This window comes from Martelella sp. FLE1502 (assembly GCF_053484255.1).
On sequence record NZ_JBAKFQ010000008.1, the window covers coordinates 1 to 57,671 of the forward strand.

At 63.0% G+C, this 57,671-nt stretch carries 43 protein-coding genes; 24 read left to right on the forward strand and 19 right to left on the reverse strand.

Annotation, left to right across the window (positions count from 1 at the left end):
• From V6767_RS08900 to V6767_RS08910, 3 genes are all read right to left on the reverse strand, one after another.
• On the reverse strand, positions 1-11,279 hold an 11,279-nt coding region (locus V6767_RS08900; protein WP_448473141.1), incomplete at its 3' end, for a beta strand repeat-containing protein.
• A 363-nt stretch (positions 11,280-11,642) separates the two neighbouring features.
• On the reverse strand, positions 11,643-11,903 hold the full coding sequence (locus V6767_RS08905; RefSeq protein ID WP_448473142.1) for a hypothetical protein: 261 nt from the start codon (positions 11,901-11,903) through the stop codon (positions 11,643-11,645).
• A gap of 173 nt (positions 11,904-12,076) precedes the next feature.
• Entirely contained in the window at positions 12,077-13,024 is a 948-nt protein-coding gene (locus tag V6767_RS08910; protein WP_448473143.1) for a DMT family transporter, read from the reverse strand.
• A 133-nt stretch (positions 13,025-13,157) separates the two neighbouring features.
• Between V6767_RS08910 and V6767_RS08915 the strand changes: the two genes are divergently transcribed.
• Positions 13,158-13,301 carry a hypothetical protein gene (locus tag V6767_RS08915; RefSeq protein WP_448462648.1) on the forward strand — a complete coding sequence of 48 codons (144 nt, stop codon included), beginning with the start codon at positions 13,158-13,160 and terminating at the stop codon, positions 13,299-13,301.
• Positions 13,302-13,340: 39 nt separating this feature from the next.
• Here the strand turns inward: V6767_RS08915 and V6767_RS08920 are convergent, their stop codons facing one another.
• Positions 13,341-14,126 (reverse strand): SDR family oxidoreductase, encoded by a 786-nt coding sequence (locus tag V6767_RS08920; protein WP_448473144.1) that lies wholly within the window; start codon positions 14,124-14,126, stop codon positions 13,341-13,343.
• Positions 14,127-14,147: 21 nt separating this feature from the next.
• On the opposite strand from V6767_RS08920, the gene V6767_RS08925 reads away from it, so the two are divergent.
• On the forward strand, positions 14,148-15,041 hold the full coding sequence (locus V6767_RS08925) for an alpha/beta hydrolase family protein (RefSeq protein WP_448473145.1): 894 nt from the start codon (positions 14,148-14,150) through the stop codon (positions 15,039-15,041).
• Between the two features lie 75 nt (positions 15,042-15,116).
• Here V6767_RS08925 and V6767_RS08930 read toward each other — a convergent pair whose 3' ends face one another.
• From V6767_RS08930 to bglB, 7 genes are all read right to left on the reverse strand, one after another.
• A complete protein-coding gene (locus V6767_RS08930) occupies positions 15,117-16,193 on the reverse strand; it encodes an ABC transporter ATP-binding protein (protein ID WP_448473146.1) in 1,077 nt (358 codons plus the stop codon).
• 9 nt (positions 16,194-16,202) lie between these two features.
• A complete protein-coding gene (locus V6767_RS08935) occupies positions 16,203-17,255 on the reverse strand; it encodes a carbohydrate ABC transporter permease (RefSeq protein ID WP_448473147.1) in 1,053 nt (350 codons plus the stop codon).
• A complete protein-coding gene (locus tag V6767_RS08940) occupies positions 17,252-18,217 on the reverse strand; it encodes a carbohydrate ABC transporter permease (RefSeq protein ID WP_419197446.1) in 966 nt (321 codons plus the stop codon). Before V6767_RS08940 ends, V6767_RS08935 begins: the two co-directional genes overlap by 4 nt.
• Before the next feature lie 71 nt (positions 18,218-18,288).
• A complete protein-coding gene (locus V6767_RS08945) occupies positions 18,289-19,551 on the reverse strand; it encodes an ABC transporter substrate-binding protein (protein ID WP_448473148.1) in 1,263 nt (420 codons plus the stop codon).
• A 109-nt stretch (positions 19,552-19,660) separates the two neighbouring features.
• Entirely contained in the window at positions 19,661-22,159 is a 2,499-nt protein-coding gene (locus tag V6767_RS08950) for a hypothetical protein (RefSeq protein WP_448473149.1), read from the reverse strand.
• A complete protein-coding gene (gene kduI, locus V6767_RS08955) occupies positions 22,156-22,989 on the reverse strand; it encodes a 5-dehydro-4-deoxy-D-glucuronate isomerase (protein ID WP_448473150.1) in 834 nt (277 codons plus the stop codon). Before kduI ends, V6767_RS08950 begins: the two co-directional genes overlap by 4 nt.
• Complete coding sequence (bglB, locus tag V6767_RS08960; RefSeq protein ID WP_448473151.1) at positions 22,983-24,086, reverse strand: beta-galactosidase BglB; 1,104 nt, start codon at positions 24,084-24,086, stop codon at positions 22,983-22,985. Before bglB ends, kduI begins: the two co-directional genes overlap by 7 nt.
• A gap of 96 nt (positions 24,087-24,182) precedes the next feature.
• Here bglB and V6767_RS08965 point away from each other — a divergent pair, with 96 nt between their 5' ends.
• The 16 genes from V6767_RS08965 to pdxY all read left to right on the forward strand — a co-directional run bounded on the left by V6767_RS08965 (position 24,183) and on the right by pdxY (position 41,893).
• On the forward strand, positions 24,183-25,241 hold the full coding sequence (locus tag V6767_RS08965) for a LacI family DNA-binding transcriptional regulator (protein WP_448473152.1): 1,059 nt from the start codon (positions 24,183-24,185) through the stop codon (positions 25,239-25,241).
• A 182-nt stretch (positions 25,242-25,423) separates the two neighbouring features.
• Positions 25,424-26,461, forward strand: coding sequence for an NAD(P)-dependent alcohol dehydrogenase (locus V6767_RS08970; RefSeq protein ID WP_448473153.1), 1,038 nt, complete (start codon positions 25,424-25,426; stop codon positions 26,459-26,461).
• Positions 26,462-26,900: 439 nt separating this feature from the next.
• A complete protein-coding gene (locus V6767_RS08975) occupies positions 26,901-27,785 on the forward strand; it encodes a helix-turn-helix domain-containing protein (RefSeq protein WP_448473154.1) in 885 nt (294 codons plus the stop codon).
• 96 nt (positions 27,786-27,881) lie between these two features.
• Positions 27,882-28,796: an ABC transporter substrate-binding protein gene (locus V6767_RS08980; RefSeq protein ID WP_448473155.1), complete on the forward strand. Its 915-nt coding sequence runs from the start codon at positions 27,882-27,884 to the stop codon at positions 28,794-28,796.
• A gap of 74 nt (positions 28,797-28,870) precedes the next feature.
• Positions 28,871-30,373, forward strand: coding sequence for a sugar ABC transporter ATP-binding protein (locus V6767_RS08985; RefSeq protein WP_448473156.1), 1,503 nt, complete (start codon positions 28,871-28,873; stop codon positions 30,371-30,373).
• Positions 30,363-31,349 (forward strand): ABC transporter permease, encoded by a 987-nt coding sequence (locus V6767_RS08990; protein ID WP_448473157.1) that lies wholly within the window; start codon positions 30,363-30,365, stop codon positions 31,347-31,349. The genes V6767_RS08985 and V6767_RS08990 overlap by 11 nt, the downstream gene beginning before the upstream one ends.
• A gap of 46 nt (positions 31,350-31,395) precedes the next feature.
• The gene (locus V6767_RS08995; protein WP_448473158.1) at positions 31,396-32,127 is read left to right on the forward strand and encodes an SDR family oxidoreductase; all 732 of its coding nucleotides are present in this window, start codon (positions 31,396-31,398) and stop codon (positions 32,125-32,127) included.
• Between the two features lie 18 nt (positions 32,128-32,145).
• Positions 32,146-33,768, forward strand: coding sequence for an FGGY-family carbohydrate kinase (locus V6767_RS09000; RefSeq protein WP_448473159.1), 1,623 nt, complete (start codon positions 32,146-32,148; stop codon positions 33,766-33,768).
• Between the two features lie 90 nt (positions 33,769-33,858).
• Positions 33,859-34,584, forward strand: a complete 726-nt coding sequence (locus V6767_RS09005) for an SDR family oxidoreductase (protein ID WP_448473160.1) — start codon at positions 33,859-33,861, stop codon at positions 34,582-34,584.
• A gap of 94 nt (positions 34,585-34,678) precedes the next feature.
• Complete coding sequence (locus V6767_RS09010) at positions 34,679-35,428, forward strand: GntR family transcriptional regulator (RefSeq protein ID WP_448473161.1); 750 nt, start codon at positions 34,679-34,681, stop codon at positions 35,426-35,428.
• 70 nt (positions 35,429-35,498) lie between these two features.
• Entirely contained in the window at positions 35,499-37,034 is a 1,536-nt protein-coding gene (locus V6767_RS09015; protein ID WP_448473162.1) for a putative N-acetylmannosamine-6-phosphate 2-epimerase, read from the forward strand.
• A 36-nt stretch (positions 37,035-37,070) separates the two neighbouring features.
• Positions 37,071-38,393 (forward strand): extracellular solute-binding protein, encoded by a 1,323-nt coding sequence (locus tag V6767_RS09020; RefSeq protein WP_448473163.1) that lies wholly within the window; start codon positions 37,071-37,073, stop codon positions 38,391-38,393.
• Between the two features lie 77 nt (positions 38,394-38,470).
• Entirely contained in the window at positions 38,471-39,343 is an 873-nt protein-coding gene (locus V6767_RS09025) for a carbohydrate ABC transporter permease (protein ID WP_448473164.1), read from the forward strand.
• A complete protein-coding gene (locus tag V6767_RS09030; protein WP_448473165.1) occupies positions 39,340-40,161 on the forward strand; it encodes a carbohydrate ABC transporter permease in 822 nt (273 codons plus the stop codon). Before V6767_RS09025 ends, V6767_RS09030 begins: the two co-directional genes overlap by 4 nt.
• A 206-nt stretch (positions 40,162-40,367) precedes the next feature.
• Positions 40,368-41,048: an MOSC domain-containing protein gene (locus V6767_RS09035; RefSeq protein WP_448473166.1), complete on the forward strand. Its 681-nt coding sequence runs from the start codon at positions 40,368-40,370 to the stop codon at positions 41,046-41,048.
• Positions 41,045-41,893 carry a pyridoxal kinase gene (gene pdxY / locus V6767_RS09040; RefSeq protein WP_448473167.1) on the forward strand — a complete coding sequence of 283 codons (849 nt, stop codon included), beginning with the start codon at positions 41,045-41,047 and terminating at the stop codon, positions 41,891-41,893. The genes V6767_RS09035 and pdxY overlap by 4 nt, the downstream gene beginning before the upstream one ends.
• A 76-nt stretch (positions 41,894-41,969) precedes the next feature.
• On the opposite strand, the gene V6767_RS09045 is transcribed toward pdxY, so the two are convergent.
• A complete protein-coding gene (locus V6767_RS09045) occupies positions 41,970-42,602 on the reverse strand; it encodes a TetR/AcrR family transcriptional regulator (protein WP_448473168.1) in 633 nt (210 codons plus the stop codon).
• 114 nt (positions 42,603-42,716) lie between these two features.
• Here V6767_RS09045 and V6767_RS09050 point away from each other — a divergent pair, with 114 nt between their 5' ends.
• Entirely contained in the window at positions 42,717-44,753 is a 2,037-nt protein-coding gene (locus tag V6767_RS09050) for an oxidoreductase (RefSeq protein ID WP_448473169.1), read from the forward strand.
• Between the two features lie 24 nt (positions 44,754-44,777).
• Here V6767_RS09050 and V6767_RS09055 read toward each other — a convergent pair whose 3' ends face one another.
• The 6 genes from V6767_RS09055 to V6767_RS09080 all read right to left on the reverse strand — a co-directional run bounded on the left by V6767_RS09055 (position 44,778) and on the right by V6767_RS09080 (position 51,333).
• Complete coding sequence (locus tag V6767_RS09055; protein ID WP_448473170.1) at positions 44,778-45,713, reverse strand: dimethyl sulfoxide reductase anchor subunit family protein; 936 nt, start codon at positions 45,711-45,713, stop codon at positions 44,778-44,780.
• Between the two features lie 6 nt (positions 45,714-45,719).
• Positions 45,720-46,454: a 4Fe-4S dicluster domain-containing protein gene (locus V6767_RS09060; protein WP_448473171.1), complete on the reverse strand. Its 735-nt coding sequence runs from the start codon at positions 46,452-46,454 to the stop codon at positions 45,720-45,722.
• Entirely contained in the window at positions 46,451-49,390 is a 2,940-nt protein-coding gene (locus V6767_RS09065; RefSeq protein WP_448473172.1) for a molybdopterin oxidoreductase family protein, read from the reverse strand. The genes V6767_RS09060 and V6767_RS09065 overlap by 4 nt, the downstream gene beginning before the upstream one ends.
• Positions 49,391-49,444: 54 nt before the next feature.
• Positions 49,445-49,771: a DUF202 domain-containing protein gene (locus tag V6767_RS09070; RefSeq protein WP_448473173.1), complete on the reverse strand. Its 327-nt coding sequence runs from the start codon at positions 49,769-49,771 to the stop codon at positions 49,445-49,447.
• 18 nt (positions 49,772-49,789) lie between these two features.
• Positions 49,790-50,254: a YidH family protein gene (locus V6767_RS09075; RefSeq protein ID WP_448473174.1), complete on the reverse strand. Its 465-nt coding sequence runs from the start codon at positions 50,252-50,254 to the stop codon at positions 49,790-49,792.
• A 161-nt stretch (positions 50,255-50,415) separates the two neighbouring features.
• Positions 50,416-51,333, reverse strand: coding sequence for a LysR family transcriptional regulator (locus V6767_RS09080; protein ID WP_448473175.1), 918 nt, complete (start codon positions 51,331-51,333; stop codon positions 50,416-50,418).
• 217 nt (positions 51,334-51,550) lie between these two features.
• Between V6767_RS09080 and V6767_RS09085 the strand changes: the two genes are divergently transcribed.
• Complete coding sequence (locus V6767_RS09085) at positions 51,551-51,985, forward strand: RbsD/FucU family protein (protein WP_448473176.1); 435 nt, start codon at positions 51,551-51,553, stop codon at positions 51,983-51,985.
• Positions 51,986-52,131: 146 nt separating this feature from the next.
• Here the strand turns inward: V6767_RS09085 and V6767_RS09090 are convergent, their stop codons facing one another.
• The gene (locus V6767_RS09090) at positions 52,132-53,091 is read right to left on the reverse strand and encodes a LysR family transcriptional regulator (RefSeq protein ID WP_448473177.1); all 960 of its coding nucleotides are present in this window, start codon (positions 53,089-53,091) and stop codon (positions 52,132-52,134) included.
• 118 nt (positions 53,092-53,209) lie between these two features.
• On the opposite strand from V6767_RS09090, the gene V6767_RS09095 reads away from it, so the two are divergent.
• Genes V6767_RS09095 through V6767_RS09110 form a run of 4 tightly spaced genes read left to right on the forward strand, consistent with a single transcriptional unit; the run spans position 53,210 to position 57,476 of the window.
• Positions 53,210-53,659 (forward strand): tripartite tricarboxylate transporter TctB family protein, encoded by a 450-nt coding sequence (locus V6767_RS09095; RefSeq protein WP_448473178.1) that lies wholly within the window; start codon positions 53,210-53,212, stop codon positions 53,657-53,659.
• Positions 53,656-55,221, forward strand: coding sequence for a tripartite tricarboxylate transporter permease (locus tag V6767_RS09100; protein WP_448473179.1), 1,566 nt, complete (start codon positions 53,656-53,658; stop codon positions 55,219-55,221). The genes V6767_RS09095 and V6767_RS09100 overlap by 4 nt, the downstream gene beginning before the upstream one ends.
• The gene (locus V6767_RS09105; protein WP_448473180.1) at positions 55,218-56,168 is read left to right on the forward strand and encodes a tripartite tricarboxylate transporter substrate binding protein; all 951 of its coding nucleotides are present in this window, start codon (positions 55,218-55,220) and stop codon (positions 56,166-56,168) included. Before V6767_RS09100 ends, V6767_RS09105 begins: the two co-directional genes overlap by 4 nt.
• Positions 56,169-56,222: 54 nt before the next feature.
• Positions 56,223-57,476: a CaiB/BaiF CoA transferase family protein gene (locus V6767_RS09110; RefSeq protein ID WP_448473181.1), complete on the forward strand. Its 1,254-nt coding sequence runs from the start codon at positions 56,223-56,225 to the stop codon at positions 57,474-57,476.
• The last annotated feature ends 195 nt before the right edge of the window (positions 57,477-57,671 follow it).

Genomic DNA, 57,671 nt, shown 5'->3' on the forward strand with positions numbered 1-57,671 from the left:
GCGCCGTCCATCGACGACCAGGCGCCGTAACCCGCGGCCCAAACGCCAATGCCGCTATTGTCCTCCTCGAACGGCCCGAACGGGGTCGCAACCGGCGCGGCGGCGGCATAATTGCTCACCGACGAGACACCGGAACCGGTCGCAACGCGTCCCATCGAACCGCGAACCTGCGAGCCCGTCGCGTCCCGCAGATAACGACTGCCGGAAATCATGGCCGCATCGCTCGAGGCATAGGCATCGCCCGAAAGCTGACCAAGCAGCGATTCGCCCTCATCCTTCGGAACGCTCATCACATTGCCATAAAGCTCATCACCCTCGCCAAGACCATCAACCGCCTCAAGAACACCGCAAGATCCGCGCGTAAGCGTGCCGCAAACATCAAGCAGTTGGCTTTTCTGTACTACAAAGTTCACAACCAGCCCCCCACTGTCCTTAACAAAGCCCGTCGTATAGCCGAGATAAGGCTTTCGGTAGGAGATGGACCCGTAATTCAACGTCCCCTCGCTGACGATTACAGGGTACTGCGCATTATGAGGACTGCCGCTCAAATCCACGCGGGCGTTCACGCCGTTGCCGATCGTCACATCACCGCTCACTGTAATCTTGCTTGCCGTGTTGGTATCGAGATCGACCGCGATATCGATGGTGGAGCCGGCTGCGAGGGTCAGGCCCTCGGCCTGAACGGAGGCAACGGGGAACTTGCCTAGCCCCCCATCAACACCCACCTGCAGCTTGCCGCCGCTGACGACGTTGATCTTTCCGAAGGTCCCGTACCCCTGGAGCACCGCTCCGTTTGCGACGTTGATCACGCCGCCGAGCCCGGCAGACGATTCGGCGTTCGCGGGGCCGGTGATATTCAAGGTGCCGATATTGAGATTGGTGGTTCCGGTAAAGCCATTGCTTTTTCCGGACAGGTTGAGAGAACCCGACGCGTTGATGTTAAACGTGCCCTCGCCGGAAATCGCGCCGTCGAAAACGGAACGTCCGCCCGCATTGAAGTTCCATGTTGCCGCGGACTGGATCTCGATGTCGCCGGGGACGCCGCCGGCGGTCCCCGTGGTCAGCGTGCCGGCCTCGACCTGCGTAAAGCCCGCATAGGTACTGTCGGTCTTCAGAACGAGTTCGCCATCGCCTGTTTTGACAAGCCCGGCCGACCCCGTCAGCGGCAGGTTGATCTCGACCTTTACGGAACTGTCGGTGTCGCCGACATCAATGACCGTAAAGACCGATGCCCCGCCGAGAGTGAGCACATCATTGTTGCCGTTGTCGGTGATCACATATCCGTCGGTAAGGAACTTCATGCCGCCAACCACGACCGATTCCGCCTGGGAATCCACCCTCACCGTGCCGGCGCGGCCCTGGAATACCGCCGTAGTGCCGTAAGTCCACGCACCGTTGTTCACGCCGTTTTCATCGGACCAGTTCTGTCCGGTATCGGCAGTCCAGGTTCCGTCGCCACCGAAATCCGCGGCGACCGAGATATCGGGATGCCAGTAGGCCAGATCTGGTGTGTTGGTGATCAGGTAGACACCCTTGTTGAAGACTTCGATGAAATAATCCGGATTGAACGGAGAGACCGTCATGATCGAAGGATCGCTGCCCGGCGCCTGTGTCGTGAACGAAATCAACAGGTAGTCGCCGACAAGGCTGTCGGTGCTGCCCGCCGTCACCGAGATATCGACCTCGCCGCCCTTGACGTTCAGCGTATCGGTGACGAAGAGCGGCGTCGCGGTATTCGGCGTTCCTGGATTGAGCTCGACGGCCAGGTGCGAACCGGCTTCAAAAACGAGCGCGGAACCCGCAGTCAGCGGCGGAGAATTTGTAACCGACCCCTGCAGCGTACCGCCGCTTTCCACCGTCACCGTGCCGCCGATCTTCCCGATGCCGGTGAGCGTGCCGCCTGATTGCACATTGGTGTTTCCGAAGAAACCCCGGCTGTCGCTATTGAGCACGGCAGTACCGCTTTCGATATTGAACGCCGCCGGCGTTCCGGCCGTGTTGACGCTTGAAGAAATAACGTTTCCGGAAGAAAAGGTAACCGTTCCGGTGGCGTTCACCGCGAGGATGGCCCCCTCCGAGACCGCGATCTCGCCATCCACGGAGCCGCCGTCTCCAAAGGCAAGTTTGCCTGCCGAGACCGTCGTGCCATTGCCATAGTGGTTTTCAGCCGTCAGTTTCAACGTACCCGCGCCGTTCTTGATCAGACCGGAAGAGGTGCCGGTCAGCGGGACGTCAAGCGTCACGGTATCCGTGGCCGAGGTGACCTTCGCAAAGACGAGCGGCCCGGTGAGGGTCAATACGTCCGTCGACGGATCCTTGGCGCTCAGAACATAGGGCCCCTTATTGAACTCCAGGCCGCCGACGGTAATCGCGCCGTTCGTGGTGTCGACGGTCACGCTGCCGCTCTGGCCTTCGAATATCGCCGTGACGCCGGCATCCCAGGGGCCGTGGGTGGTTCCCGCGGCGTCGGACCAGTTGTTGCCGCCGCTCGCTGTCCAGGTTCCCTTGCCGCCGAAGGTGGACGGACTGGCCGATTGATTGGGGTTCCAGTAGTCGCCATCGCTCGCCACGCCCCCGGTGACATGCAGAAAGATCGTGCCGGGCCTGATGGTGGTATCGATCGCGTAGTTTGGATTGGATTGCACGATCTTGAAGGTGCTCAGATCACCGCCCGGCGACAGCGTGGTGTAATGTATAAGGTCGTAGTAGCCGGGGCCGAGCGTACTGCCTCCGAGCGTTCGCACATCGACATGGATGGTTCCAGCGGACGTTGTCGGCACGCTTAGGGCAGCGGCGACGAACAGGGGAAACTGATTGTTCACCGTCTCTGGCGAAAGATAGACAAGAACGGTGGAGCCGTCATCCAGTTCAAGCGTGCCCTTGACGTCCAGAACGCTGTTATAGCTGGTGTTGGGCGGAATGGTTACGCTGCCGAAATTCGCTATGACGCCGCCAGACTGGACAGCGATGGTGCTGTACCCGCTTCCCACGGTTCCCGTTCCCGAAAGCGTGCCGCCGGAGGCAACGACGAAGTCGCCGCCAAGATGCGGCACTCCTGTCGGGTCATACAGCAGGTTCAGTACGCCGCCCGAGATCGTCGTCTTGCCCTTGAAGTTCGAATTGCTTGAGCCGGCCAGGAAATTCGTGGTTCCGGCAATGTGCCTGACCTCTGCCGTGGACGTGGAAGCCTGGAAACCCGACCCGAAATTATACGGCGCGGCCAGCGGGGATGTATGGTTGAAGACAAGCGTTGCCGTCCCCGGCCCGAAGGAGATGCTGCCGACGTCGAGATTGCCCGCCGCCTGTGCCGCATCACTCTCGGCCGCGCCGATATTCAACGCCGCTGTCTCGCCGCTGCTGAGCGTAAGGTCGATTGTGGACCTCGTCGTCAGCAGACCGTTGTTGGTAAGCGTCAGCGATCCAACTGAGGGCAAGCCGCCGTTCTCGTCTTCGCCGATGGTAAAGTGGTCGCCGGCCAGCGCGCCGCTGAGGCTCAGCGTGCCACCGCCATAAACGAAGATGTCGCCGTCAAATGTGCTCGAATCGCCTGAAAAGTCGAGCACGCCCGGCCCGCTGACAGTGAAATTGCCCGTCCCCGTCATGTCATTGACGAAAGGCGACGTGGACGTCACCTCGACGGCCAGCGTACCGAGAGCCGTGACCTCGATGTCGCCCTGAACGGTGCCGTTGAGCGCGGATGCCGCATTGCCGAGCTGTAGCTTGCCCGTCGTGATCTTCGTGCCGCCGGTATAGGTGTTGTCCGCCGTCAGGATCAGCGTGCCGGTTCCCGTCGTTTCCAGACCGGCGGTTCCCCTCAACTGCACGCCGATCGAAGCGGTGTCGGTGATCGCGCCTTCAACGTTGATCGCGGTGAAGTTGCTCGAAGGATTGGCAGGCAGAACGAGGGTGATGGCATCGGCCGAAGGCGATGTCGTCGGAACCAGCTCATAGCCGGAAACCTTGAAATCCATGCCCGTCACCTGGATCTGAGGACTGCCCGAGCCGTCCACCGTCACCGTGCCGGAATTTGTCATGAAGATCGCGTTGTTCGGCGAGACCCAGTCATAAACGGTCTGGCCGTCGCTGCTCACCCAGTTGGTCTGATCCACATCGACCTTCCAGATGCCCGTCCCGCCAAGGACGCCCGATGTCGGCGACAGATGGGGACCGTTCCAGTAGAGATCGGTATAGGTCGGCGTCTCGTAGACGGAAAGGACAACCGATGCACTGCCGGGATAGGTGATATCGAACTTTTTCGTCAGACTGCCATGATAGTATATCTTGCTGTTCGCCTCGTCGAACGGCGTTGAAAGGTCCATGAAGTTGCCGGCGGTTATCAGCGTGTAGTCGCCGTAATCGCCGGTGATATAGACGGTAAGCGTGCCGCCGGTTGTGAGCTGGCCGTCAACCGCCACGCGATCGTTGTTTCCGCCGGCCCCGGCGGGATCATCGGTCGACATCTCGAACACGACATTGGCAGTGGCATTCAGAACAAGATTGCCGAGAATTGTCAGCGTGCCGTAATTGGGCAGGTTGGTGGAAGGTACGTTTACCGACAGGTCGCCCGGCGAAAGATTGGCGGTGGGGCTGCCCGCAACATCGCCGACGGTCACGACCGAACCATCAGTTGAGATCGTACCGGTACCCGAAAGCGTGCCCTCGGTAACCCTGAAATTGCCGCCGAGCGTGCCCGTGACGTTGAAAACAGTTGGAGAAAATGAACTCTTGGTTGTGTCAGCGGTCGACCACGAGATATCCACAACACCGTCAAACGCCGACCCGTCCCCCGAATAAGTGGTGAAGCCCTGCAGTGCGCTGATGGTATTGTCGCCCCCGCCGGGAGCGGTGATGTCGACATCGAAATCATACGCGTCGGTCGGAAGCTCCCGCGCGTCGAACACCAGTTTGCTGTTGCCGCCGCCAAAGGCAAGTTCCTGGGCGACGACCGTACCGTAACTATAGTTGATGCCGGAGGACATAGAGTACCCCCCGATGTAAAGTGTACCAGCCCCCGAACCGGTGGGGTTGTCGGAACCGAGGGTGATCTTCCCGGTCGCAGCGGAGAGCGTACCTTTCGACTGTACATAGACCCCTACCGTACCGTTGTCGCCATTGCCGATTGAAATGTCTCCGGTGCCCGTCGACAAGCCTCCCCCCCCGCCCCCAACAGCCACCGTGACATTGGTATTGTTGGCATCGCCGATTCTGATATCGCCGTCTTCGGCGGACATCACCCCAGTGGAACCGGTAACCGAAAGAGTAGCAACCGAGCCAATCTCATTGCCCACGACAATAGGTCCAGCGCCAAGAACCTTCAAACTGCCTTGCACGTACAGGGCCCCTCCTTGAGAACCATCGGCTGAATCGTTCCGGTCGCCAACGATGATTTCGTCGGTGACGGTGACCTGCGTTTGATCGATTGCCAAGCTAGCCTGATAGAGAGCATTGGGATTTTCCGGATCCTTTACGCCGACGATAAGCGTTTCCATGTTAATTCCCGGAGAAGCGGCGCCGAAGTAGAGAAGGCCGCCATAAAAGGCAGTATTGGTCGAATTGTAGACGATAATCGTGCCATCGAATCCCGTGCCGTCTCCTGCATACGTCGTGGACATCTCGGTGCCAGCCAAACCGGTCGCAAAAGTTCCCGTTCCCGTCAGGGTGCTGGTGAGCGTTGACGACGCCTGCGTCAGCCGGAGCGTTCCCTCCTCGCCGATATTGATCGGCATGCTGACCGAATAGCCCTGCGCCGCCGTTCCGATCTGCAGCTCCCCGTCCCGGATATCGAGCGCGGCACCATAGCTGTTCGGAACGTTCAGGATCAGCTTGCCTTTGCCAACCTTGGTGATCGCGCCGGTGCCGTAGAGATAGGCATCCAGCGTTCCGGTGACGTTTTCGTCGACGCTGATATTGATCGGTTTGTTGATCTGCAATTGCTGGTTGCTGTCGCCCTGGATGAGATAACCGTCGGTCTGGAACTCCATGCCGGTGATCTTGATCGGCTCATAAACGCCCGTGCTGACTTCCGTATCGATCGTGACGGTGCCGGGGGTCTCCCCGGCAAAGATCGGGGTCTTGTTGTCGGTCCAGGGATAGGCGTCCGACCCGTCATCCTTGTCGGACCAGGTCTTGTGCTCGGTAAAGGACTGAGGTTTCCAGATGCCGCTGCCGCCCACGAGCACGCCGTTGCCAGGACTCGAGTCGCCGCCGTTCCAGTAAAGCGCGTCTCCGGGCGGTGCGTTGAAGATATTCAGGTAAACCTTGCCGGCTTCCGGGCTGCAGTCCGGATCCTGGGGGCAGATCTGATACTGGCCCGCCTGAAGCAGGCCGCCGTCGAAGGTGATGGACGGCGTTCCGCCGAACTGGTTGGACCGGGTCCCGGTGTAGGAAAACAGCGTGTAAGTGCCGTATTGATTGCCGTGGACCACGACCGTCAGATTGCTGCCGCCCAGATCCAGAGCGCCGTTGACCACCACGAGGTCGTTGCTGGCGCTGGCCCCGGACTGGTTGGCAAGGCTGAAATCGAACACGCTGGTGGCGTTCGCGCCGAGGATCAGATTGCCGGCAACCGTCAGAATGCCGTAGGCATTGCCCGATGCCCGCGCATCGCCGGGCGAAAGCCGCGAAGCCGAGGAGGCGCCGATCCTCAGATCGGTTCCCGCGCCGCCCAGCGTGGCGTTGTCGCCGGCCAGCGTGCCGCCATTGACGCTGATCGTGCCGCCAAGATCGCGCAGCACGTTGAAGGTGCCGTTCGAGACCGTCGTCTGGCCCGAATAGCCCGAATCATCCTTGAGGAAATTCACCGTGCCCGGGCCATTGATGCCGAAGGGCCCGTTCAGCCCGGAAATATCATTGCTGAAATCGACCGATTGCCCGGAGGGCGCGAACACATTGAGCGCGCCGGAGCCGGAAATCGCGCCGAAGACCGAGCCCGCACCGCTGGTGGAGCCGAGCTGCAGCGTGCCGCCGGAAATCGTGGTGCCGCCAGTGTAGCTGTTGGCGCTTCCGAGGATCAGCGTGCCCGACCCCGCCTTGACCAGGCTGATGCTGCCGCCACCGCTATTTTCGGTAAGCTGTGCATTGATCGTGGCGGTGCCGGTCGTCACGTTGATCGTCAGTGAATTCGACCCGCTGGCATTGCTCAACAGAATCTGGTCGCCCTGCAGAACATAACCGCTGGTCTGGAACACCATGCCCGCGATTTCGATCTGACCGTAAAGGTCGCTGACATTCACCGTGCCCGATTGCGAACCGGCGAAATAGGCAATGGATGTGCCGTTGTTGAGCCAGGCCGTGCGCGAGGCCACCGAGCCGCTGGAATCGGTCCAGTTGGTGTTCGCATTGTTCCACACGCCGCTGCCGCCGACGAGGCCATCGACGCTCTGCGAACCGCCGCCGTTCCAGTATTGCCCGATCGTGCCGTTGGAACTGAGCACGACCAGCCGCACCTGTTTGGAGGCATCGTGGTAGTCGATCGTCGAATTGCTGGGGATGTTGCCGGCGTTGAAGGTGCCGGTGCGCGAACCGCCATACGTGAACAAGGTATAGATGCCGGCGTTTGAGCCCGAAGCATTGATGGTGCCGCCGGCATAAAGGTCTTGATTCACATAGACATAAGCGCCGCTGCCAAGCGAGAAATTGCTGCTGGAACTGCCGGAAATCGACAGGGAGCCGCCTATCGTGAGCATGCCGCTCGGCGAGAGCGCTGCGTTGCTGATCGAGACGGTCGACCCGAAAGAGCCGACGGTGCCGTAACCGGCAAGTGTTCCGCTGTTGATATTGACGGTGCCGCCAAGCGCGCCGTTGATCGTGAAGGTGCCCGACGACTGGAAGTTGGTCGTGGCCGTGCGATTGCTGTTGACCGAGTTCGAAATCGAGACATTGCCGGCGATGATGTTGAAATTGCCCGCCAGGCCCGTGATGTTGTTCTGAAAGTCGACATTGCCGCTGGCATAGAGTTCCAGCACGCCCCCGCCGCTGATCGAACCGCCGACGCTGCCATTGTTCATGCCCGCTGCGCCAAGCTGCAGCGTGCCATCGTTGATTTGCGTGTTGCCGGATATCGTATTGTTCTGCGTCAGGATAAGCCGGCCATTGCCGGATTTGGTGAGCGCGCCCGCCGAAAGCACGAGATCGATGGTCGCAACGCTGCCGCCGACATCGATCTGCGGCGTGCTGCCGTCATTGGTTGCAAGCGAGAGACCGTTTCCGTTCAGCGTGTAACCGCTGGCGTCGAAATAGAGACCGTAGGCCGAAATGCCCGTCGAGCCGACATTGACGGTGCCGCTTCCGTTATAGAAGATCGCGGTCTTTCCGTTCACCCACGCGTTGGGTCGGTCGCCATTCGCGTTGGTCCAGTTCTTGTTGCCGCCATTCCAGGTGCCGCTGCCCCCCTGGCCGCGCGGCGTACCGGGATTGCTGCCGGTGCCGCCGTTCCAGTAATAATCCTGCTCCGGCAGCGTACCGTAGACGATCAGCACCACTTCCAGACTGTTGTTATAGTTTACGTCGAGCACAAAATCTTCGTCGGCCAGTGCCGAGCCGTTCTCCATGACGGTAATGCCATTGGCAAAGCTGAGCTGCTTGCTGGGCGGCGTTGAACCATAGGTGATCAGCGTATAGGGCGTATCCGTCTCACCCGAGAAATTGATCAATATGCTGCCCACGCCGTAAAATTCATTGTCAACAATCAGCTTGTCCTGGCCGGAGGCTGTGACATCCATGACGATATGACCGTAGTCGAGCTGGAAGACTTCGGCGTTGAACGTGCCGAGCGCGCCCGTCCCCTGACGGTAATCCCCCGGCGAGAAGACGGCAGTACCCGTGTCGAACTTGACCGTGGTCACCGAGCCGGTCCCCGCCAGGGTGCCGCCCTCACCGACGGTGAGCTCTCCCGGAAGACTGCCGAGCATGTTCAGGACTGCATGGTTGTAAACATTGGCGTCGGTCGTGGCTGCTCGAAGGTCGTTGTTTCCGGTGAAATTGATGACGCCTTGGCCGGACGACGGCCCATAAAAGCCGATACCGCCGCCAAAATCATTGATATCATTGCCGAAATCGACCGATGAACTGGTGAAGATACTCAGGCCGCCACTGCCGGTGATCTTGCCGCGCACCCCGCCGTTGCCGTGGGTCGCGTCGCCAAGCTGCAGCACGCCGGAGCGGATTTCCGTTTCGCCGGTGTAATCATTGTTCTCCGAGGTCAGAACCAGCGTGCCGCCGCCTTCCACGATCAGCCGCGTGTCGCTGTAGGTTTGCTTGAGGGCGACATCGATGGTGGCCGTCATGTTCGCGCCCGTTTCGATGACGACCGGACCATCGGTGCTGTCGAGAGAGATTGTCGAGCTGTTGTTGGAGGCAATCACATAGCCGTCGCGCGCAAACTCGATGCCGCCAACCCGGACATTGCTGGCAAGCGTAACGGCGCCGCCGCCGTTGCCCCCGAAAATCGGGGACTCGCCCTGCGTCCAGGGCGACAGGCCGGAGCCGGCGGCATTCGTCCAGTTGTTGTAGCTGGTATTCCAGACGCCGCCGCCGCCCTGGCCGCCGGCCACCGCCTGATTGCCCCCGGTGCCGCCGTTCCAGTAGGTAAGTGGCCCCGTAACCGCCCCGTAGACGATCAGCGTGACATCGGTATTGTTGTTGTAGGAAAGCTCGTATTCATTGGGCAGAAGCGTGCGCCCTCCGTCAGTCAGATCGGTGATCGTGACGGTGCCGAAACTGCCGGTTGAAGTTCCTTGCACATCGATAAGGGTATAGCGTTCGTTGTACGTGCCGTTGAACTGAACAGTCAGCGTTCCGGCGAGGGCGATGGAGCCGCTGCCGCCGGAATAGCTTGAGACGATAAACAAGTCGTTGTTGCCACTGGTAGACGATCCGCCAATTTCCGTGTGAAACGTACCGCCTGAGCCGAACGTCACTGGAAGCCAGCTTGTGAGCGTACCATAGTTAGCTCCGCCTGGATTAGCGGAAAGGTCACCCGGAGATAAGGTGCCGCCGGTAATCTCCAGCGTTGCACCATCGTAGTTCAAATTCCCGATTATCATGTCGTCGCCGGAAAGCGTACCGCCCTGAACCAGTATTTGCCCGGAATAATTATTGTGGTTGAAACTATCGTAAGGAAGCAGATTGAGCGTTCCTCCGCGAACCTGAATCTGTGGAGCCGTTTGCTGAGCGAGAGGCTTCAGTGTCGTGAAGCCATTCATCTGGACCACCGCATTGTTTGGATCAAAAGCTGACGAAGTCTGCTTCAGGTTGAGGCTTGTCACAAACGGGTTGGAAGCGGTGCTTACATGGTTGAACACGAGTTTGGCCGTGTGACCGGGCTGCGCAATTAGCCAGACTTGGCCGATTGAGACCGAAAAGTTCTGTCCCGCTGGATTTCCAGGATCCGCGCTGCCAATCCAGATCGCTCCGCTCTGATTCTCGTCGCCCACGGTCAAGGAATCGCTCGCCACGAACTCGCTATTACCACCAATGACGAGATTGCCATTGATCCTCGACGTCGATGAGCCAAGGTGCAACCTGGCGCCATCCTTTACAATCACGCTGGCCAACTGCGTCGAGAAAGGACCATAGCTACCCGTATCCCCCAGAAAGAGCGTCTCGACCGTAACATTTGTTCCAGAAGACGAAATCACTGCGGTTTGAGAATTACTGACGACAAACTGGTCGATGTCTACTTCCGCGCTGTCATCGAAGAGAATACTGCCGTTCGATCCGCCCGTGCCCGAAAGCAATAGTAGGTCACCAAAAATCGCGCGCGCCTTGTTGGTGACATGGAGATAGCCTGATCCAACAGGATAGCCGCTTGAATTCGTATATCCCACAAAAGTATCCGCGCCGCCACCAACGGTCAGCGATGTGCTCTGGTTGGTTACGGTGAGGCTCATATTGCCGCCACCCGGTGCGCCTCCGGCTGCGCCCGGCGAACCGATGTAGAGATTGCCGCCATTGGTGGTCACCTGGGCGCCGTCATCGATCGTAACGGTGTAATTCTGGCCGTTATAGGTGACGAAAGGCAGCGTCAATTCGCAGGGGCCGGGATCATCGAATGTGTATGTCGTGCTGCCGACGACGTCCGGCTGGCAGGCCACCGCCCATGCCTCGCTGCTGCCGGAAAGATAGACGCCCGATGCGCCGAGCAGGACAACGCCGGAAAACGCCGTGCCCGCGAGGAAGCGCGAAAGGCGCTTGCCGGCCGCCGAGCGCTCGGCGCCGCTCTGGTGCACCCGATCAACGGAATGATGAAATCCCTTCGAAACGCCCATAATGTCCCCCATGAAACGTCCACCCCGGACCGTCCTCCGGGCTGCTCGACTTGTTGAAATCGCAAGACGCGGCACCGCATCCGCAAAACTTTCGGGATATCGCCGAATACTGGCGAACCCCCATGAATCACATATCTGGCGCACCGAATTACTTGTATATATGCAAGTAATATATTTTCCATGACGATATTTATGTTTTCAATGAGGCGCAATATGCAAGTAATAAAATTCCTAAACTATTTTTAACATTTATATATGCTTGTAATCTAAAATATTACTTGGTTGAATTCGTTTCCCCCGGAATCCAAGACACGTCAGCAGAGAGGCTCCGCAGCGGCTTGCTGCGGAGCCTGCAAGGCATCAACGGGCATAAGGTCAGTTGTTGTTGATATAGCCGAGATCGATCAGCTTCGCCGTCCCGTCCGGCTGCACCTTGTAGGTCTTGGAGGCCGTCCAGCCGGCCCCGCCGCTGACCTGTGTGGTGAAGATGGTTCCGGGCGCGGAGATGCGGGCGATCTCCTGATCGGCGGTGGTCTGCTTCGCGCCGTACATGGTCGGGTTGAAGGGCTGGGCGGCCAGCGCCGCGCCGGAACCGATCATCAGGGTTGCGAGCGAAAGTGCAATGATCTTCTTCATGACAGTATTCCTCGGTTGTTGAGGCAGGCGGAGACAAATGTCTCGCCGCGGAGCGACTGACTACGCCCGATTGCAGCTTTCGGAAAATGAATATTCTGTTATTTTAGCATATTTTTCAATATGTTACGATAATTTAATCCGCCCAAAAAACCAGTCATGAACACAGGCGGACGTCATTTCGCCGCAATCCGGGTAGGCGACGGAGCGTCGGCCCGCGCCCGAGGCGCGCGCGCCGCCGTGACTGCGGCCGCCAGAATAAGCGCCATTCCGGCCATTTCGACCGGCGACGGAATTTGCCCAAAAAACGCAACGCCCCAGGCCGCTGCGAAAACCAGATAGGCATTGTCGAAAAGGCCGATCACCGGCGCGGGCGCCATGCGATAGGCCCCGGCCACCGACACCGTGATGATCATCAGAAACGCCGCCAGCAGGCCGAGCACCGCCCAGTCGACAGCGCCGAGCGCGGGCCAGACGCCGAAAATGAAACTGCCGTCGACGCCCGCTCCGGTCACCGAAAGTGCTGCGACAAGCCCGCCGCCGGCGACGACCAGCGCGACGTTGAGGTTGAACGCCATCGCCACCGGCTGCTCCGCCCGGCACCGGCTCCAGGTGATGATGGCGCTCATGGCGTAGCACAGCGCCGCGAGCAGCGGCAGAACGACATAGGGCGATGGCGAGGCAGCCGTCGGGTTGACGGCCAGAAACACGCCCACCGCCCCGGCAACCACCGCCGCCGCCCTGCGCAATCCAAGCGGCTCGCCCAACACCACCCGCGAGAGCAGCGCCATCCAGAGCGGCGCGGTGTAGTAGCAGGCGGCGGCCAGCGCCAGCGGAATTTCAGGCAGCGCCGCATAGTAAAAGAACCACATCGCCACTAGGCACAGGCTTCTGAGCGTAACCCATAGCGGACGGGTAGCGCGAAGCCCCCTGCCCCGCGCCCACGCCCACAGGCAAAGGAGAAAGCCAGCACCGAGCGAGCGCATGAGGATCAGCTGACCGAGGCTGTAATGCGCCCCGGTCAACTTCACCAGGGCGTCGGACAGTGACAGCAGCAGCACCGCAAAGGTGATCAGGGCAATACCGGTGAGCTGGCCGGATGCGTTCGTTTGTTGGGAAGACATTGCGGCACCAAAGCAGTTTTCACTTGTGGGCGGAAGTGAATTCCGGTGATGTATGCTTCAATACGACTGATGGAACCGCAAATGCCGCCGACCCGGCACAGGCGGTAACGGCAAGTGGGGAGGGAAAAACACGGTGATCAGGTTCTGTCTCGCAGCCTTGCTGGCGCTTTCAACCACGACCGCCGCCTTTGCCCATGGCGGCGGCTGCCGCAAGAGCTCGCCGCCCGGCCAATGCTGCCACATGGAGAAAAAAGTCGGCAAGGTGCACTGCCATTGAGGCGCTCGACCGGCAGGCAAACGCCCCAAGGGTAACCGCTCAGCGCGCCAGCCAGCCGCCGTCTACCGCCAGGATATGGCCGTTGAGATAGGCCGCTGCGGGCGAAGCCAGGAACAGGGCCGCGCCGGCGATATCCTCCGACTTTCCCCAGCGCCCGGCCGGAATGCGCTCGAGAATCTGCCGGGAACGCTCCGGGTCTTCGCGCAGCGCCTTGGTGTTGGCCGTGGCGATATAGCCCGGCGCGATCGCGTTGACCGTGACCCCGTGGGGCGCGAGTTCGTTGGCGAGCGCCTTGGTCAGGCCGGCGACGCCGTGCTTGGAAGCGGTATAGCCCGGCACGCGGATGCCGCCCTGAAACGACAGCAGCGACGCGGTCATGATGATCCGCCCCGAACCCTCCGCCTGCATTCGCCTTGCGGCGGCCTGAGACAGGAACCAGACGGCGTCGAGATTGGCCGAAAGCACTGCCCGCCAGTCGCTCTCCGCATGGTCGACAGCGTCGCCGCGCCGGATCGTGCCGGCATTGTTGACGAGGATCGAGATATCGCCCTCCAGGTTGTCCGCGGCTGCCTCCAAAAGATTCTCCGCCCCGACGGCGTCGATCGCGCCAAGATCGGCTGGGAGACGGGCAAAGGTGCGACCCGTCTCGCCGACAAGCCGCGCCGTCTCATCGCCCGGGTTCGAATGCACGGTGATCGCCACATCCGCCCCGGCTTCGGCCAAGGCAACGGCGATCGCCTGGCCGATGCCGCTTGCCCCGCCGGTGACCAGCGCGCGCTGGCCTTCAAGGCTGAACTGGTGTTTAAGATAGGTATCGATACTCATGGTCGGCTCTCCGGGTAAGTGATGGCACTAAGACAGGCCCTGCGTGAAAAGTTCGAGATCGGCGCGCATCCGCTGACGCTCACCGAATGCGTCGGCGTCAATCACGACGGGATGCGGTTGGAACGGCTTACCTTCGCCACCGCAAACGGTGAGAATGCGCGCGGCTTTCTGCTGCGCCCGCCCGGCGATGCACCGGTTCCGGCGATCCTCTATATCCATGCCCACGGCAACGCCTATGAGATCGGCGCGGACGAGCTTCTTTCCGGGCGCGGGGCGCTGCTCTCGCCGCTCGGCCCGGAATTCGCGCGCCGGGGCTATGCGGTGCTGATGGTCGAGCTGCCGGCCTTTGGCGCCCGCTCCTGCCCCGGTGAAAGCGCCCGCGCCAAGGCGGCACTCTGGAACGGCAAGAGCCTTGCCGGGCAGATGCTCGGCGAGCAGGCCGCCGCCTTCGAGTGGCTGGCCTCCCGCCCCGACATCATCGCCGACAGGATCGCCGTTTTCGGCATTTCCATGGGCGCGACCTTCAGCTACTGGCTGGCGGCCGCAGAACCCCGCCTCGCCGCGAGCGCGCATCTCTGCGCCTATGCCGATTACGCCGCGCTGATCGACGCCGGCAATATCGACCTCCACGGCATCTATCTCACCGTCCCCGGCCTTCTCGGCCTCGCCGGCAATGGCGAGATCGCCGGGCTGATCGCGCCGCGACCGCAGCTCATCGGCATCGGCGATCTCGATCCGCTGACGCCGCCGGCCGCCTTCGAAACTGCCTTTGACCAGACGCGACGCGCCTATGAAGAAGCGAGAGCGGCTGACCGGCTCGTTCTCGTGCGCGAGCCGGAGGCCGGCCATGTGGAAACGCCGGCGATGCGCGCAGCGGTGTTTGCCTTTCTCGACCGTCATATCGGCCTCGCCTGACTGCGGAATGCTCTATCTGTTTGTTTTTGCGCGCGTCCGGACGGAAAACCGGTATCCACTTTTCCTGGACGCGCTCTAGTTCACCCGCTGCTCGTCGCTGTTGAAGAGATGCACCCGCTCGGGATCGAAGCGCAGCGAAACATGCGTCGCCTCGGGATCGACAGCCCCGCCGCCAAAAACGGCCACCAGCTTCTGCCCGCCATCGGTGTTCGCATGAACGACGGTCTCCGGGCCGAGCGCCTCGATCAGCGTAACCTCCGCCTCGATTGCGTCCTCGCCGCCCTCCGAGAAATCATGCGGGCGGACCCCGAGCGTCGCGGCATCGCCGGACCTCAGCCCGCTGTCTTCGCAGGCAATCCGGGCGACGAGTCCGCCCGGTCCCTCGACATGGACAGCATCGGCTTCGACCGAAGTCACGGTGACCGGAACGAGATTCATGCGCGGCGCGCCGATGAAGCCGGCGACGAACAGGTTCGCCGGCCGGTGGAACAGGTCCAGCGGCTTGCCGATCTGCTCGATCCTGCCGGCGCGCATCACCACGATCCGGTCGGCCAGCGTCATCGCCTCGACCTGATCATGGGTGACATAGACCATGGTGGTCGTCAGCCGCTCGTGCAGGCCCGAAAGCTCGGCCCGCATGGTGATGCGCAGTTCGGCATCGAGATTGGAAAGCGGCTCGTCAAGCAGGAAGGCCGTCGGGTTGCGCACCACCGCCCGGCCGATCGCCACGCGCTGCTTCTGCCCGCCCGAAAGCTGGCCCGGCCGGCGGTCGAGATAGGGCCCGATTTCCAGCATGCGCGCGGCCTCCTGGATCCGGCTCTCGATCTCCGGCTTGGGCATATGGATGTTTTCCAGCCCGAAGGCGAGGTTCTGGCGCACCGTCATATGCGGATAGAGCGCATAGGACTGGAACACCATGGCAAGCCCGCGATCGGCGGCCGACGCCTTTGTCACGTCCTTGCCGTCGATGATGATCTCGCCGGAGGTGGGCTTGTCGAGACCGGCGATCAGGCGCAGCAGCGTCGATTTTCCGCAGCCCGACGGGCCCACCAGAACCGTGAACTCGCCATCCGGAATATCGAGATTGATGTCGTGCAGGACCTTGAGTTTGCCATAAGCCCGATCAACCTTGTTCAGCGTTATCTGTCCCATGATGGCACCCTATTTCAGTCCGGAACCGGCGATGCCGGAAGTGATGAAGCGTTGCAGGAAGACGAAGACCAGCACGACCGGAATCATGGTCACCACCGTCATCGCCAGAATGTAGTGCCACTGGACGTTCAGCTCGCCGGCATAGGTATTGAGCCCGACCTGGAGCGTGTAGACCTCCTTCGAGGACAGCACGACCAACGGCCAGAGGAAGTCGTTCCAGCGCCAGACCACCGAGAAGATCGCGAGCACCGCCAGAGCGGGCGCCGCCAGCGGCAACACGATGCGCCAGTAGATCTGCCATTCCGACGCATTGTCCATGCGCGCGGCGTCCAGCAATTCGTCGGGAATCGTCAGCATGTACTGGCGCAGCAGGAACACGCCCGTGGGCGTCGCCACCGTCGGCAGGATCACGCCCCAGAGCGAGTTGTAGAGGCCGACGGCGCTGACGACCGAATAGAGCGGCACCAGCAGCACCGACAGCGGCACCATCAGCGTGCCGACGATCAGCATCAGCACCGCATCGCGTCCGCGGAACTTGTATTTCGAGAGCGCAAAGGCCGCCATCGAATTGGTGATCAGCGTGATCAGCGTCGCCATCAGGGTCACGAACACGGAATTGCGCAGATAGAGCAGGAAGTCATTGCTCTCCAGCGGGGTAACGTAGTTCTCCGTGGCAAAGCCGATCTCGCGCACCGGCGTGCGCTCGGCGATATTGACCTTGATGATCTCGCCGGGATCGGCGGGATCGACCATCTGCGCGACGATGCCGATGCGGCGCACCTCGGCGAGCACTCTGGTCGAGCCGTCCGGCAGCGTCACGTCATAAAGATTGAGCGGCTGGTCATAGCCCTCGACCTCCACCTGCTGGCTGACATAGGGGAGGATGGTGGGCGGGAACTCGGCAAGCTGCGCCGGCGATTTGAAGGAGGAAAACACCAGCCACAGCGCCGGGCCGAACATGATGATCAGCCCGCCGATGAGCCAGACCCATGTGACGATATCCGTCCAGTGCCAGCCATCGCCGCCCCGACGGCGGAACAGGAACTTCGAAACGGCACTCATTCGCGCGCTCCCTTCTGTTCATTGCGCCGCCCAAGGCCGAGCTGCACCAGCGTGAGAACCACCAGCACCAGCCCCATCATGATCGAGGCAGCAGCGGCAAGACCCGGATTGCGTAGCAGCGAGGCAAAGCCGACCTCGTAGATATATTGGGTCAAATACATGGTGGAGGTGCCCGGACCGCCGCCGGTCAGCACATAAACCTCATCGAATATCTGCACGGCGCGGATCAGCGACAGCACGATGACCACCAGAAGGTTGGGCATCAGCAGCGGCAGGGTGATCCGCCAGAACACCCGCGCCGGCTTGGTGCCGTCCATCTCGGCGGCCTCGTAAAGATCGCGCGGGATCGCCTGAAGACCGGCGAGCAGGATCAGCGTGAAAAAGCCCATATGCGCCCAGACCGAAACAGAGACCGCCGCCGTGAAGGCCGGCAGGCGCTCGGTCAGCCAGTCATGGGTATCGGCGCCGAATGTGTAGAGAACGTAGTTGAGCAGGCCCTGACGCTGCAGGATCCAGCGCCAGATCAGGCCGACGACCACGGGCGACAGCAGCACGGGGAAGAAGAACACCGCCCGCCAGAAGCCCCTGCCCGCGATCTTGCGGTTGAGGATCAGCGCGGTGATCATCGCCGTCAGCGTCATCAGCGAGACCTGGAAGAACACGAAGATCGCAGTGTTCTGCGCCGCCTTCCAGAACAGATCCTCGCGGCAGGTGCCGGGATCGAGATAATTTCCGCAATCGAGAAGCCGGCCATATTGCTCGAGACCGACAAAGGTCCGGTCGGCCAGGAAATAGGCCGAGCCGGAGGTCATCGAATAGAAGAAGTTCATGACCAGCGGGATCAGCACGAACACGCCGAAAATCGCCATGTTCGGCGCCAGGAAGAACGCCGCCATGCCGCCGGTGCCCGTGGCCCGTTGCCAGACCTTGAGCGGCGGGTTCAAAAGCGCGGCCAGCCACATGACCGGCGCCGTGATAACGGAGCCGGTCATGCGCTTTATGTCGGACAGGTTCGCCACTTTTCCGCGCTAGCCTACTGCTGGACCTTGTCGGCGATATCCTGGTCGATACGCGTCCAGGCTTCGTCGAGGGTCAGTTCACCGGCCATGACCTGGCTGATGCGGGTGACGAGCGCGCCGTAATAGGCCGACGCCCACTTCCATGCCGGCAGCGCGTCGGCGGCGGGCAGCGTTTCCGCCGAGGACTTGACGAAGGCATCGAGCGCCGGGCCGACATTCTTGTCGTCGGTATCCCAGTTCAGGCCGCCTTCGGCAACCACGCCCTTGTGCGCCGGCAGGAACAGGGTGCGCTCGGAGAACTCCTTCACGATCTCGGGGCTCGCCAGATATTCCATGACCTTGGCGACGTCTTCCGGGTTCTTGGTGTATTTGATGCCGACGAGCGCTGCGCCGCCCTTGAGGCCAGAGCAACCCGCCGTGCCGCAGGGCGAACCGATCGCCACCCAGTCAAAGGCGTCGCCGATCTTGGTGGAGAGGTTGGCGACCTGCCAGCTACCCGAATAGTAGAACGGGATCTGGGCGTTGATGAAATCGTCGGCAGCCGCGCGATAGGTGGAGCCTGCGGCCGATACCCAGGTATCCTTCAGCATCAACCCGTCATTGGTCCAGTTGACGAGCTTGGTTCCGAAGGTCTTGGTGCCCTCATCGACCGGGGCCGGCATACCATCGGGGCCGATATAGTTTGCGCCGTAAGAGACGTTCGGGCCGGAAATACGATGGCCGGAACGGTCGATGGCGAAGGCCGCCGCCGTCTGCTGGCTCTTGGCGACTTCGGCCGAGGCATTGACCCAGTCATCCCAGGTGGCCTTGTCGCCCGGCAGATCGACACCCGCCTGCTCGAACAGCGTCTTGTTGGCGAAGCCGCCGGTGAGCGTGAGCTGGGTCATGAAGCCGGTAATGGCATCCGAACCATCAGGGCGCATCCAGTCGGCCTGCGCGCCGAAATTCTCCTCCCAATAGGCCGGATCGGAAAGATAGGGCCGCAGATCAAGCCAGTGATCGGCCAAAGCCTTGAGATCGGTGACGCGGGCAATATCGGGGCCCTGGCCGGCTTCGAGCTGAATCGGAAGCTGTTCCTGGATCACCTTGTAGGCAACGTTGTCGAGCGTGACGTTGATATCCGGATTGTCCTTTTGAAAGCGGTCGATAAGGTCCTGCATGACCTCGCCCTCGACGCCGTCCGAATACCACATGATGCGCACATCGCCCGCGAACGCCGATGTCGAGGCCATGAACCCCGCCGCGACGATGGACAGAATGCTGACAGCATTTTTCATATCATTTTCCTCCTCTTAACCGGGCCTTCGCCCTTGCCGATCATCGGCATTTGTTGCCCACCCCACGGCAGGCGTCTCCAGAGGGCTCTCCCTGCCCTCCGGCAAAACCTTAATCCCGGAACGTCCGCGCCGCGCCCGCGATCGTCCATTCCGACGGGTCGAGCCTGCGGCCCTCCGCCTCGACGGAGCCATCGGCTCCGAAGCGGACCCTGCCATATTCAGGATCGTCGACCAGAATATCGCCATTGGCCTCGTCCACAAGACTGAGGGTTACAAAATCCTTCTCAATCTCGTTTGCCTTGTCGCGCTCGGCCATGCGCACGATCCATGTCGCCTTGCGGCCGGGCGCGCGCAGCTCGTTGCCCGCCGTCGGTCCGGTCGCGACGAGCGCCAGCCCGGCATCGACCTTCAGCAGCACGCAGCCGCCGCCGCTCACCGCCAGCGCCGTATCTCGGCCGATTCGGGCCTCGTCGAAGACGGATTGCGGGAACCAGCAATGGGTGAAATCCGGCTGCTCCTCGGCGCATTCGAAACGTGCGATCGCAAGGCTGCGATACTGGTGAACGCGCGGCAGCGTGCCCGAGCCGCCCCAATAGGATGGTCGTCCATAGCCCGAATGCAGCACCTCGCCCGGATGGTTGATCCAGATCGTTGCATCCGGATTGTCGCCGAGGCGCAGATGCAGCACCGTTTCCTGATAGCCCCACTGGTTCCAGCGATAGGCCGCGGCGGTGCCAAGCGCGTAAGACGCCGTCTTGTAGTGGTAGAGCCGTGCAAACCGGTCCTGCCCCTGGGCGAAGGTCCACTCATGGCCCTCGCTGCCGGAAACCGACGCGATAGCGGCAAGCTCTGCCGGTATTTGCAAACCGTGATCGCGCAGGCAGAGCGCCAGCTGCGGCAGAGCGTGGAAGCGCATGCCGTAATTACCGCGCCCCCAGATCATCCGAGCAATGCCGGAAAGCTCAAGCGTGCGCGAGGCCCGGAGCGTGTGCTCGTAGGACCGGCCCTGCGCGCCGGTCATGACGCCGTGATGGGCCGAGCGGGCAAGGATCTCGACAAGCCGGATGATGGCCTTGCCCGCGCGCTCGGCAATGTCACGATCGGGCGCCAGCGCATAAAGCGCGCACAGGCCCTTCAGATCGATCGGGAAATAGGGCGCGGAATTGAACTCCGCCATTTCCCATTTCTCGAAGTGATCCAGCCAGGCGCGCACGCGCGCGGCGCCGATGGCGGATTGCTCGGTGCCCGTCCGCTGCGAGCGTACGAACCGGGCCTCGGTCAGCATATGGCCGGCGAGATAGGCGGCCGTATGAAACAGCAGCGCGTGGTTTTCCGAGAAATACCACTGAACGTCGTTGCCGGGCTCATCCATCCAGTAGCGATAGTTGAGGATGGCGGCATCGACGCGGTCGCGGACCTTGGCCCCGATATCATCGCCATAGGCGGCGCGGCACCAGAGCAGCGGCACGAGGATGAAATCGGCGCAGTCATGGCAATCCTCGATCGCCGGCAGCGCGCTTTCGATCATCGCGTCGGTTTCATCGCCGCTCATGCCGATCGCGAGGCGGGCAAGCGCGCGCACCGTATCACCCTCGGCGTGGTTGGCGACTTCGCCGAGCGCTTCTGTGATGCGCTCGGGGAGGTTTTCCGGAGCCTTGCCCTGACGCGCCACATGGCAGAGCTCTACGCCGAAGACGCGCGAGACGGCGTAATCGCCGCGCGCCAGCGTAACCTTGAAATGGCGGAAATCGGCGGGCAGATCGGCGGTGTCGGCCACCGCCAGCCGCAGCGCTCCGACCGCGAGCGTGCGCTCGAAGCTCAGCGGCTTCTCGATCGACATGAAGTCGCCCTCGATCACCACCTTCGCCGTCACATCCACCGGCAGGCCGGTATCGGCAACGAGCGCCACCTCACCCTCGCCATAGACCGGCTTTTCGAAATGCATGGAGGCGAGCATGGCTTCCATCGCATCGGCGACGGGAGCCTCGACTGGAATTGGCAAGGCATGCTCGACCACCGGGCCGGACAGATAATCGAGCTGGAAATAATAACGCGCGTCGCGCTCGGCCAGATCATCAAAGACGATGCCGATGACATTGTCGCCGGCTTCAAGCTGAACCGTGAATTCCTCGATCGTTTCGAGATTGCGGCCATAGGGCGCCATGAAGCCGGTTTCGCGGCCATTGACGAACAGCACCGCGCCGCCGCAGGTGCGCAGCGCCAGCCGGGCCTCGCCGGCGGATGCGGCGCGGATCGTCGTTTCCGCGAAGGTTTTGAGTTCGGTGGCGCGGAACCAGAAGCCCGACAGGTCCACGCGCGGCGAGCCGAAGGGCAGCCATGTACGGGTAAGGTCCGGCCTTGTCTCGCCGATCACGGGCCTTTTTCCGCGCCGCTCGGCGGCAAACTGTGTCCGGCAGGGATATTCGTGCGGGATGAAGTTCTTGTGCTTGGTCAGAAAGAAGAAGGGGTCCATTTCCCCCTGCATCGGCTGGTCGGGCACGTCGTAGCGCGCCTCTTCCGTCGCCGAAAGCCGCCAGTAGACGACCGGCTGGCCCGCTGCAAGCGGACGGCGGAGCGTTCTGTCCGTCTGGTTCAATGCCGAATTCATCTGAGCTCCCTGATCGCAACCGGATCGACATCGGTATAAGCCTGGTTTTCGCCGGTCATGCCCCAGACAAAGGCATAGGGCCCGGTGCCCGCGCCCATATGGATCGACCATGCCGGCGAGATCACGATATCGCCATTGGCGACGACAAGATGGCGGGTATTGTCGGGACGGCCCATCAGGTGAAAGACGCGGTCTTCGTCATCGAGATCGAAATAGCAATAGGCCTCCATGCGCCGCTCGTGGAGATGGGGTGGCATGGTGTTCCAGATGCTGCCCGGCGCGGGATCGGTGATGCCCATCAACAGAAGGCAGGACGGTGCCACTTCCGGATGGATATACATGCGCAGTTCGCGCTTGTTGGACTTCGCCTCATCGCCCATCACCAGCGGCTTGGACTCGGCCCGCTTGATCAGGCGATGCGGAATGTCTGCGCCTGCGGGCACCGAGTTCATGTAGAACCGCGCCGGTTTGCCGGCATCCGCGCTTTCCAGGCTGACGCTCTTGGCGCCCCGGCCGATATAGAGGATATCTCGGTTGTCGAGTTCATGGCGCGCACCATCGACCGTGATCGCGCCCGGACCGCCGAGATTGGCGATGCCCATTTCGCGCGCGTCGAAAAACGATTCTGTGCCAACTTCGGCCCCATCGCCGAAGGAAAGCGCGGAGGAAGTCGGAACCGCGCCGCTGACGATCATGCGGTCGACATGGGTATAGGCAAACCGGATTTCGCCCGCTGTGAACAGGCCTTCCACCATGAATTCGTCGCGCAGCCGCGCCGTGTTCATGTTGTCGATATCGGCAGGCGAAGCGCCATAGAGCGTTTTCAGCATGCTTTGCTCATCCTTTCATTGCTGTGATGCAGGCCTTCGGCAAGACACAGGATCGCAAGCGCCTGCCCATAGCCTGTCGGCTGCACCGGAATGTCGCGGTAGAACTGCAGATCATGGCCCATGCGGGTGCCATAGGAGACGTTGGAGACCACGCCGTCATCACTGATATTTTTCATGACAGCATCGAGCGCCCGCAACCCCGCCGCCTCGCAGCCTTTCGGCCCGAGGCCCATGCGCGCGGCCTTCATCAACCCGAAGCCGAAGCCGGCCGTCGCCGAGATTTCCTCATAGGATGACGGGTCGTCGACCAGCGTGGTCCATGCGCCCGACGCCGTCTGGAACTTCAGCAGCGCCTCGATCTGGGTCTGAAGCACACCGAGAAGATAGGCCTCCACCGAAGGCGACAGGTCGCAGAGTTCGATCAGTTCGAGAATGCCGACCGTGATCCAGGCATTGCCGCGGCCCCAGAGCGCGCGGGCGAAATTGTGCCGCCCGGCAAAGGTCCAGCCGTGATACCAGAGCCCGGTTTTCGGGTCGGCGAGATAGCGGGCGTGCACCAGAAACTGGCGCTCCGCCTCGTCGACGAAGCGCCGCTCGCCCGATGCCTGACCATAGGAGGCGAGGAACAGCGCGACCATGAACAGCGTATCGTCCCACAGCTCATTGTCGTTGATCTTGTCGGAAACGTCGTGCTGGAAGCCGCCTTCCGGCGTTCGCGGCATCTCGGTCACCACCCGCTCGGCCCAGTCGCGCAACACCGCCTCGTAGCGCGGCTGACGTTCGCGCCGCCAGATTTCGCTGAGCGCCAGCATCGGCGCGGTGGTGTTGACGTTCATCTTCGGCAGGCCCGCCTCGATCCGGCGGTCGTACCAGTCTTCGAGGATTTTCAGATGCGCCGCGTCGCCGGTGTGCCGCCACAGCCGCTGCAGGCCATAAAGCCCGACGCCCTGCGGCCACTCCCAACTGTCGAAGCTGACATAATCGCCGGGCGTGCCGTCGAGATTGGGCTCATCGAAGCGTCCGTCGTGACGCAGCCCCGTCATCCCGCGCACCAGCGCCGACAAGCTGTCGGAAATCTGATTGGCCGTTATCGGCATATTTCCTCCCGTACATTCCTCAAGGCGAACTGTTCCACACAAAAAGCTGTTGCGCAATTTGCAAATTTTTTGCAGTTTTGGCGCAAACAGGAGGCATTGACGATTCACGGCAAGCGCGGCAAGCCGAACCGACGGGTCCGGCTGGAGGAAATCGCCCGCAATTGCGGGGTATCGGTATCGACCGCATCGCGGGCGCTCGCAGGCACCGGCGGGGTGAAGGACGAGTTGCGGGCGAAGATCGTCGAGACGGCGCTCGCGCTCGGCTATGTCAACCCGACATCCGCCGCCGGCCGCCGCATTATCCTCGCGACATCGAGCGTTGCGATGATCGACCACCAGCGCAACCAGTTCACCTACCACGTTCTCGACGGCCTCAACGAACGGGCCGAGGCGCTCGGCATCGAACTGGTCACCCGCGCGGTTGCGACCCCCGAGGATGAGGCGCAGCTTCTGGCCGAGGGCGAGGCGGACGCCTCCGTTGCCGGCTGCCTGTTTCTGACGCTGGATGATGCGCAGGTGCTGACCCGTTCGGGCGGATTTTCCAAGCCGATCGTGCTGATCAACGGCGATGATCCGGCCATGCGCCACTCCAGCGTGACGCCGTGCAACCGCTCCGCAGCACGGCTCGCCGCCGACCACCTTCTCGATCTCGGCCACCGCCGCATCCTGTTTTTGATGCATCCGGGCCGACGCACGATCGAGCGTCGTTTCGAGGGCTGGCGCGATGCGTTGCGCACCCGCGGGATCGCGGATATCGACGATCTCGTGGTGACGGTCGAGGACTGGCTGCCCGAACTTGCAAGCCGCGCGATCGCCGACCGGCTGGAAAAGCGCGGCGCCGATTTCACGGCCGTGCTGACCGCAGGCGACAGCCTCGCCTACGGCGCGATGCTCGCCATCCAGCAGGCCGGCTATCGCGTGCCGGAGGATTTCTCGGTGGTCGGCATGGACGATCTGCCGCTGTCGGGCTTTTCCGACCCGCCGCTAACGACGATGCATATCCCCATGCGCCACATCGGCTCCGCAGCCCTCAGCCTGCTGCTCGATGATCTCGGCGTCACCCGCCTGCCGGCGCGGCGCGTGGAGCTCGCCTGCTGGCTGGTCGAGCGCGCTTCGACAGCGCCGGTGAGAGCTGAGGGGTTAGGCCCGCTCTGAGCTGCCGCGAAGGCAATTGATACGCCGAGCAAACGACCCTGATACTTTTTTCACCGCACAGAAAATTATCAACGCTGAAACGCGCTTTTTTGTTTACGCAGCCGTTTCGAAAAGATTAGCCAAAGAGCAATCACGGGCCAAAACGGCCGCGATCCTATCAAATTTCTCACGGGAGGCATGACATGCAGGCACTGGTTCTGGAGAAGAAAGGCGAACTTTCGCTGCGCGACTTCGAGGTAGACACAGCGCTGGGCCCGCAGGATGTGCGCATCAAGACCCACACGGTCGGCATCTGCGGCTCCGATGTTCACTATTACACCCACGGCAAGATCGGCCATTTCGTGGTTCATGAACCGATGATCCTCGGCCATGAGGCCTCCGGCACCGTGATCGAGACCGGGTCGGATGTCACGCATCTGAAGGCGGGAGACCGGGTCTGCATGGAGCCGGGCATCCCGGATTTCACCTCGCGTGCGTCCAAGCTCGGCATCTACAATGTCGATCCCTCTGTGCGGTTCTGGGCAACGCCGCCGATCCATGGCTGCCTCACGCCGGAGGTGATCCACCCGGCCGCCTTCACCTACAGGCTGCCGGATACGGTGAGCTTCGCGGAAGGGGCGATGGTCGAGCCGTTCGCCATAGGCATGCAGGCCGCACTGCGCGCCCGCATCCAGCCCGGCGATATCGCCGTGGTCACCGGCGCGGGACCGATCGGCATGATGGTGGCGCTGGCGGCGCTGGCCGGCGGTTGCGCCAAGGTCATCGTCGCCGATCTTGCCCAGCCGAAGCTGGATATTATCGGCGCCTATGACGGCATCGAGACGGTCAATATCAGGAACCGCCCGGCCGCCGAGGCGGTTGCCGAAACCACCCATGGCTGGGGCGCGGATGTGGTCTTCGAATGCTCCGGCGCCGCACCCGCCATCCTCGGCGTGGACAAGCTTGCGCGCCCCGGCGGCGCGGTCGTGCTGGTCGGCATGCCGGTCGAGCCCGTTCCCGTCGATATCGTCGGCCTGCAGGCCAAGGAGCTTCGCGTCGAGACCGTGTTCCGCTATGCCAATGTCTATGACCGCGCGATCGCCCTGATCGCGTCAGGCAAGGTCGACCTGAAGCGGCTGATCTCCGATACCCTGCCCTTTGCCGACAGCATCGCCGCCTTCGACCGCGCCGTCGAGGCCCGCGAAACCGACGTCAAACTCCAGATCGTGATGCCGGATTGATCCGCCATTGGCCGGTCCCGCGGTTCGGCGGGACCGGTTTGGGGCCGAGCGCCCCCTGTTCTGATGAAAACCCGTTTCACCCCCTCAAAACTGCAAGAAAAGTATAAGCGCCGAATGGTGCTTATCGACCACGCGCCTTCCTGATTGACAATTGGCAATCAGACGTATTTCGCAGCATTTTCCTCAATTTAGCCCGAAAACTCGACCGTTTTACGCTGCGTTGCGATATGAGATTTCTGCATTGCGGCAGCCTCAGGCGTGTTCACAAACGCCGCCCTTTCAATTTCGACGCATTACCGGTCAAAAAAGTATCAGTAAATTTTCCGTGGTGATGTTGAGGCGAACCATGGCCGCAGCGTAGTGTTTCTCCACCGTTGATGCCGTGGAGGGAGCCACGACAAACGCCGCCCGACTATCGCCGACGAGGGAGGATCAGAGGATGCAACCGGATCTGGAGCTTGTACACATTCGCAAGGGTGAATCCTTCGCGGCATGGAAGCATGGCTACCCGTTCCGCACGGTTCGCTGGCACTATCACCCCGAATACGAAATTCATCTTGTCGTGGACACCTCCGGCAAGTTCTATATCGGCGACTTCATCGGCGATTTCGGTCCCGGCCAGTTGATCATGACCGGCCCCAACCTGCCGCAGAACTGGATCAGCGATATCGAGCACGACGAAACCGTCCCGCTACGCTCGCTGATCATCCAGTTTCCCGAAAAATTCATCGAGGACGCCTGCGCGGCGATGCCGGAGATGCAGGCGATCCGCCCGCTTCTGGAGCGCAGCCATCGCGGCCTGCTCTTCGACGACGCCACGAGCCGGGCCGTGCGGCCGCTGCTCGAACGGCTGATCGAAGCGCGCGGCATGCAGCGCCTGTCGCTGTTCTGGCAGATACTCGACATTCTGGCCGAGTCCGAGGATCCGGAAGTGCTGGCAAGCCTCAGCTACGAGCTCGACCTTTCCGATATCGATTCCCGCGGGGTCAATCGCGCCATCGCCCATCTGCGCGAACACCTGACGGAGCCGGTTGACGAGAGCGAACTTGCCGAACTTGTCGGGCAGAGCACGAGCGCATTTTCACGGGCCTTCAAGCGCCACACGGGCACGACGCTGGTGCGCTACAAGAACCAGTTACGCATTGATCTCGCCTGCCGGCTTCTTCTTGATTCCGAGGAGATCAAGGTCGCCGAGATCTGCTACGAGGTCGGGTTTTCGAACCTGTCCAACTTCAATCGCCACTTCCTGAAGTTCAAGGGCATGTCGCCCTCGCAGTTCAGGACGACGTTTGCGGCCAACGGGGCTCTGGCCATGGCCGACTAACCGCAGAGCAAAAATCGAAATTCAGCAATTCGGGCGACATGGTGTTGTCCGGAAACGGGCGGCCTTTGCCTGCCCTCACCAACGGGAGGACCTGATATGAATATCGTGACCAAGACACTGACCGCTGCAGCCCTTGCCGCAACGACCGCATTGCCGGCAATGGCCCAGGACAACGGCCTGAAGATCGGCATGACCTTTCAGGAGATGAACAATCCCTATTTCGTCTCGATGAAGGAAGCGCTGGATGAGGCCGCCGCAAGCCTCGGCGCCGAGGTGATCGTTACCGATGCCGGCCATGACGTCGCCAAGCAGATTTCCGATGTCGAGGACATGCTGCAGCAGAATATCGACATTCTTCTGCTGAACCCGACCGACAGCGCCGGCGTCGAATCCGCCGTCAACATGGCCAAGCAGCAGGGCGTGATCGTGGTGGCCGTGGATGCCAATGCCGCGGGCCCCGTCGACACCTTCGTCGGCTCCAAGAACCGCGATGCCGGCTATCAGTCGTGCAAATATCTCGGCGAGGCGCTCGGCGGCTCGGGCGAGGTGGCGATCCTCGACGGCATTCCGGTGATCCCGATCCTTCAGCGCGTGGAAGGCTGCAAGGCAGCGCTTGAGGAATTCGACGGGATCGAGCTGGTCGACGTCCAGAACGGCCGACAGGACCGTTCGGTGGCGCTGGGCGTGGTCGAAAACATGATCCAGTCGCACCCAGATCTCGCCGGCATCTTCTCCGTGAATGACGGCGGCGCGATGGGCGCTCTGGCAGCCATTCAGGGCTCCGGCAAGGATATCAAGCTGACCTCGGTCGATGGCGCGCCGGAAGCCGTCAAGGCGATCAGCGACGGCACGCCGTTCATCGAAACCACCGCGCAGTTCCCGCGCGACCAGGTGCGCGTCGGCCTTGCCATGGCGCTTGCCCAGAAGTGGGGCGCCCGCGTCGTGCCGGCAGAGGTTCCGATCGACGTGCGCGTGGTCGATAGCGAGAACGCAGCCGACTTCAGCTGGTAACGTCTCCTCCGGACCGCCCCCGCGTTCTTCTGGAACCGGGGGCGGGCTTCCTCTTCCATGCTCGGGAAAAGATCATGCTGGAATTGAACGGGATCAAGAAAAGCTTCGGGAAGATCGAGGTCCTGCATGGCGTGGACCTTCATGTCGAGGCCGGTGAAATCCATGCGCTTCTTGGCGAAAACGGCGCCGGCAAGTCGACGCTGATGAAGATCGTTTCCGGCATCTTCCGGCCGAGCGAGGGCACGATACGCGTCGATGGCAAGGAGCGCCATTTCGCCGATTACGACGAGGCGATCGATGCCGGCATCGGCATCGTCTTCCAGGAATTCAGTCTCATCCCCTATCTCACGGCGGTCGAGAACATGTTTCTCGCTCGCGAGATCAGCAATCGCTTCGGCCTGCTCGACCGCAAGGCCATGCATGAGCGGGCGCGTGCGATCCTGCGCCAGCTCGATGTCGACCTTCCGCTCGATGTTCCGGTCGGCAGGCTTTCGGTCGCCGAACAGCAATTCGTGGAAATCGCCAAGGCGCTGTCGCTCAACGCGCGGATCCTGGTGCTGGACGAGCCGACGGCAACGCTGACGCCATCGGAGGTCGAGCACCTGTTCAAGGTGATGCGCGAATTGCGCGGCCGTGGCGTCGCGGTGGTGTTCATATCGCATCATCTCGAGGAGATTTTCGAGATCTGCGACCGCATCACCGTGCTGCGCGACGGCGAATTCGTCGCCGCCTGTCGCGTCGCCGATGTCGATCACGACCGGCTCGTGGAAATGATGGTCGGGCGGCGCATCGAAAACAGCTTTCCGGCAAAGCCCGCGCCGAAACCGGATGCCGCCATGCGGCTGGAGGTCAAAGAGCTTCAGTTGCGCAAGGGCGGCCCGGTATCGCAGTTCGAACTGCGCGAGGGCGAAATCCTGGGCTTTGCCGGCCTTGTCGGCTCCGGCCGCACCGAAACGGCGCTCGCCATGCTCGGCGCCCATCCGGCAAGCCGCTGCAGGATGATGATCGATGGCGTGGAGACGCGCCTTTCCTCGCCCGCGGACGGTCTGGCGCGCGGCATCGGGCTTTTGCCGGAAAGCCGCAAGACCGAGGGGCTGATCACCAGCTTTTCGATCGTCCAGAACATCTCGCTCAACAATTACCGCAAGTACCGCGCGGCCCGCTTCTTCATCGACATGAAGAAGGAAATGCTCTCCACGCAGGCAGCGATGGATCAGGTGCGCGTCAAGTCGCAGGGCCCACGCGCCCGGGTCGACACGCTGTCGGGCGGCAACCAGCAGAAGGTGGTGATCGCCCGCTGGCTGAACCACGACATGAAGGTCCTGATCTTCGACGAGCCGACGCGCGGTATCGATGTCGGCGCCAAGGCCGAGATCTACCAGCTGATGCGGGAATTTTCGGCCAAGGGCTATTCCATCATCATGATCTCGTCGGAGCTTCCCGAAATCGTCGGCATGTCCGACCGGGTCTGCGTCTTCCGCCAGGGCGGCATCGTCGCCACCGTTACGGGCGAGAGCATCAACTCGGAAGAAATAATGAAGCATGCAACCACCGGGAGGGTTCAACATGTCGCATGATGCAAATGCCAATTCGGCCGAAGCGGACGACAAGGCAACCGAAAGAAACTGGAGCGCGCTGCTTCATTCGCCGTTGGTTCTGCCTCTCGCCGGGCTGATCGTCGTCTCTATCCTGATGGGGATCGCCAGCGACAATTTCTTCAGCGTGTCAAACATCTTCAACGTGCTGAGGCAGGTCTCGATCGTCGGCATTCTGGCGGTCGGCATGACCTTCGTTATTCTGACAGGCGGCATTGATCTGTCGGTCGGCGCGGTAATGGCGCTTGCCGGAACGATCGCGGCGGGCCTGATGGTCAATATGGGCATGCCCGGATGGGTGGGCCTTCTCGCCGGTCTCGGCGTTGGCATCGGCCTCGGCGTCTTCAACGGCGTGCTGGTCGCCTGGGGAAAGATGCCAGCGATCATCGTGACGCTTGCCACGATGGGCATCGCGCGCGGCCTCGGCCTTATCTATTCCGGCGGCTATCCGATCAGCGGCCTGCCTTCCTGGATCGCGTGGTTCGGCATCGGCCGGATCGGCAATGTGCCGGTTCCCGTCATCCTGATGTTCATTATCTACGCGCTTGCCTGGGTGCTGCTTCAGCGCACGCCCTTCGGCCGCCATGTCTATGCCATCGGCGGCAACGAGACGGCGGCGAGGCTGTCGGGCGTGAAAACCCAGTATGTGAAATTCGCCGTCTATGTGATTTCCGGTCTGACGGCGGCGCTTGCGGCGGTGGTGCTGACCGGGCGTCTGATGTCCGGCCAGCCCAATGCCGGCGTCGGCTTCGAGCTCGATGCGATCGCCGCCGTTGTGCTTGGGGGAACCGCGATTGCCGGCGGGCGCGGGCTGGTGCTCGGCACGCTGATCGGCGCGGTGCTTCTCGGCATCCTCAACAACGGCCTGAACCTGATGGGCATCAACCCATACCTTCAGGACGTGATCAAGGGCTTTATCATCCTGCTCGCCATATATATCGGCCGCGAGTGGCGCTGAGACGGCTTCAAAAACAACAACAAAACGCAGATTCTAGGAGAAAAGAATGTCTGTTTCGCTGGATGGCAAGATCGCCGTCATTACCGGTGCGGCCTCGGGAATCGGCCTTGCCACAACCGAGAAGCTTCTGGCCGCCGGCGCGACGGTGGTGATGGTCGACCGGAACAAGCAAGCGCTTGAGGAACTGGTCCAGCGCCTCGGCCCGAGGGCCGTTGCGCAGGTCACCGATCTCCTCGATTTCGACAGCTGCAACGCCATGGTGCCGGAGATCCTGGAGAAGGTCGATCACATCGACATTCTCTACTGCAATGCCGGCACCTATATCGGCGGCGATCTCACCGACACCGATCCGGCCACCATCGACCGCATGTTGAACCTCAACGTCAACGCGGTGATGAAGAATGTCCACGCCGTGGTTCCGCATATGAGCGAACGCAAGACCGGCGACATTATCGTCACCTGCTCGATCGCGGGCCACTTCCCGGCCTATTGGGAGCCGGTCTACACATCCTCGAAGTGGGCCATCACCTGCTTCGTGCAGACCATGCGCCGCCAGATGATCCCGCATGGCGTGCGCGTGGCGCAGGTCTCGCCCGGCCCCGTGGTTTCCGCGCTTCTCGCCGACTGGCCCGAGGAAAACCTGCGCAAGGCCAAGGAAGCCGGCGCGCTGATCGACCCGGAAGAAGTAGCCGATGCAGTGGCATACATGCTGACCCGCAAGCGCACCGTCACGATCCGTGACATGATCGTGCTGCCGACGGCGTTCGACAGGGTCTGACCGAACAGGGAGAGACGCGTGACCAGCTATTTCGTGGGCATCGATGTCGGCACCGGCTCGGCGCGAGCCGGCGTCTTCGACGCGGCGGGTAATCTGCTGACCACGGCCAAGCGCCCCATCGACATCCACCGCGCGGATGGCAGCATCGTCGAGCAATCCAGCGAACAGATCTGGCAGGCTGTTTGCCAGTCGGTCGCCGAAGCGGTCGGTTCTTCGGGCGTTGATGCCGGTGAGATTAAGGGCGTCGGCTTCGACGCCACCTGTTCGCTGGTGGTGCGCGGGCCGGACGGCCCGCTCCCGGTCGGAGATGACCCCGCGCGCGACATCATCGTCTGGATGGACCACCGGGCCCTTGAGCAGGCCGAGCGGATCAATCGCGGTCGACACGATGTCCTGCGCTACGTCGGCGGCCGCATTTCCCCTGAGATGGAAACGCCGAAACTGCTCTGGCTGAAGGAAAACCGCCCGGCGACCTTTGATGCGGCGGAGCATTTCTTCGACCTGACCGATTTCCTGACATGGAAAGCGAGCGGGGCGACGGAACGCTCCGCCTGCACGGTCACCTGCAAATGGACCTATCTTGCCCATGAAACCCGCTGGGATGCGGATTATTTCCGCCGGATCGGCCTTGAAGACCTCGCAGATGAAGACTTTGCCCGTATCGGGAAAACGGTTGTCGATCCCGGCACCCCCCTTGGCAACGGTCTGACGGCGGAAGCCGCCGGCGCCATGGGCCTTCGCGCCGGCACCGCCGTTGCCGCAGGCCTGATCGACGCCCATGCCGGCGGCATCGGCACGGTGGGCGCCAGCGGCGGGGCCGGCGACCCGAAGCGTGCCATGGCCTATGTGTTTGGCACCTCGTCCTGCACCATGACCACGACCGCCGAGCCGGCTTTCGTGCCGGGGGTATGGGGGCCGTATTATTCCGCCATGGTGCCCGGCATGTGGCTGAACGAGGGCGGGCAATCGGCCGCAGGCGCGGCGATCGATCAACTCGTTCGCCTGCATCCCCATTTCGCAGAAGCCGAAACGAAAGCGAAACAGGACGGCAAGGCCCTGCCCGCATGGCTGGCCGACCAAGCGCTGGCGCTGGTCGCCACGCCGAGCGAAGCCGTCCGCCTTGCCGACGACCTGCATGTGGTGCCGGAATTTCTCGGCAACCGCGCGCCTTTCGCCGACCCGCATGCGCGCGCCGTCATCATGGGACAGGGGATGGAGAGCGGCGCGGACAGCCTTGTGGCGCTTTACGTCGCCGGTATTTGCGGCCTCGGCTACGGGCTCAGACAGATCATCGAGACCCAGGCGGCAAATGGCGCGACCATTGACGCGATTTCCGTCAGCGGCGGCGGCGGCGCGCACCCTCTGACCCGGCAGATGCTTGCCGATGCGACAGGCTATCCGGTCGAAATCACCGCCTGCCCGGAGCCGGTTCTGCTCGGATCGGCCATGCTTGGGGCGGTTGCGGCCGGAAGCTATCCGGACCTGCAAACGGCAACGCCGGCCATGTCGCGCGTCGAAACGCGATGCCATCCGGCAGAAGGGCTCAAGCGCCGCCTGCATGACAATCGCTATCAGGCGTTTCTGACCCTGCAGCGCACCGCGCGCGAGATTCGCCAGTCGACAACGGCGCTTCTAGAATAGGCGCGATCAACCCGGAGCGAGCTCGCTCCTTATCCTGGTTTATAAACGCATCTTCGCCACAGCCCGCGAAATGCGGCAATGGAGGCCATCATGCAATTTTCCGGAAAAACCGTCATCATCACCGGCGCGGGCAAGGGGATCGGCCGCGCCTGCGCCGAGTTGATGGCCGCGCGCGGCGCCGAGGTGGTTGCCCTCAGCCGCACCATGAGCGATCTCGAAAGCCTGAAGGCGGAGATCGGCTGCCGCATCGTTCAGGTCGACCTGCAGGACCCCAAGGCCGCCCGCGCCGCCATGGCCGAGGCCGGCACGGCGGACTATCTGATCAACAGCGCCGGGATCAACGTGCTGGAAAGCACGTTCGACATGACCGACGAGGGCTATGAGACGGTTCTCGGCATCAATTTGCGCGCGGCCCTGATCACCTGCCAGGAATTCGCGCGGGCCCGCCGCGCGGCTGGCGGCGGCGGGGCGATCGTCAACATCTCCTCGATCGCCGGCCATCGCGGCTTTACCGAACATCTCTGCTACGCCGCCTCCAAGGCCGGCCTCGAAGGGGCGACGCGGGTGATGGCCAAGGAGCTTGGCCCGCACAATATCCGCGTCAACGCCGTCGCCCCGACGATCACGCTCACCGAACTCGCCGTCGAGGCCTGGAGCGATCCGGCCAAGAGCGAGCCGATGATGGTCCGTCACCCCCTCGGCCGGTTTGCCGAAGCCGACCACATCGCAGCCAGCATCGCGATGCTGCTGTCGGATGACTGCGCTATGGTGACCGGTGCGGTGCTACCGATCGACGGCGGTTTCCTGGCGGTGTGACAAGACAAAGCGACGCCGGCGACTTGCTGTTTGCCTTCAGGGGATAATACCAGTATAAGTCCACATTAATTTTTGGCAGCCCCCGGAACCGCCCATGGCCGCAACGGACATTATCGAGCGCGTGCGCGTAGAACTTGCTGACAGTTCAGCCGATATACCCCTATACAAGCGGCTGAAAACAGCGCTTGAGCAGGTGATCCTTTCGAACGCGTTGCATGCCGGCGAGCGGCTGCCGGGTGAGCGCATCCTGGCCGATGCGCTGGGACTTTCGCGGGTCACCGTGCGCAAGAGCTTCGCGCTGCTGCAGGAGGACGGATTGCTGAGCCGTCGTCACGGCGCGAGAACGGAGATCGCCTCCAAGGTCGAGAAGACCCTGTCGACGCTGACCAGCTTTTCGGAGGACATCCGCTCGCGCGGCATGGAACCCGGATGTATCTGGCTTTCCAAGCATATCAGCCGCCCTTCGCCAACGGAGATGATGGCGCTCGGCATCGGCGGCAGCGAGCAGATCCTGCGCATGCAACGCATCCGCACAGCTGACGGCAAGCCGCTCGCGATCGAGATCGCCAGCGTGCCCCAGCGCTATCTGCACTCGCCGGACCTCATCAAGAATTCGCTCTATGAAGCGCTGCAGGCGCGCGGCTTTCTGCCGCAACGCGCCATTCAGCGCATGCGCACGCGCGCGGCCTCGCGCGAGGACAGCGAACGGCTTGCCTGCCCACCCGCCGCACCGCTTCTGGTGACCGAGCGCCGCTGCTTCCTGGCGCAGGGCGAGGTCGTGGAATATTGCGAAACGCGTTATCGCGGCGATGTCTACGATTTCGTTTTCGAACTGCAGCGATAATACCAGTTATAAACTGGTTGCATTCTGGTCTCCATTGCGTTGCTATAGGCAAAAAGCAGCGAGGATTCCGGTGCAGCCAGACTTTCTGAAAAACAGCCTGATCGTGTCATGCCAGCCCGTGCCCGGCGGGCCGATGGACGAGCCGGTGTTCGTGGCGGGCTTTGCGATGGCGGCTGTCGCAGCCGGCGCGAGCGCGCTAAGGATCGAATCCGCCCGCTATGTCCGCGCCGTCCGCGAGAAGGTCGACGTGCCGATTATCGGCATCGTCAAGCGCGACCTTGCCGACAGCCCGGTTCGCATCACGCCGTTCCTCTCCGATGTCGAGGACCTGGCAGCCGCCGGAGCGGATATCATCGCGATCGACGCGACCAGCCGCCCCCGCCCGGAAACCCTCGCCGATCTGGTCGTCGCCGCGCGGGCGCTGGGCAAGCTCACCATGGCCGACTGCTCCTCGCTCGAGGACGCGCGCCATGCGCTGGAATGCGGCATGGATTTCGTCGGCACCACGCTGTCGGGATATGTCGGCGGCCCCGAGCCTGATGATCCGGATATCGCGTTGATCACCGAAATGGCGAGGCTCACGCCCTATGTGATTGCCGAGGGCCGCATCCGCACGCCGCAGCAGGCCGCCGATGCCGCCCGCGCCGGCGCCTTCGCGGTCACGGTCGGTTCCGCCATCACCCGCACGGAACACACCACAGCGTGGTTCCGCGATGCGCTCGCAGATGCCTACAGCGCGGCCGACGACCGGCCCGTGCTCGCGATCGATATCGGCGGCACGAAGTCGATGGCGGCGCTTGTCTCCGGCGGCAAGGTGCTTGAGCTGACCAGGGTGCCGACGGCCACCGGCGGCACGCCCGACGGCTGGCTTTCCGCCATCCACGCCGCCACAAGCGAATGGCATGGCCGCTATGGCGCTGTCGGCATTGCGGCCACGGGGCTCGTGGAGGATGGCATTTGGCAGGCGCTGAACCGGGCCACGCTCAATATTCCGGACCGCTACCCCCTGAAGGAGAAGGCCGAGGCCCTGTTCGGCGCGCCGGTCCTTGCGGTCAACGATGCCCAGGCGGCGGCCTGGGGCGAATATCTGGCGACCGGCAAGACGATGGGCTCCATCGTGTTTCTGACGATCTCGACCGGCATCGGCGGCGGCGTTGTCCGCAAGGGCGCGCTGATGACCGGACTTGCCGGACATTTCGGGCTGACGCGCAGCGCCTCCTGCGGTGCGGCGCCGCTTGAGGACCGGGTCTCCGGCAAGTTCATCGCGGCCGAAGCTGCCCGGTTGGGCCACGAAGAAGACACGCCGGCGGTGTTCAAGGCTGCCTCAAACGGTGAAGCATGGGCCGCTGATATTGTCGACGGCTCGGCCGCCAAGGTCGCGACGCTCTGTGGCGATATCAAGCTGATGTTCGATCCCGACGCCATCGTCATCGGCGGCGGCATCGGGCTCGCCGACGGCTTTCTCACCCGCGTTTCGCAGCATCTCGCCGCCCTGCCGCCGCGCCTCAAGCCGGAACTCGTCGCGGCGCGCTGCGGGGCCGAGGCCGGGTTGATCGGCGTCGCCGATCTGGCGCGCGGCACCAATCAAGGCAAGTGCATCATCTGAAGACTGAAGAAACCCAATAAGAGAAGGGAACTCGACATGATCAAGAAAACCACACTGGCGGCGATCGCCGCGCTTCTGGCCGGCACCGCCCTGCCCAATATTGCCAATGCCACCGTCACCGTGCTCGGCTGGCCAGGCGGCTCGGAAGAGGCCGCACTGCGGGCCGCGACCGAGGTCTATAACGAAACCGCCGCCGACGACGACAAGGTCGAGTTGATCTTCTTCAGCCGCGACGGCTTTTACGACAAGCTTCAGGCCGACCTCGCCGCAGGCTCCGATGCTTTCGACATCAACCTGATCGCCACCTATTCGATCGGCCGTTACGCCCCCTATATGGAGCCGATCGATCTCGGAGACGCGGCCGAAAGCGTGTTCGGCAAGGCGGTTCTGGAAACCATGCAGTATGAGGGCAAGCAGTACGGCGTGCCGACCGACCTCTCGCTGCATTTCATGTATTACCGCACCGACCTGATGGACGAGCTGCTGGGCGATGACGAGGCCAAGGCCGAATATTCGAAGATCGCCGAGGAATATCTCGGCAAGGCGATGGAACCGAAGCCCGCCGACGAATGGACATGGGACGACTGGGCGGCAACCTCGCTCTACTTCACCAAGTCCATCAACCGGGCAAGCCCGGTACGCTACGGCACCGTTCTGCAGATGAAGAACCTCCTATTCAACATGATGGTGTTCCAGTCGCTGCCGCGTTCCTATGGCGCCGACTGGCGCGATGGCGACGGCAACATCACCATCGATTCCGAGGGCTATCGCAAGGGTCTCGAACTCTACAAGACGCTCTATGATGCCGGTGCCACGCCGAAGGATTCGCTGTCCTACGAATATGCCGAAACCAATGCCGCCTTTGCCGCCGGCCAGGTGGCAACCGCGCTGCAGTGGAATGCGGCGGCAGCCGAACTGACCGACCCCGAAAAGACCCCGGCCGTCGCCGACGTCACCGGCGTGGTCGCGCCGCCGGCGGGCCCGGAAGGCCGCGCCGACCATATCCATGGCCTCGGTCTCGGCCTCAACAAGAACGCCGCGAACAAGGAAGGCGCGCTGAAATTCCTGCAATGGCTCGCCACGGAAGACGCTGCCTTGCTCTACGCCGAAAACGGCGGTTCGCCCGCGCTGATGCCCGATGTGGTCGCCAAAATCGCCGAAGAGCGGCCGGATCTGGTGGACCTCGGCAATTTCGCCAGCCAGTATGGCTACGTGATGGATGGCGGCACCTCGGCCAACGCGCTATCGATCTACGAAGTGCAGGCGCGCGAGTTCACCGGCTACTGGTCCGGCCAGCAGAGCCTTGACGAGGCGCTCGCCAACACCAAGGCCGAAATGGAAAAGCTGCTCAATCAGTAGCAAACAGGCGCATGGCGGCGATCACCTTGCCGCCATGTCTGCTCCCGGATGAACGATGAAGATCGGCGGTTAACCTCATGCAACTTGTGAAACCGGGCGAAGGACGGCTGTTCCTGTCCCCGCTCGTCATATTTCTGCTGCTGTTTCTGGGGTTTCCGGCGATCGTCAATCTTGTCTACTCTGTCTCGTCGGTCTCGTTCGAGAACCTGCGCGCGCCGGAACTCAGCGGGCTTGGAAACTATCTGGAGGTCCTGAAGGATCGCTATTTCTGGCAGGCCTCCTGGTTCTCGCTGCGCTTCGGCATCATCACGGCGCTGGCGGAATGCGTGATCGGCCTGTTCCTGGCGATCTTCCTCAATCCGCTTCTGGGCAAGCGGCCTTATCTGATGGCGCCCTTGATGCTGCCGCTGATGGTCGCCCCCGCCATGGTCGGCCTGATGTACCGCCTGGTCCTGCATGAGTTCGCCGGGCCCGTGCCCTATTATCTGTGGATGTGGTTCGGCGACAGCCCCGCCTTTCTCGACGCCAATAACGCCTTCAAGACGCTCGTCGTGATCGAAACGCTGCAGTGGACGCCATTCGCGTTCCTGCTGTTCCACACCGCCTATTCCGCGATACCGACGGATGTGCGCGAGGCCGCCTCGCTTGACGGCGCGCGCGGCTGGATGATGCTGACCCGGATCGAGCTTCCGCTGATCATGCCAACGCTGGCGATCGCCTTCTTCATCCGCTTCATCGACGGCTTCCGCGTGTTCGACAACATATACGCGCTGACCGGCGCGGGCGCGGGCGGTTCAACGACGTCGCTGTCGATCTACATCTATCAGGCCTTCTTCAAGCAGGGCGCGATCGGCAAGGCCGTCGCCGCCTCCGTCATTCTTTTCATCGCCTCGCTGATCGTGCTCTATGCCCTGACGGCGCTTGGCGGTCGCAGAAAGGGCCGGGCATGATGAAGACGCTGCGCTGGATCGTATTCGCGATCGCCGCGATCGCCATGAACTTCCCGGTGATCGTGACGCTGATCACCTCGTTCAAGAGCGCGCGCGAGATCAGCTCCAATGCCGGGCTCTGGATCAACAGCCCGACGCTTTCCAACTATATCTCGGTTCTGACCGACACGACACGGTTCAACATCTGGCTCTATCTGTTCAACAGCACCGTAGCGGCGCTGATCGGCACGCTGCTGGCGATGATCCTGACCTTCCCTGCGGCCTATGCGATTGCCCGGTCCGAGGTCGGGCGGAAGGTTCTGTTTCCGGTCGTCGTCAATCTGCGCGCCGTGCCGCTGATCATCTTCGCGATCCCGCTTTACATGATGTATCAGTGGCTCGGCCTGCTCGACACCCGGATCGGCCTCGGCCTCATCCTCACGATCGTCAACATACCGCTGGCGCTCGTCATCCTCGTCAATGCCATATCCGAAGTGCCGATCGAGCTCGATGAAGCCGCCAAGGTCGACGGCGCGTCGACGCCGCAGATCCTTCGCAAGGTGATATGGCCGGTGGTCCGCCCCGCGCTTTTGACCACCTTCATCTTCGGCTTCATCACCGCCTGGAACGAGTTCCTGTTCGGCCTGATGCTGACCACCAGCAAGGCCGTGCCGATGACCGTCGGCGCCTCGTTCTTCTTTGCCGCGAGCGGCGGGGGCGTCAACTGGGGCACGGCCTCCGCCGTCATGGTCATCGGCGCCCTGCCGCCCGCCGTGATCGGTCTATTGATGTACAAGCAGATCTTCGGCTCGATGACCAGCGGCGCGGTGAAGGGTTAGCGGGTCCTGACTGGAATCTGACGATCGTGGCGCGGAGAACGATGAGCCGCCCACTCAGGCCCGCGCCAACTTTCCTCCCACACAGCAAACAGTTTTGCTCTCCTCTCATATTGCACAGGCGGAATATTCGCGACAAAAGCAGGTTGGTAGAAGAGGAGGAACACAATGCCTAAATCTGCCCTGATCGCGCGCCCAACGGCTTTCGCATGACGACGATTACCCTTTTGACCGGCCGCGCCCGAGCGCTGCCGGGAAGCGACGCGCTGAGCGGCATCATGAAGACGCCGGCGGAAAGGCCGCTTTGCCTCGGCCCCGAAGGCTTCGAGGGCGACGAACAGGCGGACCGGCGCGTCCATGGCGGCGTCGAAAAGGCGGTGCATCACTATCCGCTCGATCATTACACGCTCTGGCGCGATGAGCTCGGCGATCGGCCGGCGCTTGGCGCTGCCGGCGGCTTCGGCGAGAACATCTCGGCATCCGGCCTGACCGAAGCCACGGTCGCTGTCGGAGATATCTTCCGGCTGGGCACGGCACTGGTGCAGGTCTCCCAGGGACGCCAGCCCTGCTGGAAGCTCAACCATCGCTTTTGCGTGCCCGACATGGCCCGCCGCGTGCAACAGACCGGGCGCACCGGGTGGTATTACCGCGTGCTTGAGCAGGGTGTAGTGGCGACGGGCGACCGGCTCACGCTCGTCGACCGCATTGCGCCGGACTGGACCTTGCGCCGGCTGTGGCGCGCGCTCTATGTTGACCGGCTCAACCTCGACGAGCTCGAGGCCATGGCAGCGCTCGACGTTCTGGCCGAGGGCTGGCGGAAATACGCGGTCCGGCGGCTTGCAAGCGGCCGGGTCGAAGATTGGCGCAACAGACTGGACGGCACTTCATGACCCCTCCCCCCTTCGTGATCTCGATCCAGAGCCAGGTCGTTTTCGGCCATGTCGGCAATTCCGCGGCGCTGTTTCCGATGCAGGCGGCCGGGCTGGAAGTGGCGGCGATCCCGACTGTGATCTTTTCCAACACGCCCGATTATCCGACGCTGCGCGGCCGGGCGCTGCCGCCGGAATTCTTCTCCGACCTCTTGCAGGGCGCGCGCGAACGCGGTCTGCCCGAGCGGGCGGATTTCATCCTGACGGGCTATATCGGCTCGCTCGACGTGGCGCTGATGGTGGCGGATTTCGTGGCCGAGGCCAAGACCGTCAACCCGCGCCTCACTTACGTCTGCGACCCGGTAATGGGCGACGCCGGCCCCGGCCTCTATGTGCCGGAGGCGATCGCCGACGTGATGCGCGACCGCCTGCTGCCGATGGCCGATATCGCAACGCCGAACCCGTTCGAGCTGAGCTGGCTGACCGGGCAGGCGATCACGACCTTGAAAGACCTGGAAGCCGCGCGAGCCTTTCTCCGCATCGCGCCCGGCGCCCATCTGATCGCGACCGGCTGCGCGCTGGAGGACAGTCCCGCCGGCCACATCGAAAGCGTCATTCTCCGGGCTGACGGAGTGAGCCGTCATCCGGTGGAGCACCTGCCGGCCGCGCTGCCGGGAACGGGCGACCTGTTCGCCGGGCTGATCGTCGCGGGGCTCGCAAAGGGATTGCCCCTGACGCAAGCCGTGGAGGCAGCACAGCGCCTTACATCCCGCGCGCTGAGCCACGCCCGAACGCTCGGCGCCGGCGAGGTGGTGCTCAGCGAACCGGAATTCCGCCGCGCCCTTCTCACGCTTGCACCTGAATAAGGTTGCTGTGGTTCGATTGAAGTGAAGCAGGCGCCGCGCAAGCGGCCAACGCTGGCCGCCAAGCTATTTATCGCCCTTAGAGGACCTGGGCCTCATGCCGGGCGCGGAAGCGGGCGAGTTCGCGTTCGGTTGGCGTTTCGCCGGCATAAATCCTGACATATTCCGCGGCGCGGCTGACGCGCGTGGCGGTATCCTCCGCGACCTGCAACGAGATATAGCCGATCTGCACCAGATAAACCGCATGCGCTCGCACATCCGCCTCCTCCGGCGCAAAGCCGAAGCGGACGAACAGCGCCTTGATGGCTGCGATCCGTCTCTCGTCCGCACTGGCGACGCGGGCCATGACATCGGCGGATTGCGCCGCCCAGCCGCGGACGGAAAAATCGAGACGCGGATCGAATTCCGTTTCCGCGATGAACACGCTGATCAGGTTGAGGATGGCCTCGGTCAGGGTTTCGGCATAGGCGTCGCAGGCATCGATCAGCGCGCCGCTATTGGTCTCTTCCCAATGCGCGAGAAGCGCGTCCAGCAGCGCTGAACGGTCCTTGAAGAACCAGTAGAAACTGGTGCGCGACAGCGCGAGACGTTCGGCCAGCGCCTGGATTTTGACCGCATCGACCCCTGTTTCAACAAAGACCTGCCGGGCCGCATCGAGCCACAATTCGCGCGAACCGCGCCAGCCGGCAGTGTTTTCCGTTTCAGTATCCATGCGCCATAGACTAGCCGTAAGACGCGATCGGAACAAGAAAATAGACGTATATGTCGATTAACTTGACAGTCATGTACATTTATGGCGAACTTCTTCCAACGAGAGGAGTCCGGCATGAACAATGATCCGCTGTTGCAGCCCTACCAGCTCAAGCACCTCACCCTGAAAAACCGCATCATGATCTCCTCGCACGAACCGGCCTATCCGGAAGACGGAATGCCGAAGGGGCGCTATCGCGCCTATCACGTCGAGCGTGCGCGCGCCGGCGTGGCGCTAACGATGACCGCCGGTTCGGCATCGGTGGCGCGCGACAGTCCACCCGTGTTCAACAATATCCTCGCCTGGAAGGACGAGGTGGTCGGCTGGATGCGGCAGCTTGCCGACGAGTGTCACGACCATGGCGCGGCCGTGATGATCCAGCTCACCCATCTCGGCCGCCGCACCCGCTGGGACAAAGCCGACTGGCTGCCGGTCGTCTCCGCCGGTCACGAACGCGAGGCCGCCCACCGCGCCTTTCCCAAGAAGGCCGAGGACTGGGATATCGCTCGCCTGATCACCGATTATGCCGATGCCGCCGAACGCATGCAGGCGGCCGGTCTCGACGGTATCGAAATCCAAGCCTATGGCCATCTCATGGACCAGTTCTGGTCACCGCTCACCAATGATCTGGATGCCCCCTATGGCGGCTCGCTCGACAACCGGCTGCGGTTCACCTTCGAGGTGCTGAACGAAATCCGCAGGCGCGTCGGCCCGGATTTCATCGTTGGCGTGCGCTATACCGGCGATGAACGGCTGGAGGGCGGCTTCGACCGCCAGGAAGGCCTCGAAATTTCGCGTCGGCTGAAGGACAGCGGGCTGGTCGATTTCCTGAATGTCGTGCGCGGTCATATCGACACCGATGCCGGGCTGACCGACGTTATCCCCGTGCAGGGCATGGCGAGCGCCCCGCATCTCGATTTCGCCGGCGAAATCCGCGCGGCGACGGATTTTCCGACATTCCACGCCGCCAAGATCCAGGATGTCGCGACCGCCCGCCACGCCATTGCCAGCGGCAAGCTCGACATGGTCGGCATGACTCGCGCCCATATGACCGACCCTCACATCGTCGCCAAAATCATCGCCGGTGAAGAAGAACGCATCCGCCCCTGCGTCGGCGCGAACTACTGTCTCGACAGGATCTATCAGGGTGGGCTCGCCTTCTGCGTTCATAACGCGGCGACGGGACGCGAGGAAACCATGCCGCACGCCATTCCGCCGGCTGAGAGGAAACGCCGCGTCGTGATTGTCGGCGCGGGCCCGGCGGGCATGGAGGCCGCGCGCGTTGCCGCGGAACGCGGGCACGACGTGATCGTGCACGAGGCGGCGAACGACCCCGGCGGTCAGGTTCGCCTCGCCGCCCAGAGCGAGCGCCGCCGCGAGATGATCTCGATCATCGACTGGCGGTTTGCCGAATGTCGGCGGCTCGGCGTCACCTTTCATTTCAACAGTTTCGTCGATGGCGAAGCGGTGCTTGCGGAAAAGCCCGATATCGTCATCATCGCCACCGGCGGCCTGCCGCATACCGATGTGACCGGCGCGGGCGACGATCTCGTGGTTTCCGCCTGGGATATCCTGACCGGCGACGTAAAGCCGGGCCAGAACGTGCTGATCTATGATGACGCCGGCGACTATCCGGCCCTTCAGGCGGCCGAGAAGATCGCCGAGACCGGCGCGAAAGTGGAGATCATGACGCGCGACCGGTCCTTCGCGCCGGAGGTGATGGCGATGTCGCTCACGCCCTTCATGCGCACCCTGCAAAAGCGCGACGTGACCTTCACCGTGACCTGGAAACTGCAGCGCGTGGAACGCGACGGCAACCGGCTTCTGGCCACCATCGACAGCGATTACGGCGGCGTGACCCGCACCCGCTCGGTCGATCAGATCATCGTCAACCACGGCACCCGCCCGCTCGATGATATCTATTTCGAACTCAAGCCCGGATCGTCCAATCTCGGCGCGGTCGATTACGAGGCGCTGGTGGCGGGCAACCCGCAAGCGGTGCGCAGCAATCCCGAAGGGAACTATCAACTGTTCCGAATCGGCGACGCAGTTTCAGCCCGCAACATCCATGCCGCGATCTACGACGCCCTGCGGCTGGTGAAGGATCTCTGAGGTGCCCCGCCGCTCCGCCGGCGCTCAATAGCCGTAGTAAAGCGTCACCGTGTGCCGCGCTTCGGCGAAGAACAGCCAGCGTTCGACCAGCATGCCGGCAAGTTGCAGCAGGACGGCGGCAAGCGCGAGCACCAGCGCCAGCGGTCCGGGAAGCAGCAGCGACAGCAACAGGCAGACCGCCGGCAGGGCGAAGGCAAGGCATTGCGCGATCAGGCGCAGTCTTGCGGCATGCTTGCGCGCGACGCGATAGCCCATTTCCTTCAGCAGATAATTCTGCTCGCTGTGCGGGGATTGCACCTGGCGGATGTCACCCTCGCCGAGGCCGAGCGCCTGATTGGCGGTGGGTTGGGCTTTGCCGCTGTCGCGATAGGCCCAGTAGCCGCGCTTGACCGCCCACCCGGCGAGCGCAAGGACAGCCGCCAGCACGGCAACGAACCGGCTTGCCGGGCCGAAGATGGCGAGCAGCGCGTTGAGCAGCGTCAAGCCAGTCATCGCGGCGAAGACGAGGTAGCAGGGCAGCGTCCAGGGGCCGTGCCATTCCGCGATCGGTTTGAGCGAGGCATAAATCATCGCCGTCATGATGACGGTCGCGACCGCGCCAATGGCGGCGAGCACGCCGGCAAGCGCCATCCAGCCGCCGCTGGCCTGCAGGATCACCCAGCCGAAGGCGAGCGCGACGGCGGGAACATAGGTCGCCACGGAGGAAACGCCCTCGCGCGAAAGCCATGACGACCGCCACTGGCTGAAGGCGCGCCAGGCGCGTTCCGGGCGGCCGAGATGGGCGGTGGACGACAACAGGCCGGCCGAGATCAGGCCGAGCGACAGGCCGAAGCCGACGAGACCAAGCCACGGGTCCGGCGGCAGCAGGCCGAAGGCGGCGGCGAGCCCCAGCAGGAACAGCAGGCCATAGCCCGCGCCGGAAGCGGTGGTGAAGAAGATGACGGAAAAGGCGGGATGCATCGGCGTCTACCTCGAAAGCATGCGATCGACCCAGCCGAGAAAGCCGCCCTCGGGCGAAGCATCCTCAAGCGGCAGGGCGCCGGTCGCGGAGGCGGCATCGCGCCTGGGGCGCGGCGGCAAATAGCGGTTTGTCGGGTTGTAGCCGAGCTCCGGCATCAGCGCGACGCCGCCGCGTTCCTCCGAAAGCTTAGAGATCGCCGAGTCCGGATCGCCGAAATCGCCGAAATGGCGCGCTCCGGTGGGACAGGCGGCGACGCAGGCGGGCACGCGATCCTCCTCCGCAAGGTTCTCGTTGTAGATCCGGTCGACGCAGAGCGTGCATTTCTTCATCACGCCGACATCGACATCGAATTCGCGCGCGCCATAGGGACAGGCCCAGGAGCACAGCTTGCAGCCGATGCACTTGTCCTCGTCCACCAGCACGATCCCGTCTGCGGCGCGCTTGTAGGACGCGCCGGTGGGACAGACCGTGACGCAGGCCGGCGTCTCGCAATGCAGGCACGAGCGGGGGAAATGGATGGTGGAACCGCCCTTCGGCGTATCCTGCTCATAGGTGTGGACCCGGTTGAAGAACACCCCATCCACCTTGTCGGCATAGGGGTTGAGATCGGTCAGCGGCGCCATGTGCCCGCCCGCATTCCACTCCTTGCACGAGGTAACGCAGGCATTGCAGCCGACACAGGTATCGAGGTCGATGGCAAGGCCAAGCTTGCGGTCGGTCTTTGCGGGAAGACAGGTCATTTCGCGCGCTCCCTGGGTTTGTGGGTTGGCTTGAACTCCGCGCCGTAGGTCAGCTTGTCGGGGCCATCGGAAAGGCCGGGCGGCAGTTCCGCCGACGGCTCGAGCGGGGCGGTGCTCCCCGCCTCTTCGGGCGTGCATTTGATAAGCCGGATGCGCAGGTCGAACCACGCCGCCTGCCCCGTCACCGGGTCGGAGTTGGAGAGCCGGCGCCCCCTGGCATCAGGCGGCAGCAGCTCGCTGATGGCATGGTTGAGCAGGAAGCCGCGATTGGCCTCGCCGGCATTCTCGTGCAGCCCCCAGGTTCGCCGCCGCTTGCCGATGGCGTTCCAGGTCCAGACCGTCCGCGGGTTCACGCCCTCCACCAGAGAAATCTGACCGCGCACCCGCCCGTGCGGGCTTTCGATCCAGACCCAGTCGTCATCGACGAGATTCAGGCTTGCGGCCAGATCGCGATGCACGAATAGCTTGTTCTGGTTCATCACCTGCCGGAGCCAGGCATTCTGCGAACCCCAGGAATGGTACATGAACATCGGCCGCTGCGTCAGCGCGTGGATCGGGTAGTCATCCGCCGAAACCAGCGACTGTTCGAGCGGCTCGGACCAGAACGGCAGCGGATCGAAATGGGTGGCGACCCGTTCGCGCTCCTCCTCGGGCGGCTGGATCGGGCCGTGGCCCTTCGCGGCAAGGCGGAAGCGCTGCAGCGGTTCGGAATAGATCTGAAAGATGATCGGTTCGGGTTTCGACAGAAAACCGAACTGCACCGCCGTCTCCAGATAGGCCCTGTTGGCCATCTTGTAGAAGCGCTCCTCGGGCTTGAACTCATGGTGCCAGAAGCCGCCATGCTCGATATAGCGCTTGAGCTGGTCCTTGTTCGGCGCGCCACGACCTTGCTGGTCGCCGTTCTCGCCGCGCCAGCCGGCAAGCGGGCCGATGCCGGGGCTGCGTTCATGGTTGACGATGTAATCGGCATAATCGCGGTATGTCGCGCTGCCGTCATCGTTGACGAAGCCCGGCAGGCCGAGCCTTGCGCCGATATCGATCAGCACGGACTGGAAGCCGCGCACATCGCGGTCGGGTTCAAGCACCGGATGACGGATCGCGTCACCCGGCCCGTCGGCATGGCTGATCGGCCGGTCGAGCAGGCTGATGCAGTCGTGGCGTTCGAGATAGGTGGTGTCCGGCAGCACCAGATCGGCGTAGGACACCGTCTCGGAATGATAGGCGTCGGAATAGATGATGAACGGGATCTTGTAGTCGCCGTTCTCGTCCGTGGCCGTCAGCATCCGCATCGTCTCGGATGTGTTCATCGACGAGTTCCACGCCATGTTCGCCATGTAGAGAAACAGCGTGTCGATCGGATAGGGATCGCCTTCATAGGCGTTGCGGATCACCATATGCATCAGCCCGTGGGCCGAAAACGGCGCCTGCCAGGAATAGGCCTTGTCGATGCGCACCGGACCGCCGTTTTCGTCCACCAGCAGATCGGCGGGGTCGGTGACGAAGCCGAGCGGCGCGCCGCCAAGCGGTGTGTTCGGCTTCCCGCCATCCTTGCCCGCGGGCTTCAGCGGCGGCGGCACCGGCTTCGGATAGGGCGGCTTGTAGCGGAAGCCGCCGGGTACATCGACGGTTCCGAGCAGAACCTGCAGCAGGTGGATGGCGCGACAGGTGTGAAAACCGTTGGAATGGGCCGAGATGCCGCGCATGGCGTGCATCGAGACCGGGCGGCCCTTCATGGTCTTGTGTTCGCGGCCCGCCCAGTCGGTCCAGGCGACGGGAATCTCGATCTCCTCCTCGAAGGCAACCTTCGCCAGTTCGGCGGCGATGCGGCGGATGGTGGCCGCCGGCACGCCGCACTTGTCGGCAACCGCATCCGGCGCGTAGTCCTTTGACAGATAGCGTTCCGCGAGAAGCTGGAAGGCCGGGCTGACGGTGCGGCCGAGGGCCTGAAATGTGCCGGTCAGCGCCGGGGCAATTGTCGGATCGCTGGAGATCGCCGTCGTCCCCTTCTCCCGCTCCCAGCTCAGGATATTGCCGTCGCCATCGCGCAGGAACAAGCCGTCATCGGCGGCCCCCTCGTCGCGAATGACCAACTGGTGCAGATTGGTGTAGCGGATCAGGTAGTCGAGATCGACCTTGCCCGCGCGCAAAAGCTCATGCACCAGCGCCAGCACGAACAGACCGTCCGTGCCCGGGCGGATGCCGATCCACTCGTCGGCGATCGCGTTATAGCCGGTGCGACAGGGGTTGACGCCGACCACCTTGGCACCATTGGCCTTGAGCTTTCCGAGGCCGATCTTGATAGGGTTGGAATCGTGATCCTCGGCCACGCCGAACAGCATGAAGTATTTCGAGCGCTCCCAGTCGGGCTCGCCGAATTCCCAGAAGGCGCCGCCGATGGAATAAAGCCCGGCGGCGGCCATGTTGACCGAACAGAAACCGCCATGGGCGGCGAAGTTGGGCGTGCCGAACTGCGTCGCCCACCAGCCGGTGAGCGATTGCGACTGGTCGCGGCCGGTGAAGAAGGCGAGTTTCTTCGGGTCGCTCGCGCGGATGCGGGCGAGACGCTCGGTGACGATGCCGAGCGCTTCCTCCCACTCGATCTCGCGATACTCGCCCTTGCCGCGCGGCCCGGTGCGCAACAACGGTTTCTTGAGCCGCGCCGGGCTGTAATGTTGCATGATGCCGGCACTGCCCTTGCCGCAGAGCACGCCGCGATTGACCGGGTGATCCTTGTTGCCGTTGATATAGCGCACCTTGCCGTCGCGGATATGGACATCAATGCCGCAGCGACAGGCGCACATGTAGCAGGTGGTTTTCGCAACCCGGTCGCCGACCTTGGGAGAGGTGACGACGCCATCGCCCTCAGCCGGGGCGGCACTGTTACGCAGGGCTTGCTGCGAGGGGGCGGCGTTCGCGCCGCGGTCATTGCGCGCCATCTGAGGCTCCTTCAGGCGTGAGGTCGGTCGGAAACGACGGGCGCGTCGCCGCGATCAGCGCACAGCGATCATCAGGAGCGTGATCGCCCCCAGCAAGGCGACAGAGATGCCGGTGATCAGCACTTCCTGTTGCGGCGCGAGGTGAAGCGGCAGTGGACGCAGGCGCAGCAGACGCGTGCGCCGGAAGCCCGTCAGCATCATCATGATCGAGAGCGCCAGAGCGAAACTGCCAGCGAGAATTGACAGAAGGTCCGGCGGCGCGCCTTCGCGCAGAAGCAACAACCCGCCATTGATGGCCACAACCAACGCGGTGCGCACCCAGGACAAATCCGTCCGCTCGGGCTGTAAACCGGGACGGCCCGGAATGAGGCGTTCGGTCATGAGCCTGTCCTTTCCGCATTACACGAGACCTCCGGTGACAAGCGCCGTGATCCCGGCGAGGCTGCCGGTCAGGATGATGAGCCCGGACAGGAACCAGATGGCCGTACCGCCGGGCAACGGCGCGTCCTGCGACATGGCCCGCTGGACGCTGTGCCAGCGCCAGGTCGCATAGATGATCGCCACGAGGCCGGCTGAAGCCAGCGCGATGCTGAAGATCTTGTCGGGGTCGATGCCGGTCAGCGGTTTGGCGAAATGCATCAGCCCCACCGCGCCGGCCAGAAGCGCCAGCGCCGTGCGCACCCAGGCAAGGAAGGTCCGTTCATTGGCAAGCGTGAAGCGATAGTCGGGCTCATGGCCATCCGCGGCCTGTTGCGGCGGTTGCGGCCCGGTTAAGGCGCTGCCCGCATCCGCGCTTTCGACCCTATGATCGACCTGCGGTTTGATACCTTCGTGACTGGCGTTGCGCATTGTCGGCTTCCTCATCCGGAATTCCGGTTAGCGCAAAGGTAGAGAAGCCGGTCAAGGCGGTCAAATACTGTGATCGGATGCAATCAATCTGGTTTCAAGATGGATTACGGACACGAAATCCGGTCGACCGATCATTTGTGGAAGGCAGCGCCCAAATATCGCGCCAAGCCCAAGCCTCAACCCTGCCGTTCGGCCTCCGCGCCATTGACCGCCTCGACAATGCCAAGCTGGCTCAGGAACGCCGTCACCGCCCGGGTCGGTCGGCGGGCGGCGAGGCGCAGGGCGATGAACTGGCGCTCCGGCAATTCGATCGGAACGTGGTGCAGCAGGCCCGCCTCCAGGCTGGGTGCTGCGACCGAGGCCGACATCGCCGCCGCCCCAAGCCCGGCTTCGGCGGCCGCGCGCACCGCCTCGTTGGACGGCAGTTCCATCGCGATGCGGAAACCCACCACATCCGCGCCCATGGCGCTGGCGGCATGTTCGAAGGCCGAGCGCGTGCCCGACCCGGTCTCGCGCCGCACCCAGTCGCTTTCCGACATTTTCGCGGGATCGAGCCGCTTCAGCCCCGCCCAGGGATGATCGGGCGCGACCACGACAATCAGCCGGTCGGCGGCGACGGGGTGACAGACAAGCTGCGGATGCGCGACCTCGTCTTCGACGAAGCCGAGCTCCGCCGCCCCTGCCAATACCGCGTCGGCGACCTGCTGGGTGTTCTCGATCTTCATGCGCAGGTTGATGCCGGGATGGGCGCGGCGAAAGGCGGCAAGCCGCGCCGGCAGCCAGTAACTCGCGATCGTCTGGCTCGCCTCCACCTGCAGCGTCCCGCGCAAAAGCGTGCTGAACTCGCTCAGCGCCAGCTCGGCGCGCTCCACCTGGCCCAGGATCGCGCTCGCCTCGGCAAGCAGGGCGCGGCCGGCCTCGGAGAGCTCGATCCGCCGCCCGACGCGGTAGAAAAGCTGCACGTCGTAGCGCGCCTCGAGCTGGGCGATCGCGTGGCTGGCGGCCGACTGGGCGATATTGAGCGCCTGCGCTGCCTGCGTGACATGCTGCCGCTCGGCCACTTCGACAAAGATGCGCAATTGCTCGAAGGTCATCGCGGCTCCCCGCCTGAGCAGAAAGCCGTTTTCTTTCCGCAATTTGGCTTTTGTTTTTGGAGACTATAGCTTTCCCGCACCTGATAGGCAAACGGATGAGAACGCCCTGCAATCGCGCGGATTCGCGCATATTGCTTTCGAACCGGGCAAGCCATATGACGGATATCATCCACAACGACCGTGGGCCCTGCAACCCGTCCCCTTGAAAGGAAAACTCATGCTGAAAGGGATTGACCCGCTCCTCGGACCCGACCTGCTGCACGTGCTCGCCATGATGGGTCATGGCGACGAGATCGTGATCGTGGACGCCAATTTCCCCGCAGCCTCGGTTGGCGAGCAGACTGTCTACGGCTCTGCGCTTACGATCGGCTGTGATGCGCTCAAGGCGCTGTCGGCGATCGTTTCCGTGCTGCCGCTCGATGAGTTCGAGCCCGACCCGGTTCTCACCATGCAGGTCGTGGGCGAACCCGAAACCGTGCCGCCGGTGATCGCTGAGGCCATGCCGACGCTCGAGGCCCTCGGCCACAAGCCGGTCGGGCTGGAACGGTTCGCCTTCTACGAGCGCGCCAAGGAGGCGTTCGCCGTGGTCCAGTCCAGCGAAATGCGCCCCTACGGCAATTTCATCCTGCGCAAGGGCGTGATTTTCGCCTAACCGCTGGGGCGGCTTGACCACCGCCCCCTCGCCCGCCAGCGCATCCGACAACCCCCGTGACGGGTTGCAGATGTCGCATTGCCGAGCCTACAGAACGCTTCAGCCTTAAAGGTCTTGCCGAAACCTCGCCTGGCGTCCGCCCTCGTTTACTCCGGAATCGGATAGTCATCCGGCATTTGCTCCCGCGGCATCAAGGCGGGAATGAACCCCTCAGCGTTCAGTCTCGCCAGTTGCTGCCACAGCAGCGTGCGCACGGCGCGGACCGCGGCGGAGTTGGGGCGGTCGGTGCTGGTGATGACGAACATCTGCCGGGTGAGCGGCAGGTCGGGGATCTGCCGTATGAACAGCTTGCCCTCGCGCACGCCCTCCAGCATGCCGGCACGCGGCATGATCGTGTAGGCATAACCGCAGGCGAGCAGCTTGCGCAGCAGCGAGGAACTGTCCTGCCGGGTGCGCAGGTTCAGGTGCAGGCCGCGATCGAAGGCGACCTGATCGATGGTCCTGTGGGTAAGATGCCCCTGGGAGGGCAGCACCAGAGGCGCGCGGCAGGCCTCCGCGAACGCGATCGGCCCCGGCTGGTCGAGCGGCGTGCCGATGCCGCCGGCAAATATCATCTCGTCAATATAGGCGAGTTCCGCCTTGACGTTGGGCATGGATTTCGCCCCCGGCACGATGCCGACATCGACCTGCCCTTCCCGGATCAGTTGGGCGGCCGGATAGCTCATCGCGCGGCGCACCGTGATCTTCACATCGGGAAACAGCGCTTCGGCGCGCATCATCAGCTCCGGCGCCAGGAGGTTGGCGATGGCAGCCGCGATTACCACCGAGACCTCGCCCGCCGGCACCTGGCTGGCATGCTTGACGTCAAGCCTGGCCTGCTCGAAATCGGCGGAAATCTTCTTGGCGTATTTCAGGAACATCTCGCCCGCCGGCGTGAGCTCCATTCCGGTTGTGCGGCGGTGAAAAAGCGTTGCCCCCATTGCATGTTCGAGATTGGCGACAAGCTGGCTCAGCGCCGGCTGCGCAACCCCGAGACTGCCTGCCGCCTTCGACAGCGACCCGGCCTGGGCGATCTCGATAAAGGTGTTCAGATTTCTGAGCTTCATGCGCCGGTATAATAAAAACCTTATACCCGGTGGTCAATCTTTGAGTTACTCAAGCCTTCAAAACTCCCGTACAGGTAGCGGCAAAAGAACGCCGGAATAACTGGTTGGGAGGGAAAACATGAAAAAAGCAGAGCTGGTTTCCGGCTTCGTGCTGATGGCATTCGGTATTTTGTTATGGCTTGTGCTGATCCCCTGGCAGATCGCCGAGGCGCCGACGGCGATCATATCACCGCGCATGATGCCGCGCCTGTGTGCGGCCATTCTGGTGGTGCTGAGCCTGGTGCTGATCGTCCAGTCGCTTCTGTCGCTGCGGCTGGAACTCGCTGACAGCGGACCGGTCTTCAGCCGCGGCGAAATCATCGCCACGCTCGGCGTCGTCGCTCTCTTCTCCGTCGCCACGCTGCTCTTCGTCTACACCGGACCGCTGCTGCCCGGACTGATGATCATCATCCTGCCGATGCTGGCATTGGGCGAGCGGCGGATCGCCATGCTCACCCTGCTGCCGGCCGGTCTCATGGGCGGCGCGTGGCTGCTGTTCTACGTCGTACTGGGGACGAGCTTCCAATGATCAATGCATTCTTCACTCCGCTCGCGGCCGGCTTCGCGTCGATCGCCAATTTCTGGACGCTGTTCTACGTCTTCATCGGCGTGGCCGTGGGATATGCCGTCGGCGCAATCCCGGGCCTTGGCAAGGGCACCGCCACTGCGGTGCTGATCCCGGTGACCTTCTATCTGGATCCCGTGTCCGCCATCGGCCTCCTGATCGGCATTGCCAAGGGCTCGACCGCCGGCAGCGCAATCTCCGCCATTCTCATGAATACCCCCGGCGAGCCGTCCTCGGCGGCCACCGCCTTCGACGGCTATCCGCTGGCGCAGCAGGGCAAGGCCGGCAAGGCGCTGAAGATGGGGCTTTACGCCTCGGTGATCGGCGACCTGATCTCGACCCTCTGCCTGATCGCGCTGGCCGCGCCGCTGGCCCAGTTCGCGCTGGAGATCGGACCGGTCGAACAATTTGCAATCCTGCTGTTCTCGCTGACCTTCATCGGCGCGCTGGCGGGCAATTCGCTGGTCAAGGGGCTGATCTCTGGCACGCTCGGTCTGCTGGTCGCGACGGTGGGGATGGAGATCGAAACCGCCGTGCCCCGTTTCACCTTCGGCCGGCTGGAACTGTTCGACGGCCTGTCGCTTATCCCCGTCGCGATCGGCATGATGGCGGTGTCAGAGATGGTCCTGCAAATGGCAAACCACCGGGAGCTCGATCGCCAGGTGGCCGAAATCCGCGTCTCGAGCGATCCTGACGACAGCCGGGTGACCGGTCGGGAATGGCGGCGCTGCCTGCCCGTGATCCTGCGCGGCACCGGGATCGGCGTGTTCGTCGGCATCCTGCCGGGCCTTGGCGCAAGCGTTGCCTCGTTCATGTCCTACGGCGCCACCGCGCGCATGTCGAAGACGCCTGAACGCTTCGGCAAGGGCGCGATTGAAGGCGTCGCCGCTTCCGAAAGCGCGGACAATGCGGTGGTGCCTTCCAGCTTCGTGCCGCTGTTCGCGCTCGGCATCCCCGGCTCGGTGATCGCTGCGATCCTGATATCCGCCTTCGTCATTCACGGCATCACGCCCGGTCCGCTGATGTTCGTCGAGGACGCGGAGATCGTCCAGAGCCTTTACGCGGCGATGATCGTGGCAAGCTTCGCCCTTCTGGCGATCGGCCTGATCGGTCAGACGTTTTTCGCCTGGGTGATCCGCTCGCCGATGCGGGTGATTGCGCCCGCCGTTCTGTTCTTCTGCATGATCGGCTCGTTCATGCAGGGCGGCGGCCTCTTTGGCATCGGGGTGATGGTGATCTTCGCGGTGTTCGGCGTGCTGGCGAAGAAACTTGACTTTTCCTTCGTCACCTTCCTGATCGGCTTCGTCATCGGGCCGTCGCTGGAACTGACTTTGCGCCAGACGATCCCGCTGCTCGACCGGGACGTCACCAACCTTGCGCAGCATCCGATTGCGGCCGTGTTCATCGGCCTGACCATCGCGCTTATCGCGATCCTGGCGCTGGCCGAAATCCGGCGCCGCACCCGCGCGGTTCTCGCCCTATCGGAAGGGTCCGTCGCATTCAATGAAACTGGGAGGAACTCATGACCATACTGAAGAAACTCGCCGCCGCCGCGGCCTTCGCCACGGCGAGCCTCGCCGCAGGGGCAGCGCTTGCGGCAGACTATCCGACCAAAGCGATCACCGCGCTGATCGGCTACGGAGCCGGCGGCGGCACCGATACGATCGGACGGGTCCTGTTCGAGGAGATGAAGGAGACCCTCGGCCAGCAGATCATCGTGGTGAACCTGCCCGGCGCCGCCAGCAGCGTTGCCGCGCTCAAGCTGAAGATGGCGAAGCCGGACGGCTACACGCTGATGCTGGCGCCGTCTTCCGCAGTCGCCACCAACCAGATCTGGAACCCCGCCGCCGATTACGAAATCGACGACTTCACCATGATCGGCTCGATCGCCGCCTATCAGCCGGCCTTCGCCGCGCCCATGGATCGCCCTTACGACACGTTCGACGAATTCGTCGCCTACGCGAAGGAAAATCCCGGCGCCAAGGTGGCGACGATCACGCCGGCCTCGAAGGTACAAATGGAACTGGTCGCCAGACAGGAAGGGCTGGATCTGAACTTCGTGCCGATCAAGGGCGGCGCCGGCATGATCAGCGGCCTGCTCGGCGGCGATTTCGACATCGCCTATAGCGGCGGCGCGCACCAGAAATATCCCGAAAAGATCAAGACGATCGCTTCGACCGGTGAAGACCGTCTGGTGGCCAGCCCCGACATCAAGACGATGAATGAATATGGCTACATGTCGAGCTACGGCTCGAAACTGGTTCTCGTCGGCCCCGCTGGCATGCCGGAAGACGTGGTCGCCACGCTTGAAAAAGCCCTGCTGGAGGCCGGGCGCACCGAAAGCGTGCGACAGGTCATGGCCAATCTCGACTTCCCGCCCGTCGAAAAGGGCGCGGCCGAGCTGACGGAGGAGGTCAAGGCGGCCCATACGTCCGAGCTCAAGCTCAAGGAAGCCGTTTCGGCGCCCAACTGACCATCATAGCCGGGGCGCGATGGTCGCGTCCCGGAACTTTCAGGAGTACTACCCGTGTTCGAGCCCCTCAAAGGCCTCCGCGTCATCGACACCAGCCATGTTCTTGCCGGCCCCTATGCCGGCTATCAACTGGCCCTGCTGGGGGCCGACGTCATCAAGATCGAAGTCCCGGGCGTCGGCGACTGGACCCGCAAGGGCGGCCAGTTGCCGGAACTCAACGAAGCCGGCATGGGCCTGTCCTACATGTCCCAGAACGCCTCCAAACGTTCGCTGGCGCTCGATATCAAGACGCCGGAGGGGCGCGACATTCTCAAGCGCCTGACGGCAAACGCCGATGTGTTCATCGAGAACATGCGGCCCGGCACGATGACCCGCAACGGGCTCGGCTATGAGGATATGAAGACGGTGAAGCCCGATCTGATCTACTGCTCGATCTCGGCTTTTGGCCAGGACGGCCCCTATAGCCGGCGCGGGGCCTATGACCATGTCATCCAGGGTATGTGCGGCATTATGGGCACGACGGGAACACGGGAAAGCGGCCCAACAAAGGTCGGCGCGCCCTATGTCGATTTCGCCACCGGGCTCAACGCGGCCTATGCCATCTCGGCGGCGCTGCATCAAAGGCGGGCGACCGGCGAAGGCGTGCATCTCGACGTCGCCATGCTCGACACCTCGATGATGCTGATGGCCTCGCTGCTCACCAGCCATCTCAGCTCCGGCTGGAAGCCCGAGCCCTCGGGCAACGAGGCCTGGAGCCGAAGCCCGACATCGGGTTGCTTCCAGACCTCCGACGGTCTTTTGATGGTGGCGGCGAACAATCTCCGTCAGATCGTGCCGCTGCTTGAAACGCTCGGCCTGACCGAGCTTGCCGAAAAGACGAAGCGCGACCCGGCGGCAACGAAGGACGAGTTGAACGGGCTGCGCTCCGCCCTTGAAGCCGCCCTCAAGACCCGGTCGGCCAGCGAATGGGAGGAAGACCTCAACGCCGTCGGCGTTCCCGCAGGAAGGGTGCGCAATCTCTCCGAAATGCTGGCCGAGGAACACGCCGCCGCCCGCCAGCTCACGACCCCGATAGAGGCAATATCCGGCACCACCGTTCACGTCCCGACGGCGGGCTTCAAGGCCAACGGCGCCGCGATCGCCCCGACCACGCCGGCCCCGCGCCTCGGCGAGCACTCGCGCGAAGTGCTGGGCGAGCTTGGTTTGTCGGATGAGGATATCGACGCCCTTGTCTCCGGCAATATCGTGGGGACGGCAGATGAGGCTGGCGGACGGACAGCGGCCGGCGCCGCCTTTGCCAGGTTATGAGGGCGGCGCTTTCAGCTTGTTGGCAAACCTCGTGTGCCATGACGAGGCTGTCTGGTTCTCTGCCGTCATCCCGGCCTTGAGCCGGGATCCAGAAAGGACCAAATCCCTGCACGAAAAGACAGTTTTCTGAAATTCAGCGCAAGCGGCCCTGGATGCCGGCTCAAGGCCGGCATGACGGAGGGGCGGAAAAGGAGA

What these genes read in the sequence shown, in the direction of transcription:
- V6767_RS08905 (WP_448473142.1), bottom strand. Translation starts at nt 11,903, where the DNA reads ATGAAGAAGATCATTGCACTTTCGCTCGCAACCCTGATGATCGGTTCC.
- V6767_RS08910 (WP_448473143.1), bottom strand. Translation starts at nt 13,024, where the DNA reads ATGTCTTCCCAACAAACGAACGCATCCGGCCAGCTCACCGGTATTGCC.
- V6767_RS08920 (WP_448473144.1), bottom strand. Translation starts at nt 14,126, where the DNA reads ATGAGTATCGATACCTATCTTAAACACCAGTTCAGCCTTGAAGGCCAG.
- V6767_RS08925 (WP_448473145.1), top strand. Translation starts at nt 14,148, where the DNA reads ATGGCACTAAGACAGGCCCTGCGTGAAAAGTTCGAGATCGGCGCGCAT.
- V6767_RS08930 (WP_448473146.1), bottom strand. Translation starts at nt 16,193, where the DNA reads ATGGGACAGATAACGCTGAACAAGGTTGATCGGGCTTATGGCAAACTC.
- V6767_RS08935 (WP_448473147.1), bottom strand. Translation starts at nt 17,255, where the DNA reads ATGAGTGCCGTTTCGAAGTTCCTGTTCCGCCGTCGGGGCGGCGATGGC.
- V6767_RS08940 (WP_419197446.1), bottom strand. Translation starts at nt 18,217, where the DNA reads ATGTGGCTGGCCGCGCTTTTGAACCCGCCGCTCAAGGTCTGGCAACGG.
- V6767_RS08945 (WP_448473148.1), bottom strand. Translation starts at nt 19,551, where the DNA reads ATGAAAAATGCTGTCAGCATTCTGTCCATCGTCGCGGCGGGGTTCATG.
- V6767_RS08950 (WP_448473149.1), bottom strand. Translation starts at nt 22,159, where the DNA reads ATGAATTCGGCATTGAACCAGACGGACAGAACGCTCCGCCGTCCGCTT.
- kduI (WP_448473150.1), bottom strand. Translation starts at nt 22,989, where the DNA reads ATGCTGAAAACGCTCTATGGCGCTTCGCCTGCCGATATCGACAACATG.
- bglB (WP_448473151.1), bottom strand. Translation starts at nt 24,086, where the DNA reads ATGCCGATAACGGCCAATCAGATTTCCGACAGCTTGTCGGCGCTGGTG.
- V6767_RS08970 (WP_448473153.1), top strand. Translation starts at nt 25,424, where the DNA reads ATGCAGGCACTGGTTCTGGAGAAGAAAGGCGAACTTTCGCTGCGCGAC.
- V6767_RS08975 (WP_448473154.1), top strand. Translation starts at nt 26,901, where the DNA reads ATGCAACCGGATCTGGAGCTTGTACACATTCGCAAGGGTGAATCCTTC.
- V6767_RS08980 (WP_448473155.1), top strand. Translation starts at nt 27,882, where the DNA reads ATGAATATCGTGACCAAGACACTGACCGCTGCAGCCCTTGCCGCAACG.
- V6767_RS08985 (WP_448473156.1), top strand. Translation starts at nt 28,871, where the DNA reads ATGCTGGAATTGAACGGGATCAAGAAAAGCTTCGGGAAGATCGAGGTC.
- V6767_RS08990 (WP_448473157.1), top strand. Translation starts at nt 30,363, where the DNA reads ATGTCGCATGATGCAAATGCCAATTCGGCCGAAGCGGACGACAAGGCA.
- V6767_RS08995 (WP_448473158.1), top strand. Translation starts at nt 31,396, where the DNA reads ATGTCTGTTTCGCTGGATGGCAAGATCGCCGTCATTACCGGTGCGGCC.
- V6767_RS09005 (WP_448473160.1), top strand. Translation starts at nt 33,859, where the DNA reads ATGCAATTTTCCGGAAAAACCGTCATCATCACCGGCGCGGGCAAGGGG.
- V6767_RS09010 (WP_448473161.1), top strand. Translation starts at nt 34,679, where the DNA reads ATGGCCGCAACGGACATTATCGAGCGCGTGCGCGTAGAACTTGCTGAC.
- V6767_RS09020 (WP_448473163.1), top strand. Translation starts at nt 37,071, where the DNA reads ATGATCAAGAAAACCACACTGGCGGCGATCGCCGCGCTTCTGGCCGGC.
- V6767_RS09025 (WP_448473164.1), top strand. Translation starts at nt 38,471, where the DNA reads ATGCAACTTGTGAAACCGGGCGAAGGACGGCTGTTCCTGTCCCCGCTC.
- V6767_RS09030 (WP_448473165.1), top strand. Translation starts at nt 39,340, where the DNA reads ATGATGAAGACGCTGCGCTGGATCGTATTCGCGATCGCCGCGATCGCC.
- V6767_RS09035 (WP_448473166.1), top strand. Translation starts at nt 40,368, where the DNA reads ATGACGACGATTACCCTTTTGACCGGCCGCGCCCGAGCGCTGCCGGGA.
- pdxY (WP_448473167.1), top strand. Translation starts at nt 41,045, where the DNA reads ATGACCCCTCCCCCCTTCGTGATCTCGATCCAGAGCCAGGTCGTTTTC.
- V6767_RS09045 (WP_448473168.1), bottom strand. Translation starts at nt 42,602, where the DNA reads ATGGATACTGAAACGGAAAACACTGCCGGCTGGCGCGGTTCGCGCGAA.
- V6767_RS09050 (WP_448473169.1), top strand. Translation starts at nt 42,717, where the DNA reads ATGAACAATGATCCGCTGTTGCAGCCCTACCAGCTCAAGCACCTCACC.
- V6767_RS09055 (WP_448473170.1), bottom strand. Translation starts at nt 45,713, where the DNA reads ATGCATCCCGCCTTTTCCGTCATCTTCTTCACCACCGCTTCCGGCGCG.
- V6767_RS09060 (WP_448473171.1), bottom strand. Translation starts at nt 46,454, where the DNA reads ATGACCTGTCTTCCCGCAAAGACCGACCGCAAGCTTGGCCTTGCCATC.
- V6767_RS09065 (WP_448473172.1), bottom strand. Translation starts at nt 49,390, where the DNA reads ATGGCGCGCAATGACCGCGGCGCGAACGCCGCCCCCTCGCAGCAAGCC.
- V6767_RS09070 (WP_448473173.1), bottom strand. Translation starts at nt 49,771, where the DNA reads ATGACCGAACGCCTCATTCCGGGCCGTCCCGGTTTACAGCCCGAGCGG.
- V6767_RS09075 (WP_448473174.1), bottom strand. Translation starts at nt 50,254, where the DNA reads ATGAGGAAGCCGACAATGCGCAACGCCAGTCACGAAGGTATCAAACCG.
- V6767_RS09080 (WP_448473175.1), bottom strand. Translation starts at nt 51,333, where the DNA reads ATGACCTTCGAGCAATTGCGCATCTTTGTCGAAGTGGCCGAGCGGCAG.
- V6767_RS09085 (WP_448473176.1), top strand. Translation starts at nt 51,551, where the DNA reads ATGCTGAAAGGGATTGACCCGCTCCTCGGACCCGACCTGCTGCACGTG.
- V6767_RS09090 (WP_448473177.1), bottom strand. Translation starts at nt 53,091, where the DNA reads ATGAAGCTCAGAAATCTGAACACCTTTATCGAGATCGCCCAGGCCGGG.
- V6767_RS09095 (WP_448473178.1), top strand. Translation starts at nt 53,210, where the DNA reads ATGAAAAAAGCAGAGCTGGTTTCCGGCTTCGTGCTGATGGCATTCGGT.
- V6767_RS09100 (WP_448473179.1), top strand. Translation starts at nt 53,656, where the DNA reads ATGATCAATGCATTCTTCACTCCGCTCGCGGCCGGCTTCGCGTCGATC.
- V6767_RS09105 (WP_448473180.1), top strand. Translation starts at nt 55,218, where the DNA reads ATGACCATACTGAAGAAACTCGCCGCCGCCGCGGCCTTCGCCACGGCG.